The sequence below is a fragment of the Ensifer sp. GW823-FHT05D09 genome (genome assembly GCF_058795755.1).
The window spans coordinates 115,156-172,826 of record NZ_JBXAIA010000012.1; the positions used below are offsets into that span (position 1 = coordinate 115,156).

General features: G+C 62.8%; 48 protein-coding genes and 1 pseudogene (2 of these 49 only partly in view). 28 read left to right on the top strand and 21 right to left on the bottom strand.

The window, feature by feature from the left end:
* From AC1Q80_RS27115 to AC1Q80_RS27130, 4 genes are all read left to right on the top strand, one after another.
* On the top strand, positions 1-174 hold the end of the coding sequence (locus AC1Q80_RS27115; RefSeq protein WP_492362436.1) for an iron chelate uptake ABC transporter family permease subunit. It extends 888 nt beyond the left edge of the window; 174 of the gene's 1,062 nt are visible here — the last part of the coding sequence; its start codon lies beyond the left edge, outside the window; its stop codon occupies positions 172-174.
* Between the two features lie 95 nt (positions 175-269).
* On the top strand, positions 270-1,232 hold the full coding sequence (locus AC1Q80_RS27120) for a FecCD family ABC transporter permease (protein WP_492362437.1): 963 nt from the start codon (positions 270-272) through the stop codon (positions 1,230-1,232).
* Positions 1,229-2,023, top strand: a complete 795-nt coding sequence (locus tag AC1Q80_RS27125; protein ID WP_492362438.1) for an ABC transporter ATP-binding protein — start codon at positions 1,229-1,231, stop codon at positions 2,021-2,023. The genes AC1Q80_RS27120 and AC1Q80_RS27125 overlap by 4 nt, the downstream gene beginning before the upstream one ends.
* Before the next feature lie 305 nt (positions 2,024-2,328).
* Complete coding sequence (locus tag AC1Q80_RS27130; RefSeq protein ID WP_492362439.1) at positions 2,329-4,257, top strand: adenylate/guanylate cyclase domain-containing protein; 1,929 nt, start codon at positions 2,329-2,331, stop codon at positions 4,255-4,257.
* A gap of 422 nt (positions 4,258-4,679) precedes the next feature.
* Here the strand turns inward: AC1Q80_RS27130 and AC1Q80_RS27135 are convergent, their stop codons facing one another.
* Positions 4,680-5,339, bottom strand: a complete 660-nt coding sequence (locus tag AC1Q80_RS27135; RefSeq protein WP_173422386.1) for an invasion associated locus B family protein — start codon at positions 5,337-5,339, stop codon at positions 4,680-4,682.
* Positions 5,340-5,410: 71 nt separating this feature from the next.
* A complete protein-coding gene (locus tag AC1Q80_RS27140) occupies positions 5,411-13,897 on the bottom strand; it encodes an autotransporter-associated beta strand repeat-containing protein (RefSeq protein WP_492362440.1) in 8,487 nt (2,828 codons plus the stop codon).
* A 388-nt stretch (positions 13,898-14,285) separates the two neighbouring features.
* Here AC1Q80_RS27140 and AC1Q80_RS27145 point away from each other — a divergent pair, with 388 nt between their 5' ends.
* Entirely contained in the window at positions 14,286-15,944 is a 1,659-nt protein-coding gene (locus AC1Q80_RS27145; protein ID WP_492362441.1) for a tetratricopeptide repeat protein, read from the top strand.
* A 218-nt stretch (positions 15,945-16,162) separates the two neighbouring features.
* Here AC1Q80_RS27145 and AC1Q80_RS27150 read toward each other — a convergent pair whose 3' ends face one another.
* From AC1Q80_RS27150 to AC1Q80_RS27175, 6 genes are read right to left on the bottom strand one after another with little or no spacing between them, the layout of a single operon-like run.
* On the bottom strand, positions 16,163-17,260 hold the full coding sequence (locus tag AC1Q80_RS27150) for an amino acid ABC transporter permease (RefSeq protein WP_492362442.1): 1,098 nt from the start codon (positions 17,258-17,260) through the stop codon (positions 16,163-16,165).
* Positions 17,257-18,450 carry an ABC transporter permease subunit gene (locus AC1Q80_RS27155; RefSeq protein ID WP_492362443.1) on the bottom strand — a complete coding sequence of 398 codons (1,194 nt, stop codon included), beginning with the start codon at positions 18,448-18,450 and terminating at the stop codon, positions 17,257-17,259. The genes AC1Q80_RS27150 and AC1Q80_RS27155 overlap by 4 nt, the downstream gene beginning before the upstream one ends.
* A 7-nt stretch (positions 18,451-18,457) precedes the next feature.
* Entirely contained in the window at positions 18,458-18,967 is a 510-nt protein-coding gene (locus AC1Q80_RS27160; protein ID WP_210264587.1) for a protein-tyrosine phosphatase family protein, read from the bottom strand.
* Positions 18,964-19,536 carry a GntR family transcriptional regulator gene (locus AC1Q80_RS27165; RefSeq protein ID WP_492362444.1) on the bottom strand — a complete coding sequence of 191 codons (573 nt, stop codon included), beginning with the start codon at positions 19,534-19,536 and terminating at the stop codon, positions 18,964-18,966. Before AC1Q80_RS27165 ends, AC1Q80_RS27160 begins: the two co-directional genes overlap by 4 nt.
* Before the next feature lie 44 nt (positions 19,537-19,580).
* Entirely contained in the window at positions 19,581-20,162 is a 582-nt protein-coding gene (locus tag AC1Q80_RS27170) for a protein-tyrosine phosphatase family protein (protein ID WP_492362445.1), read from the bottom strand.
* 29 nt (positions 20,163-20,191) lie between these two features.
* On the bottom strand, positions 20,192-21,235 hold the full coding sequence (locus AC1Q80_RS27175) for a transporter substrate-binding domain-containing protein (RefSeq protein ID WP_492362446.1): 1,044 nt from the start codon (positions 21,233-21,235) through the stop codon (positions 20,192-20,194).
* 106 nt (positions 21,236-21,341) lie between these two features.
* On the opposite strand from AC1Q80_RS27175, the pseudogene AC1Q80_RS27180 reads away from it, so the two are divergent.
* The 3 genes and pseudogenes from AC1Q80_RS27180 (at position 21,342) to AC1Q80_RS27190 (ending at position 24,561) form a co-directional block, all read left to right on the top strand.
* Positions 21,342-21,546 (top strand): annotated as a pseudogene (locus AC1Q80_RS27180) (type II toxin-antitoxin system prevent-host-death family antitoxin).
* A 586-nt stretch (positions 21,547-22,132) separates the two neighbouring features.
* Complete coding sequence (locus AC1Q80_RS27185) at positions 22,133-23,062, top strand: DUF535 family protein (RefSeq protein ID WP_492362486.1); 930 nt, start codon at positions 22,133-22,135, stop codon at positions 23,060-23,062.
* Between the two features lie 509 nt (positions 23,063-23,571).
* Positions 23,572-24,561, top strand: coding sequence for a sodium-dependent bicarbonate transport family permease (locus AC1Q80_RS27190; RefSeq protein WP_492362447.1), 990 nt, complete (start codon positions 23,572-23,574; stop codon positions 24,559-24,561).
* 53 nt (positions 24,562-24,614) lie between these two features.
* Here the strand turns inward: AC1Q80_RS27190 and AC1Q80_RS27195 are convergent, their stop codons facing one another.
* The 11 genes from AC1Q80_RS27195 to AC1Q80_RS27245 form a co-directional block, all read right to left on the bottom strand.
* Entirely contained in the window at positions 24,615-25,526 is a 912-nt protein-coding gene (locus AC1Q80_RS27195; protein WP_173422376.1) for a hydrogen peroxide-inducible genes activator, read from the bottom strand.
* Between the two features lie 47 nt (positions 25,527-25,573).
* Positions 25,574-25,921 carry a hypothetical protein gene (locus AC1Q80_RS27200; protein ID WP_492362448.1) on the bottom strand — a complete coding sequence of 116 codons (348 nt, stop codon included), beginning with the start codon at positions 25,919-25,921 and terminating at the stop codon, positions 25,574-25,576.
* A gap of 9 nt (positions 25,922-25,930) precedes the next feature.
* Positions 25,931-26,407 carry a YdeI/OmpD-associated family protein gene (locus tag AC1Q80_RS27205; RefSeq protein WP_492362449.1) on the bottom strand — a complete coding sequence of 159 codons (477 nt, stop codon included), beginning with the start codon at positions 26,405-26,407 and terminating at the stop codon, positions 25,931-25,933.
* A gap of 475 nt (positions 26,408-26,882) precedes the next feature.
* Positions 26,883-27,818 carry a carbohydrate kinase family protein gene (locus AC1Q80_RS27210; RefSeq protein ID WP_173422373.1) on the bottom strand — a complete coding sequence of 312 codons (936 nt, stop codon included), beginning with the start codon at positions 27,816-27,818 and terminating at the stop codon, positions 26,883-26,885.
* Complete coding sequence (locus tag AC1Q80_RS27215; protein WP_209792604.1) at positions 27,815-28,324, bottom strand: ureidoglycolate lyase; 510 nt, start codon at positions 28,322-28,324, stop codon at positions 27,815-27,817. The genes AC1Q80_RS27210 and AC1Q80_RS27215 overlap by 4 nt, the downstream gene beginning before the upstream one ends.
* Positions 28,321-29,061 carry a BtpA/SgcQ family protein gene (locus AC1Q80_RS27220; RefSeq protein ID WP_492362450.1) on the bottom strand — a complete coding sequence of 247 codons (741 nt, stop codon included), beginning with the start codon at positions 29,059-29,061 and terminating at the stop codon, positions 28,321-28,323. The genes AC1Q80_RS27215 and AC1Q80_RS27220 overlap by 4 nt, the downstream gene beginning before the upstream one ends.
* A gap of 26 nt (positions 29,062-29,087) precedes the next feature.
* Complete coding sequence (locus tag AC1Q80_RS27225) at positions 29,088-29,870, bottom strand: GntR family transcriptional regulator (RefSeq protein WP_173422370.1); 783 nt, start codon at positions 29,868-29,870, stop codon at positions 29,088-29,090.
* 19 nt (positions 29,871-29,889) lie between these two features.
* A complete protein-coding gene (locus tag AC1Q80_RS27230; RefSeq protein ID WP_173422369.1) occupies positions 29,890-30,750 on the bottom strand; it encodes an ABC transporter substrate-binding protein in 861 nt (286 codons plus the stop codon).
* Between the two features lie 30 nt (positions 30,751-30,780).
* Positions 30,781-31,545 (bottom strand): amino acid ABC transporter ATP-binding protein, encoded by a 765-nt coding sequence (locus tag AC1Q80_RS27235; RefSeq protein ID WP_492362451.1) that lies wholly within the window; start codon positions 31,543-31,545, stop codon positions 30,781-30,783.
* A complete protein-coding gene (locus tag AC1Q80_RS27240) occupies positions 31,542-32,468 on the bottom strand; it encodes an amino acid ABC transporter permease (RefSeq protein ID WP_173422367.1) in 927 nt (308 codons plus the stop codon). Before AC1Q80_RS27240 ends, AC1Q80_RS27235 begins: the two co-directional genes overlap by 4 nt.
* 129 nt (positions 32,469-32,597) lie before the next feature.
* Positions 32,598-33,530, bottom strand: a complete 933-nt coding sequence (locus tag AC1Q80_RS27245) for a LysR family transcriptional regulator (protein WP_492362452.1) — start codon at positions 33,528-33,530, stop codon at positions 32,598-32,600.
* 93 nt (positions 33,531-33,623) lie between these two features.
* On the opposite strand from AC1Q80_RS27245, the gene speB reads away from it, so the two are divergent.
* From speB to betA, 5 genes are all read left to right on the top strand, one after another.
* Entirely contained in the window at positions 33,624-34,601 is a 978-nt protein-coding gene (gene speB / locus AC1Q80_RS27250) for an agmatinase (protein ID WP_173422365.1), read from the top strand.
* Positions 34,602-34,657: 56 nt separating this feature from the next.
* The gene (locus tag AC1Q80_RS27255) at positions 34,658-36,166 is read left to right on the top strand and encodes an aldehyde dehydrogenase family protein (RefSeq protein WP_492362453.1); all 1,509 of its coding nucleotides are present in this window, start codon (positions 34,658-34,660) and stop codon (positions 36,164-36,166) included.
* 131 nt (positions 36,167-36,297) lie between these two features.
* On the top strand, positions 36,298-36,465 hold the full coding sequence (locus tag AC1Q80_RS27260; protein WP_209792587.1) for a hypothetical protein: 168 nt from the start codon (positions 36,298-36,300) through the stop codon (positions 36,463-36,465).
* Position 36,466: 1 nt separating this feature from the next.
* Positions 36,467-37,930 (top strand): cytosine permease, encoded by a 1,464-nt coding sequence (locus AC1Q80_RS27265; protein ID WP_492362454.1) that lies wholly within the window; start codon positions 36,467-36,469, stop codon positions 37,928-37,930.
* A 16-nt stretch (positions 37,931-37,946) separates the two neighbouring features.
* Positions 37,947-39,632, top strand: coding sequence for a choline dehydrogenase (gene betA / locus AC1Q80_RS27270; RefSeq protein WP_492362455.1), 1,686 nt, complete (start codon positions 37,947-37,949; stop codon positions 39,630-39,632).
* Between the two features lie 159 nt (positions 39,633-39,791).
* Here the strand turns inward: betA and pdxR are convergent, their stop codons facing one another.
* On the bottom strand, positions 39,792-41,261 hold the full coding sequence (gene pdxR, locus AC1Q80_RS27275) for a MocR-like pyridoxine biosynthesis transcription factor PdxR (protein ID WP_492362456.1): 1,470 nt from the start codon (positions 41,259-41,261) through the stop codon (positions 39,792-39,794).
* A gap of 225 nt (positions 41,262-41,486) precedes the next feature.
* On the opposite strand from pdxR, the gene AC1Q80_RS27280 reads away from it, so the two are divergent.
* The 13 genes from AC1Q80_RS27280 (at position 41,487) to thmT (ending at position 54,968) form a co-directional block, all read left to right on the top strand.
* On the top strand, positions 41,487-42,605 hold the full coding sequence (locus tag AC1Q80_RS27280) for an ABC transporter substrate-binding protein (protein WP_492362457.1): 1,119 nt from the start codon (positions 41,487-41,489) through the stop codon (positions 42,603-42,605).
* 71 nt (positions 42,606-42,676) lie between these two features.
* Entirely contained in the window at positions 42,677-43,561 is an 885-nt protein-coding gene (locus AC1Q80_RS27285) for an ABC transporter permease (RefSeq protein WP_492362458.1), read from the top strand.
* Complete coding sequence (locus AC1Q80_RS27290; protein WP_492362459.1) at positions 43,558-44,346, top strand: ABC transporter permease; 789 nt, start codon at positions 43,558-43,560, stop codon at positions 44,344-44,346. Before AC1Q80_RS27285 ends, AC1Q80_RS27290 begins: the two co-directional genes overlap by 4 nt.
* Before the next feature lie 2 nt (positions 44,347-44,348).
* The gene (locus tag AC1Q80_RS27295; RefSeq protein WP_492362460.1) at positions 44,349-45,407 is read left to right on the top strand and encodes an ABC transporter ATP-binding protein; all 1,059 of its coding nucleotides are present in this window, start codon (positions 44,349-44,351) and stop codon (positions 45,405-45,407) included.
* A gap of 44 nt (positions 45,408-45,451) precedes the next feature.
* Positions 45,452-46,474 (top strand): TIM barrel protein, encoded by a 1,023-nt coding sequence (locus tag AC1Q80_RS27300; protein WP_492362487.1) that lies wholly within the window; start codon positions 45,452-45,454, stop codon positions 46,472-46,474.
* Positions 46,471-47,259 carry an inositol monophosphatase family protein gene (locus AC1Q80_RS27305; RefSeq protein WP_492362461.1) on the top strand — a complete coding sequence of 263 codons (789 nt, stop codon included), beginning with the start codon at positions 46,471-46,473 and terminating at the stop codon, positions 47,257-47,259. The genes AC1Q80_RS27300 and AC1Q80_RS27305 overlap by 4 nt, the downstream gene beginning before the upstream one ends.
* A 228-nt stretch (positions 47,260-47,487) precedes the next feature.
* A complete protein-coding gene (locus AC1Q80_RS27310) occupies positions 47,488-48,075 on the top strand; it encodes a helix-turn-helix domain-containing protein (protein WP_492362462.1) in 588 nt (195 codons plus the stop codon).
* A gap of 186 nt (positions 48,076-48,261) precedes the next feature.
* Complete coding sequence (locus AC1Q80_RS27315; protein WP_492362463.1) at positions 48,262-48,600, top strand: antibiotic biosynthesis monooxygenase family protein; 339 nt, start codon at positions 48,262-48,264, stop codon at positions 48,598-48,600.
* A 58-nt stretch (positions 48,601-48,658) separates the two neighbouring features.
* A complete protein-coding gene (locus AC1Q80_RS27320) occupies positions 48,659-50,671 on the top strand; it encodes a hydantoinase/oxoprolinase family protein (protein ID WP_492362464.1) in 2,013 nt (670 codons plus the stop codon).
* On the top strand, positions 50,668-52,248 hold the full coding sequence (locus AC1Q80_RS27325) for a hydantoinase B/oxoprolinase family protein (RefSeq protein ID WP_492362465.1): 1,581 nt from the start codon (positions 50,668-50,670) through the stop codon (positions 52,246-52,248). The genes AC1Q80_RS27320 and AC1Q80_RS27325 overlap by 4 nt, the downstream gene beginning before the upstream one ends.
* A 48-nt stretch (positions 52,249-52,296) precedes the next feature.
* Entirely contained in the window at positions 52,297-53,766 is a 1,470-nt protein-coding gene (locus AC1Q80_RS27330; RefSeq protein WP_173422350.1) for an APC family permease, read from the top strand.
* A 127-nt stretch (positions 53,767-53,893) separates the two neighbouring features.
* Positions 53,894-54,685, top strand: coding sequence for a pyrroline-5-carboxylate reductase (proC, locus tag AC1Q80_RS27335; protein ID WP_492362488.1), 792 nt, complete (start codon positions 53,894-53,896; stop codon positions 54,683-54,685).
* Between the two features lie 88 nt (positions 54,686-54,773).
* Positions 54,774-54,968, top strand: a complete 195-nt coding sequence (thmT, locus tag AC1Q80_RS27340; protein WP_173422348.1) for a 2-hydroxymuconate tautomerase — start codon at positions 54,774-54,776, stop codon at positions 54,966-54,968.
* A gap of 148 nt (positions 54,969-55,116) precedes the next feature.
* On the opposite strand, the gene AC1Q80_RS27345 is transcribed toward thmT, so the two are convergent.
* On the bottom strand, positions 55,117-56,013 hold the full coding sequence (locus AC1Q80_RS27345; RefSeq protein WP_173422347.1) for a LysR substrate-binding domain-containing protein: 897 nt from the start codon (positions 56,011-56,013) through the stop codon (positions 55,117-55,119).
* A 152-nt stretch (positions 56,014-56,165) separates the two neighbouring features.
* On the opposite strand from AC1Q80_RS27345, the gene AC1Q80_RS27350 reads away from it, so the two are divergent.
* Positions 56,166-57,179, top strand: coding sequence for a dimethylarginine dimethylaminohydrolase family protein (locus AC1Q80_RS27350; protein WP_492362466.1), 1,014 nt, complete (start codon positions 56,166-56,168; stop codon positions 57,177-57,179).
* A 12-nt stretch (positions 57,180-57,191) separates the two neighbouring features.
* Positions 57,192-57,671, top strand: the start of a protein-coding gene (locus AC1Q80_RS27355) for an ABC transporter ATP-binding protein (protein ID WP_173422345.1). It continues 597 nt past the right edge of the window; only the first 480 of its 1,077 coding nucleotides appear in the window; it begins with the start codon at positions 57,192-57,194; its stop codon lies off the right edge, out of view.

Consider the following 57,671-nt stretch of genomic DNA (forward strand, 5'->3'; position numbering starts at 1 on the left):
CGCTGGATCGTGATCCTGACGGCTGTGTTTTCAGCGATCCTGATCCTGGTTGCCGACGTTGCCGGTCGCCTGCTGATCGCGCCCGACGAACTGGAGGCCGGAATCTTGACGGCCCTGATCGGTGCACCTGTTTTGATCCTGCTTGCGCGCCGCCGAAAGGCGACCGGCCTGTGAGCGGGCCGCCGGGAAATCCAGCCACTGGACAGGTCGTCAGACCCGTTCGCTGCTTGAGCGAGCAGGTCTCATTTCGCCTGAATTTGCGTGCGGCCATGCTGTTTGCGGTACTGGTAGGGCTCGCGCTGGTGTTGATGCTTGTGTCGCTGTCGAGCGGAAGACTGCCTGTGGCCGCTACCGATATCTGGGCGGCGCTGGTGGGCGGGGCTTCGCCGAACGTGCGAATGGTCGTGGTGGAATGGCGTCTGCCGCGCGTGCTGCTGGCCTTGCTGCTGGGCATGGCTCTCGGCCTCAGCGGCGCCATCTTTCAGTCGCTCACACGCAATCCGCTGGGCAGCCCTGACGTCATCGGTTTTTCCACCGGCTCCTATTCCGGTGCGCTCGTCGCGATGCTGATCCTTGGCGGCGGGCCGCAGGAGATGGGGGTTGGTGCGGTCATCGGCGGCTTGGCGACGGCCATGATTGTCTATGCGTTTGCCTGGAAGAATGGCATCCAGGGCTTCCGACTGATCATCGTTGGGATCGGTGTTTCCGCGATGCTCGGCGCTTTCAATCTCTGGCTGATGCGCCAGGCAGACTTGCCGGCAGCACTTGCTGCGGCGATTTGGGGGGCGGGGACTTTGAACGGCCTCGGTCAATCCGATGTCAACCTCGTCGCAGCCGTTCTCCTTGCGTTAATGCCCCTTACCATTGCTCTGGCCCGCCCAATGCGGCAGCTCGAACTTGGCGACGATCTCGCCGTTTCCACCGGTGTTTCCGCCGGCGTCACACGCCTTGCCCTCCTGTTGCTGGGCGTGGCCCTGATGGCAACCGTCACCGCAGTTTCGGGGCCGATAGCCTTCGTTGCACTCGCCGCGCCCCAGATCGCCCGACGGCTGGCGCATGCGCCCGGTGTTCCGCTGGCATCGTCTGCGCTTGTGGGCGGGCTCATGCTGCTTGCGGCCGACTGGCTGGCTCAACATGCGTTTGCATCCCCGCTGCCGGTCGGCACCATGACGGTCAGCATCGGCGGGCTTTACTTTGTCGGGCTTTTGCTGCGGGAGATCAGAAGGTCATGAGCAATAATCCTCGGCTTCACGCAAGGGCCGTCACGCTGGCATACGAACGGCGGATCATCTCCGCCGACCTTTCGGTCGGCATACCCGATGGCTCGTTCACGGTGATCGTTGGCCCCAATGCCAGTGGCAAGTCCACTTTGCTGCGGGCACTGGCGCGCCTTCTGTCGCCCAGTTCGGGGCAGATCGTCCTTGATGGCAAGGAGATCGGCAAATACGCAGCAAAGGCCGTGGCGAGCAGGATCGGACTGTTGCCGCAATCATCAGTGGCGCCGGAGGGGATTTCGGTTTTCGATCTGGTGTCGCGGGGGCGTTATCCACATCAGTCCTTTCTGAGGCAATGGTCGAAGGCGGATGAAGCGGCCGTATGGGAGGCTATGGAGCTGACAGGAGTCGCCGATCTCGCAGATCGACCGGTGGACGAACTCTCCGGCGGTCAGCGTCAACGTGTCTGGATCGGAATGGTGTTGGCGCAGGAAACGCCGATCCTTTTGTTGGATGAGCCGACAACCTTCCTCGATATCGCCCACCAGATCGAACTGCTGGATCTCTGCCAGCATCTCAGCCGTCACCGTGGCCGAACGTTGGTGGCGGTGCTTCACGACCTCAATCACGCCTGCCGTTACGCCACCCATATGATAGCGATGCGCGATGGCGCCATCGTCGCCGAGGGTGAGCCGGCCAAGATCATAACCCCGGAGCTGGTGGAGGACGTCTTCGGGCTCTCATGCATGATTATTGACGACCCGGTTTCCGCAACGCCCTTGATCGTGCCACGACCAAAGCTACGCTGACGACAGCGACCGGAGTTTGGTCGAAAACGTCCGCATCAGACGGCCCAGAGGCGGCTACCCTATGGATCAGCGCCTTCGAGGCGGCCTGCAACGGTTCTGCCGAGCGTTAGGATGCCTGGGCCGGACCTTACCTGCCGGCTCTCCGGCCATCTTGACACTGCCTGCCCGTTGCCGAGGGGCTGTGCGCCGGGCAGGCGTTGCCGGAGCCCGAGCCCAATGTGCGGCTCAAGACCGGCGCGGAGGACGCAAACTTGCCGCAGGGTGGGTGGGCTTGCAAATCCGGGGGACTCGATGACATTGAGTGCATGAGCACCTTCGAACCATCAACAAATGCGGCCCGGCGCAGTACTGACCGGCGCCGGATCCCGATCGCCGCGCTCATGGCGTTGAGCTTCGGCGCGCTGGTGTTTGTGTCTGTGGGGGGCGTTCTGGCGTTGTCGGTAGGCGCTAACGTGCGCAATACCTTGGATCTGCTCGGCGCTCAGTCGACGCTTCTGGTCGATGCAATGGAAGACCTTCTGCGCGCCGAAATGGGACGCGCAGAGAATGCGGTGGCCGGCGTCGCGCAGCTTTACGCGCAGAGCGATTTTGAGATCGACGATGCGAAAATGTCGGCAGCCCTTGCCGGTGCGCTCTCGGCGACGCCCGGCGCAAATGCGATGCTGGTGTGCACCGCCGACTTGAAATGCAGAGGTGCTGCCCGTGGCGGGCGCGACTTTCCCGCCAATGAGATCCGGCATCTTCCGGCTGCTCCCGAGAAATCTCCTCAGGTCCGCGCCGCCCTTGAAGGCCGGCGTCAGCTCGATGGGCGTCAGTGGGGCGCATTCGTGGCCAACGAGTACGGCCTGTTCGCCAATGTCTCGACCCCGCTTCAGCGTGATGGAGAAACACGAGGCTGGGTGATCGCCGCCGTGGAGCTGCGCAAGCTGTCGGAAATCACCCGAGAATTGTCGTCGCGCTTCGGTACACATGCCTTCATCCTGGATGGCGACGGAACCGTCCTGGCAGACCCTCGCCTAGCCGATCCAAATTCGGTCACGCGGCCGCTGACGCCACTTGTCGCATTCGGCGACCCGGTGCTTGCGCGCTACGGCGAGCGGACGACGGAGACGGAATTCAGCGCCAAGCGCGGCCGCGATATCGAGGTCGCCGAGATCAGCATCGACGACCAGGCCGCGTCTGCCTCAAAGCTTGGAACGGACAGCTATATCGCCATCACGCGCAAGATCACGGGTTACGGTGAACGACCCTGGACCATCGGGGCGTATTTCGAGGCCGGACAGATCGGCGACGAGATCGAACGGGTCATGGGGTCCGCTCTCTTGGGACTCGGCGCAATGGTCGCAGCCGTCGTGGTTGCCGTGCTGTTGGGCCGGCGCCTGTCTCGTCCAATTCAAGCGATCGCCGGCCAGGCGTCGCGCGTCGCCAACTTCGAACTTGATGACGTAAAGCCGCTGCCGCGCAGCAGGGTCCTGGAGCTGGATGAGCAGGCATCTGCCTTCAATGCGATGCTTGTGGGTCTTCGCGCGTTTTCCACCTACGTGCCACGCTCCCTTGTTTCCAAGCTGGTTCGTAGCGGACAGATGGGGATCGCCGAACCGCGCGAAGCCGTCGTCACCGTCATGTTCACAGACATCGCCGGCTTCACAACGTTGTCGGAGCAGATGGATGCTGCCGCTGCAGGGCGGCTTCTCAACCACCATTTTGCCATTCTCTGCCGCGCGGTTGATGCGAACGGCGGCGCCGTCGACAAGTTTCTCGGCGACGGCATGCTGGCATTTTTCGGCGCCCCGGATCATCTGGAGGATCACGCCGCTGCTGCAGTCCGCGCGGCCGCAACCATTCGCGAAGAACTGGAGAACGACAATATCAAGGGAGCGGCGGAAGGTCGGCCACCGCTTCGAGTGCGCATCGGCATCCACACCGGCCTTGTCATTGTCGGCAATATCGGCGCGTCCGACCGGGTCAACTACACAATCGTGGGCGATACAGTGAACATCAGCCAGCGCCTCCTGGAAGTGGGCAAGATGGCGATGCCGGATGCACCCGCCTGTATTGCTCTTTCCAAAGAGACCGCCTCAAGGCTCGACGACAGCTTTTCTACGATCCCGATGGGCGAGCATTGGCTGCGCGGACGTGGTGAGGCGACCGAGGTTGTCCAACTTGGCAAAGTTGCGTCGCTTGCGCCGATTAACCGAGATCTTACTTCTGCGGAATCTCCGACGGTTCAGTAGCGGTTGGCCTGGCGTCACTTGCTGGCAACGAGGCACCGACGCGCTGATCGCGTAGCTCGTGTGCTGGATTTCAGGCCCGCGCCGGGCGTTAAGCCCACCGAAAGAGACGGCGATCAGTGGCGTGAGTGACCGATGTACAGTGAGCGTCCGGTGACCCCGCCTTTGAGACTTTCAGCGAACACCTGAAGCTATGACGCCAATTGCGTCATTGGAGACGTTCAAGAAGAACTCGAGCCAAGCTTCCCAAGTGCCGTATTCGCAGGACTTCCCGCGGCACCCCGCAATAGTCGGCCCGGCGCGGGAACACCAAGCCTCCTCGCTTCCGAAGCGACACCCGAGATCACCGATTGCGGAACGAAATCTCGAGGAGATCACTTGCCACACGCATACGGGCCACACGCATGTTACGGGTTCGGCCTATCCTAGCGCGCCAGCGTCGCCACGCGGTCAAGCGCAGTACCGAAACCTTGCAAGGAGATCGAGAGCGGAGCCGCTGCCCCGCCAACAGCGACGGCCTTGACCCTAAGCGCCGCGCCGGCGCGCAGCGCGACCAGCGTTGGGGTGTCGAAGGTCACTGAAACGAGGCATCCGACCGGGAGGCAAGTGTGGAAGTGCACGGGCTGCATCGCCGGCTTGTCGTCGATCTGGAAGGTGACGCCGGGCTCGAGCGCCAGACCGAACGGCAGGACCAGCGTGCCCGACACAGAGTTTGCCGACGGTGCATTCAGTTCGATCGCCAGCAGGCGTTGTCCGTTCTGCTGCGCCTGGACCTGCGACAGCACGCAGCGCTTTGCGCTCGTATCCTGTACGCAGGCCACACTCCAGTCCTGATAGGTCTCGTTCAGCGACGATGCCCCTCCCGGCAAGGACGATGCTGCTTTACCGCCAGCGGTTCGGCTCTCAGTCTGCGCCTGAGCCAGCTGGAAACGCTGTGGAGCCGGGTCGTCGTGGCCGGCGGTAACGGGTGCTGCACCGCTCGGCGTCGAAGACGCGAGCTCCGGCACGAGATACAGCGCCACGCCCACGGCAATCGCGAGCGATGTGGAAGTGAGCCTAAGGTGGCGAATGCTGTTGCGCGTCATGCAAGCGCCTTTCGCTCGGTCGTGCGCTGCGGGCGATGCTTGTCTTTGGTCACAGTCAATTGGATTCACCTTCAGAACTTGACGTTGAGGTTGATGCGGGCGGACTGGTCGGCGATGTCTGAGGCAAACTGGCCGGCATAGGTCACGCCGATCGTTGCGTTTGGCGACAGCGCATAGTCGAGGCCGGCTTCGACCACCGCAACGTTGCGAGCAATCGGAACACCCGCGATCAGGAAGGCGTCGCCGCCTCCGGCAAAGCGCATCGTCGAAAGCGGCACCGTATCGCCGAAGGCGTGGCGCCAGCCGGCCATGCCGTTGACCGTTACGGCCGCGCCGTTGAGGTCGAAGGTGGTCGAGGCGCGAAGACCCAGTGTCGTCAACGTCGATTCCGCCGTGTCGCCCTTGCTGCCGAGTGCCGCCGACCCACCCCTCTCGGCGAAGTCATCCGTATGAACGCTGACGTGAGCGAGATTGGCGAAGGGCTCGAGCCGAGCCGTGCCCATGGCGAAGCCATAGCCGAGTTCGCCGAAGACTTGCGCCGTGCTGGCGTCGTAATCTCTGCTCAGAGTGTCGCTGAACCCGGGGATCGTGACCTTCCGCGACGTCGAGACATCGTGCCAAGTGTAGGCGGCACCGGTCCGCAAGGCGAGATCGCCCCAGCTGGCGCCGCCATAGAGGCCGGCGTGATAGTTTTCGCTCGAACCGGAGGAGGAGCGTTCCTTCACGTCGAAGCTGGTGTGGCTGTAGCCCGCGATCGCGCCGAAGCGCCAATTGTCGAACGCCGGGACGTCCGCGCCAGCGAAGAATCCACCCGTCGAGCGGTTGAGACGTGCTGCGTTGCCGTCGCCATCCGTGTGCCCCCAGGAGCCGAAGCCCTGGCTCCAGAACGCCAGACGATCGGTTGTCGCCTCGACCGCGACCGGCTTGCCGCCGACATAGCTCGTAACCGTGCCGTTCGAAGCGCCGGCACTGTCGAAGGCCGCGCGAAGGCGTTCGTTGATGGCATTGCGGGCGAAGCGACTGTCTTCGATGAGCGCCGACTTCGCCGAAGCGTGGATCTCGCCCGAGAGCTGGTCGAAGGCGTTTCGTGCCTGTGGTGCCGACAGGTTTGTGATGGCGTTGTAGACCGGATTGCCTCTCCCAAGGCTTTCGGCTCCGTCGCCGGTGGCGATCTGGTTCGGCGTTGCACCGACGCTGGAGAAGTCGATATTGTTGCGGGTCAGCTTCAGATAGACGTTGCTGGCGTCGTAGCTGAGCGAAGGATCGAGGAAGGCGAGGTTCGAGCTCACGCCGCTGAAGCTGCCGCTCCGACCGCCATTGGCGGTCACGATTGTGTACTTTGTCTCCGGCGCATAGCTGCCCGTGTCCGCCAGCACCTTGACCGAGCCGCCGGCGATGGTCGCCGTGCCGCTGGCAACGATCCTGTCCGACTGGCCGGCCGCGTTCACTTCAACCTCGTAGATCGAGCCGGAGTTGAAGGTGAGATTGCCGGCGACGTTGAGCGTGCCGATCGAGTTGCCCGGGGCGATCGTGCCCGAAACGCGCACGTTGCTCGCCGCACCGCTGCCTTGAAGGCGGCCGTCGGCCAGGACGTCGACGGTGCCGCCAAGTGAGCCGTTGACCGCCAGCGTGCCGTTCTCGACCGTTGTCGCCCCGGAAAAAGCGGAGGAATTGCCCGTCAGGGTGAGAAGGCCCGCGCCAGCCTTTGCGAAGCTGCCACTGCCGGAAATCACACCGCCATAGCTGGTGTTGACGGCCTGGTCGAACGTCAGGGAAGCGCCCGCGGCGAGGGCTGTGTTGCCGCCGAAGCGCTCGGCCGACGTAACGAGCCTTCCCGCCTGGACCGTCCAATCGAGTGACGACATGCCGGTCAGGCTCAGAGCACCGGCGCCGCGCTTGATCATCCGGCCGCCCGAGCCATTGAGTGCTCCTATGTCGCCGGCAAAGGCGGCGTTGGTCGTCTGATCGAAGACGACCGTTCCGGCATTGCCGATCTTGCCCGAGATCGAGTCGGCATTGCCGATCAGCGTACCGGCCGCAACCAGCGTGTTGCCGTAGGCGTTGGCGCCGTTGTCGAGCCGCAGCGTGCCGTTGCCCTGCTTGATCAGGTCGCCGTTGCCCGACAGGCCGCCCGTCAGCCCGAGTTCGGTTCCGGCGGCGATGTCGAAGCGCCCCGCCTGCGTCAGGGCGATCGAGCGAGCAGTGTCGAAGCTCGCGGTGGTCGCAAGCGCACCGCCGGTGAAGGAAACGCCGCCCGAAGCTGCACCGAGATTGGCGTCGCGCGAGATCGACAGCACACCGCCCACGATCGTGGTGCCGCCCCTATAGGTGTTGTCGCCGGTAAGAGTGAGCGCACCGGCGCCGGCCTTGGCCAGCGACGTGCCGTTCCAGCCAAGCAAGGGATTTGCCGTCTGGTCGGCGAGCGCCGTTCCGACTGTGAAGGTGTCGGCCGCATCCGTCAGCGTGAAGGTGCCATGGGCGAGATTGTTGCCGGCGGTCCAGCTCAGCCCATAGCTTGCGAGGTACTGCAGGCTGTCTGCCGATTTGCGACCGGATACGGTGAGATAGTCCACCGTGCCGGTGAAACCACCTACGGTGACGCTGGCGAAGTCGCCGCTTATTCCAGAGCGGGTGTCTATCAGCACCTTGTCGAGTTGGCTCGCATCGTTGATGCCGCCGATGTTGAAGGCGACGCCATTGCCGATCGTGACGTGGTTGGCGGTCAACGTGGGGCTGTTCGTGCCGGCGACGATGGACAGCGCGGTGTTGTCGGCGAGGGTGACTGCCCGCTCGACGGTCAGGGTCGCCGGCGTCTGGATCGCCAGCGTGCCACCGGTCACGGTCAGGTTTCCGCCCAGAGCGTTGCTACCGCCGGCGCTGCCGTCGCCGAACTGCAAGCGCCCACCGGAGACGGTGGTGTCGCCCATATAGGCATTGTTGCCGGTCAGGACCGTCGTACCTGAACCGATCTGCCGCACAGCGCCGCTGCCCGAGATGGCGCCGGCGAAGGTGACCGCGTCGCTGCGGTTGAAGGCGAGCACGCCATGGTTGACGACGTCGCCGATGATCGAGCCGGCCGCGCCGCCGTTGCCGAGTTGCAGCGTCCCACCCGCGACCGTGGTGCCGCCAGTATAGCTGTTGTCGCCGGTCAGGACCGTCGTGCCGGAACCGTTCTGCCGCACCGCGCCGTTGCCGGAGATGGTGCCGGCGAAAGTGACCGCATCGCTGCGGTTGAAGGCGAGCACGCCATGGTTGACGACGTCGCGGACAATTGAGCCGGTCGCGCCGCCGTTGCCGAGTTGCAGCGTACCGCCTGAAATCGTCGTTCCGCCGGTATAGCTGTTGTTGCCCGTCAGGATCGTGGTGCCCGTACCGATCTGCCGTACCGTACCGTTGCCCGAGATGGCGCCGGAGAAAGTAACTGCATCGCTGCGGTTGAAGGCGAGCACGCCATTGTTGACTACATCGCCCAGGATCGAGCCGGCCGCACCGCCGTTCCCGAGTTGCAAGACCCCGCCCGAAATCGTTGTGCCGCCGGTGTAGCTGTTGCTGCCCCTCAGGATCGTGGTGCCCGTACCGATCTGCCGCACCGCTCCATTGCCCGTGATGGCGCCCGAGAATGTGACCGCATCGCTACGGTTGAAGGCCAACACACCGTCGTTGACGACATCGCCCAGGATCGATCCGGTCGAACCGCCATTGCCGAGTTGCAAGACGCCGCCCGAGATCGTCGTCCCGCCGCCATAGCTGTTGGTGCCGGTCAGGGTGAGCGTGCCCATGCCGGCCTTGGTCAGTGACGTGCCGTTCCAGCCCGTCGCGGGGTTCGCCACTTGGTCGGAAAGTGCCGCGCCCACCGTGAAGCTGTCGGTGGCATTGGTCAGCGTGAAGGTACCGTGGGCGAGATTGTTGGCGGCGGTCCAGCTCAGACCGTAGCTGGCGAGATATTGCCGGTTGTCAGCTGATTTGCGGGCGGACATGGTGAGATAGTCCACTGCGCCGCTGAAGCCGCCGACGCTGACGTTGGCGAAGTCACCGCTGATTCCAGAGCGGGTGTCTATCAGCACCTTGTCGAGCTGGCTCGCGTCATTGATGCCGCCGATGTTGAAGCCGACGCCATTGCCGATCGTGATACTGTCGGCCGACAGCCCGGGGTTGTTCGTGCCCGCGACGATGGATAGCGCAGTGTTGTCGGCAAAGTTCACGGTCTGTGCGACGTCCACGGCCGCCGGCGCCTGGATCGCCAGCGTGCCGCCGGTCACGGTCAGCTTGCCGCCGAGCGTGTTGCTTCCGCCCGCGCTGCCGTCGCCGAACTGCAACTGGCCGCCCGCGACAGTGGTGTCGCCGGTATAGCTATTGCTGCCGGTCAGGACGGTCGTACCTGATCCGATCTGCTGCACAGCGCCGCTGCCCGAGATGGCGCCGGAAAAAGTGAACGTATCGCTGCGGTTGAAGGCGAGCACGCCGCCGTTGACGACATTGCCGGTGATCGAGCCGGTTGCGCCGCCATTGCCGAGTTGCAGCGTGCCGCCTGAAATCGTCGTGCCGCCGGTATAGCTGTTGCTGCCGGTCAGGATGGTGGTGCCCGTACCGATCTGTCGTACGGCTCCACTTCCCGAGATGGCGCCTGCGAACGAGAAGGCATCGCTGCGGTTGAAGGCGAGCGCGCCGTCATTGACGACATTGCCGATAATCGAGCCCGACGCGCCGCCGTTGCCGAGTTGCAGCGTGCCGTCTGAAATCGTGGTGCCGCCGGTATAGCTGTTGCTGCCGGTCAGGATGGTGGTGCCTGAACCGATCTGCCGCACCGCGCCGCTGCCCGAAATCGCGCTGGAAAAGGTGAGCGCGTCGCTGCGGTTGAAGGCGAACGCGCCGTCGTTGACCACATCGCCCAGGATCGAGCCGGTCGTGCCGCCATTGCCGATCTGGAGCGTGCCGCCTGAAACCGTCGTGCCGCCGGTGTAGGTATTGGTGCCTGTCAGGGTGGTGGTGCCTGAACCGGTTTGCCGCACCGCGCCATTGCCCGAGATGGCGCCGGAAAAGATGACCGCGTCGCTGCGGTTGAAGGCGAGCACGCCGTCGTTGACGACATCGCCCAGGATCGAGCCGGTCGCGCCGCCATTGCCGAGTTGCAGCGTGCCGCCTGAAATCGTCGTGCCGCCGGTATGGGTGTTGCTGCCGGTCAGGATGGTGGTGCCCGTACCGATCTGCCGCACCACGCCGCTACCCGAAATGGCGCCGGCGAGGGTGACCGCGTCGCTGCGGTTGAAGGCCAAAATGCCGTCGTTGACGACATTGCCGGTGATCGAGCCGGTCGCGCCGCCGTTGCCGAGTTGCAGCGTGCCGCCTGAAATCGTCGTTCCGCCGGTATAGCTGTTGCTGCCCGTCAGGATCGTGGCGCCCGTACCGATCTGCCGCATCGCTCCGCTGCCCGAAATGGCGCCGGCGAGAGTGAACGCATCGCTGCGGTTGAAGGCGAGCACGCTGTCGTTGACCACATCGCCGGCAATCGAGCCGGCCACACCGCCATTGCCGATCTGGAGCAAGCCGCCCGCGACCGTGGTGCCTCCGGTATAGCTGTTGCTGCCGGTCAGGACCGTCGTACCTGAACCGATCTGCCGCACCGTGCCACTGCCCGAGATCGCGCCGGCGAAGATGACAGCATCGCTGCGGTTGAAGGCGAGAACGCCGTCGTTGATGACGTCGCCGACGATCGAGCCGATTGCACTGCCATTGCCGATCTGGAGCGTGCCGTCCGCGATCGTTGTTCCGCCGGTATAATTGTTGCTGCCCGTCAGGATCGTTGTGCCCGTTCCGGTCTGCCGTACCGCGCCGCTGCCCGAGATGGCGCCGGAGAAGGTGAGCGCGTTGCTGCGGTTGAAGGCGAGAACGCCGTCATTGACGACATCGCCCAGGATCGAGCCGGTGGCGCCGCCATTGCCGAGTTGCAGCGTGCCGCCTGAAATCGTCGTTCCGCCGGTATAGGTGTTGATACCGGTCAGGCTCAGCGTACCGGTGCCAGCTTTGACCAGCGAGCCGCCGGTGCCACTGATCGTCCCGCTGACTTCGGTCGACAGGCCGTTTGAGCCGACAGTCAATTCGTTGTCACCAAGCAGATAGGAGCCGCCGCCGGCGATCGAACCGGCGGTTAGTTTTTTGTTGACGGCGGAACCCGTCGAGCCCGAGAAATCGACAATGCCAGCCGCGCCATTGGCGATCTCGGCATTGCCGGCATTGCTGTTGTGGAGGAACGTCAGGCTGGCGTTGTTGGTGATCCTGGCGCTGCCGGCCGTGGTGGTCGAGCGGAACGTCAGGGTGTCGTTGTTCGTGATCCTGGCGCTGCCTGCTCCGCTCGCATCATAAAAGGTAAGATCCCGATTGTTGGTTATCTCCGCGCTGCCGGCCGTGCTGCTGTCGTAGAAGGACAGCAAGGCGTCGTTGGTGATGCGGGCGTTGTCTGCGGAACTGGTGTTGTGGAAATTCAGAAAACTGCCGTTGTTGTTGGCAATCGTGGCCGTTCCAGCGCGGCTGTTGTCATAGAAAAGGAGGTTGCTGTTGTTGGTGATGTTGCTGCTGCCAGCCGTGCTCGTGTCGTAGAATTCGAGGAAATTGTTGTTGGTCACGATAGCACTGCCAGCATTGCTGGCATTGTAGAAATAGAGCTCGCCGGTGTTGGCGATGGTCGCACTGGCTGCGCTTGAGGAATTGTAAAGATACGTTCTTCCGGCATTGGTGATACCGGTAATGCTCGTGGAGTCGGCATTGGTGAGAGTGAGAGTACCGGCGCCGTTCACGTTGACCTGACCCCGGATCGAGCCGGCGGCGCCGGCGGTGCCGAGTTGCAGTTCGCCGGCATTGACCGTGGTTCCGCCGGTATAGGTGTGGTTGCCCGTGAGGATTGTCGTCCCGGGACCGCCTCTCGTCAGATTTGCCGCACCTGCGAGTGTCGCGCCGACCGTACCATTGCCCCAGAGATTGAAGGCATCCGCAGCCTCGATCGTGCCGTTGCCCGAGATGGTGCCGCCATTGAAGGCAAGGGTCACCAGGCTGAGCTTGCGGCCCGCAGCAAGGTTCAGCGTCGCCGTGTCGGAGTTTGTGAGTGTAGACACGCCGAACATGTCGCCACCGATGAGCGACACCAGGCCATTGCCTTGGTTGTTTATGATGCTCATCCGCACATCGACGTCACCGCCGACAACTTTGATCTGGCCGCTGTTGTTGACGTTGCCGGTTCCAGGGGAAAGTTGCGCTGTACCGCCTGGGCCATTGAAATTGATGATGCCGGCGGCATTGTTGTTGATGTCGCCATTGTCCATGACGACACCGTCGGTGCCGACATCGATGGTGGCATCGTTGTTCAACGTGTTGCCTGTGCCAAAGAGGACAGCACCAGCGCCTAAGGTGATCCTCCCTCCCCAAAAATTGGAGATTGTCCCGGCCGAAAGCGTGTTGCCGTCGCCGATACTGATCGTGCCACCGGCATTGCTGAGGCTCGTGAAGCCGGTCGCGTCGCCGGCCGCACCCAGGGCGAGCGTTGCGCCGCCGTTGACCTGGACTCTGTCGTTGAACGCGCCGGCAAGGGTCGTCGCGCCGGCGTTGAGATCAATCGCGCCGATATTGCTGTTGGTGAGAGCCGTGATGCTGTTGGTGCCGCCGGTGATGACGATGGCCGATGAAAGATTACCCGAGAGGCCTCCAGCCCCGCCGCGGGCACCACCTGCAATCGTTCCGCTGTTCGTGATGATCAGGTTTTGGCCGATGATGCCGTAACCGCCGGCCTGCGGACGATAGGGCTGGACGTTGTGGTAATCGGTTCCGCCGCCGCCGCCCTGGATCGTACCGGAATTGCTGATTGTCAGTCCGCTGGAGGTGGTGGCGGTGACGCCATTTCCGCCATTGCCCCCCACGCCGTTGCCCGAGGGGTTGGCAAATGAGTTGGGGATACCCGGCCCAGTGACGTCCGCGCCGCCGCCGCCATTGCCGCCCGATATCACGCCTGAATTGGTAAGGCTGGTTCCCGTCGTGACGATAATGCCTGACCCACCACCACCTCCTCCTCCGCCGCCGGCATAGTTCCAGGTCTGCGCCCAATTGGCGGACCCGTAGCCGCCGTTGCCTCCGTTGCCCCCTTTGATTGTCGCATTGTTGACCAGGTCGGTGTTCAGCGTCAGGCCTGCGCCACCCGCGCCGCCGCCGCCGCCCCCCGCGCCAAGTCCGTAGCCGCCACCGCCGCCGCCGCCGCTGTCCGAAGCGCCGCCCGACCCGCCGCGGTTGCCCGAGCCGCCCGTCGAGCCTCCACCTCCGCCGGTGCCGGTCGCCGAGCCATCGCCGGCAGCGCCAGCGCCGCCCCCGCCGGCAGCATTCATGTAATTCGGCGCACTTCCGCCGGCAGCACCGTTCTGGCCGATGCTGTCCGCCAGTGCGGGCCTGAACGCGACGATCAGCGCAAGCGGTGCGACGGAGTTCGCAAGGGTCGCAGCCAAAGAGGCGACGACACCCAATGCGGGGACACGCAGCGCGGAACGGTTTGCGCGCGCCTCATAATTCCTGGCAGTTCTCACGAAAATGCTCCGCATGCTTTGGCGCCGGTGTTGAAATCGCTGCTGCCGGGAGAGGCTAGCCAACGCGCGTTCTGCGCCGACGCGAAAAGCACTCGTGAAGACATAGGTTCCCTCCGCCTGGATCAGGGCTCACATTGCCGCAGCGCATCCAGGCCTCTGCCTTTTCTGTGCTTGCAGGGAATCGTGTTCCTCGCGATCGTGTTCATTGTGTTCCTGTGCCGTATGTCAGTGCGGACCAGGGAAAGTCCTGAAAGGGCGTCGGGGAAATTCTGAAATTTTGTTGAATTTCGCCTTTCCCGCAGGAAATCGAATGGCTTAATCATCAATCTTCTTGTTCTTGGCAGAATGCCGGAGTTCCGGGGATATCATCGCGGGAGACGGAGGCCCGGTGCTCAGATTTGTTGGATATGAACTCGATCCCCAGCGGTCCGAACTGCGTGGGCCCGGCGGCGAAACAATCAAGCTCAGGCCCAAGGCTTTCGATTTGCTGCAACTGTTTGCCGCCAACCCGGGCAGGGTCATCGGCAAGCACGAGCTGATGGCGGCGGTCTGGCCGAACGTCCATGTCGGCGAAGACAGCCTGTTCCAGTGCGTTCGCGAAGTTCGCGCAGCGCTGGGCGATGACAGTCGGCAGTTGATCAGAGCGGTCTCGGGTCGCGGCTACCTGTTCGAGGCCGAGGTATCGACGGCGCCGGACACGGTCGTGCCGGAAAAGCCTCTGCCGCAGATCGATCCTGAAGCGGAAAGTGGATCGGCAGGGCGCTGGCTCGACGTCAAGATGCGCCGCCGCGCCGCACTCGTCGCTGTGGCCGGGCTCGGCTTGACGGCTTTGGCGGCCGCTGCGACGCGGCTTCCCCGTTTCGTGACGGGTGCGCCCCTTACCGTTGCCGTGGTCCCCATGACGGCTGCAAGCAACGATCCGCTGGCTGTGCGGATGGCGGCGGGCGTCAACCGCGACCTGACCGACGGTCTGGCGAAAATCGAGACAATCCGGGTGGTCGTTCCACCAGGCGGCGCTGTGGCGGCCGCCGATCTCGTCGTGAGCAGCGAACTGGAGAGAACAGAAACAGGGTGGAATTTGCGCGCGCGCATGACCGAACCGGCGACCGGCGCGGTCAAGTGGACCAGTTCGGTCTCGGTCGGCCTGGCCGGCGCCGACGAGCAACTGCAGCAAACGCGGCTGACGGCCGGCATGGGCCACGCGCTGGCACTGCGTATCAACGTGCTCTTGAACGCTGGTGAACGATCGGCCCTCGGCTTGCCGGCGGGCAGCACCAAGGCGGCGATCGAGCAAGCAACGGCCTCGATCAACCAAACGACGCCGGAGCGCTTTCGCGCCGCGCAGGCGATGCTCGAACAAGCACTCGCCGACGACCCGGAAAATATCGACCTTCAAGTCGCGCTCGCGGCATTTCAGCTGCGCGGGATCCAGATGGCCTGGTTTCCCGCTGCGGAGCGCGAAAAGGTCGAGAACCGCGTCGGCGAGATTCTTGAGCGCGCCTTGCGTGCGCAGCCGAATTACATCCCGGTGCTCGAAATGCACTGCCGGTATCTGTCGGCGACCAACCGCTTCGTCGAAAGCCTGGTGGCTTGTGGCAAGGTACTAACCCTCGATCCATGGAACGGAACCGTGTTCTATCTCATCGGGCTTTCCCAGGTCTTCCTGGGGCGTTTCGACGAGGCCCTTGCAACGTTCGAGCAAGCCGACCGGTTCGATACGCCCCAGGTCGCCCGCTGGACATGGGCGATCGGAGCCGGTTGGGTCCATATGTTGACGGGCCGGGCCGAAGAAGCACTGCCCTGGCTGCAGCGATCGATCGCGATCACGCCGGCCAGTGGACGCACGCATTTCCTGCTGGCCGCGGCCTATCAGCAGTTGGGCCGAACGGACGAAGCCAGGGCGGCCCTGGCGCAGGCCATGACGCTGAGGCCGGGTTCGACAGCGCGCAACCTGCCACCGCCCACCAAGAACACCAGTCCGGTTTATCTCGACGCGACCGAACGCCTCGTGGGGCTGATGATCGCGGCGGGGTTACCTGAGGATTGACCCGCGTCCGAGCAGGATGGTCGGGCCGATGGTAGGCACCAACGTTTCTGTGCCGGTACGCTGCCGGATGCGCCGTGGGCCTATGCCAAGGGCGTGATCTTGGACTTCTGACGGCCAAGTAAACCCACGGACAATTTGCTCGTCGAGAGCGGCATGTTGGCCGTCGGCGTCGACACAGCAGGCCGGAGCTGCAAGAGAACGTCGCTGCCGCGTGGGTATCAGGCGCTCCGATTTCGGCCTTTCGCCGCCCGTGCGGCGAGCCGTCGGCCGATCCAGGAAAGGTAGGAGCAGGAGATGAGGAACCAGACGCCAACGAAGACATAGGCCTCGAGCGCCTGATTGCCCCAGGCGACATCGCTGAAGGCCATGCGAGCGGTGGCGCTGAGATCGTGCAGGCCGAGGATCACGACAAGGGATGTGTCCTTGTAGGCGCCGATGGTGCTGTTGACGAGGGCGGGCATGGCCCGCTCGATTGCCTGTGGCAAAAGCACGAGGCGGGCGGTCTGCCAGAAGCCGAGACCGAGCGAAGAGGCTGCCTCATGTTGACCGGCAGGCAGTGCCATGAGGCCGCTACGCACATCCTCGGCGAAATAGGCGGCATGGAAGAAGACGAGGGCGATGAGGACCGCGATGATCGGATCGATGGCCGTGCCCTTGGGGAGCGTCAGCGGCAGCACGAACACACCGACGAAGAGCAGCGTCACCATCGGCACGCCGCGCATGATCTCCACATAGGCGCCGGCGGCGCGGTGCAGCAGCCGATGACGTGTCTGGTAGCGGGCGAGCGCGAGCAGCACTCCGACCGGCAGGGCCAGGGCGAGCGCGATGGTGGACAGGATAAGGAGGATCGGCAGGCCGTTCCACCTGGTGGCATCGACCGGAACGAGACCGAGAATGCCGCCGCCCATCAGGGCGAAGGACGCGGCGATGCCCGCCAGCCAGAGTCCGGCGGTGAGCTTCATGTTCAGCCAGCGCCCACTTACAGCCATCTGGCCGGTGGCGATGGAAAGACCGATCAGCAGGAGCGAGACGAGCATCGGCCGCCACTGCTCGTCGAACGGATAGGTGCCGAACAGGATAAAGCGGGATTTCTCCGCCCAGAAAGGCCAGCAGGCGCCCGCGGCCTCGACACAGGCGGACGGATCGGCAAGGGGCGGCACGGCCGAGAAGACGAGCCAATCGGCAATGGCCCATAGGAGGGTGAGGGCGAGGCCACCGCTTGCGAGGGACAGGAGGCTTGCGCCCGGTCGGGAAAGATGCCTCCGCAGCCAGGCGGAAAACCGGCCGAAGCCGATCGATTGTGTCGCTCCGCTCATCGTCCATCCCTCCCTTCCCGCGCGCGGATACGGGCGCTCCAATGGTTCAGCACTCCGGTGAGTACAAGGCAGAGCAGCAGGTAGATCGACATGGTGATCAGCATGGTTTCCAGCGGCCGGAAGGTCTGGTTGATCGCGGTGCCGGCGACCGACATGAGGTCGGAATAGCCGACGGCGATGGAGATGGAGGTGTTCTTCAAGAGGTTTGCGAACTGGTTGTTGAGCGGAGGAACCACGGTGCGCAGCACCTGCGGTACGACGACGAGACGGGTTGTCTGGCCGCTCCTGAGGCCGAGCGCCGCCGCCGCCTCGATCTGGCCGCTCGGAACGGCCTCGATCCCGCCGCGCAGCACCTCGGCAATCTGCGCGCCGTGATAAAGGCCGAGCGCGACCGCCACCGTACAGAACTGGATGGAAAGCGCGATGCCACCCTCGACCGAGAAGCCTTCGAGCGTCGGCCACGAGAGACCGAGCGGCGCTTGCAGCGCGGTGGCGAGTACCCCGGGGACGACGATGAAAAGCGCAAACGCGACGGGCAGAACGGGCAGACGCCGGCCGGTGAGGGCCTGACGCCGGGCGGCGCGGCCTGCCCAGAGCCAGATGAAGGCAGGGACCAGAACAAGGCTGGCGAGGAGCAAGGTCCTGTTGCGCGGATCGTCGGAAAGCCAAGGCAGGTAGATCGCCCGGTTGGAGATCGTGAAGGGGCCGAGGACCAATGCCTGTCGGATCGCGGGCAGGCCGTTCACCGCGGCGATGAAGATGACGAGCAGGACAAGGATCTTCGGCAAGTTGCGGAAGAGTTCGACGTAAGCAAGCGCGAAGAGGCGGGCGAGCGGCGCGGTGCTGACGCTGAGAAGCCCAAGCAGCAGGCCGGCGATGCAGGCGATGACGAGACTGGCGAGGGCTACGGCGATGGTGTTGGCAAGGCCCGCAAGGATCGCCCGCAGATAGCTGTCGCTCGCGCCATAGGGAACGAGCGTTTCGCTGAGATCGAAGCCCGCCTGCTGGGTGAGGAAGCCGAAGCCCGGCTGGATGCCGGCCGCCGTCATGTTGGAATGCACGTTGAAGGCGACAAGGGCAAAGGCCGCGAGGATCGCAAGGCCGACACCGATATCGGAGAGAGAAACGGCAGGGCCTGTCTTGGGAGGACCGTCGTGCGCGGCGTGAGGAGGGGGCAGCTTCCGGTCCATGGGGCGCTCAGGAGTTGGTTTCGGCAGGTAGGGCGAAACGGGTAACCAGTGCCTTCTGCGCTTCGGTCTCCGGCCCGGAGCCGCAGCTGGCGACAAGTGCGGTGGCCTCCGCGGTATCGAGGCCGAGTGCGCGAAGGATGCAGATGGCGAAGGTGCCGGTGCGGCCGATGCCGGCCGCGCAATGCACGAAGACCCGGCCGCCGGCGGCAAGCGCCCGCGCCGTGTCGCCGGCGATGGCGAAGAGCCCGGCCTCGTCCGCGGGGACGCCGAAATCGGTGATCGGGAAGCGGGCGACGGGAATGTCGATCTCCCCGGCGAGGGCGGCGGCATAGCCGGGCGCCTTCTCCTCGATTTCTGCGAGCGGCGTGAGGCTGACGATACGGGTGATTTTTTGCGCGTGCAGATCGGCGAGGTCGTCGTCAAACGGGCGCAGCCGGCCGGGCATCGGGCCGAGCCAGAGCGTGCCGGCAGTGCCGGATGGCAGCCGGAGAGGGCGAAGGAACGCTGCTTCGGTCATGCGGTTTCCGCTGCGAGCTCGGCGAAAAGGGCGGCCGGCGTCTGCGCGGTCGCAACCGCTGCGACGGTTGTGCGCAACGCCGAAAAGGCGGCTTGGATATCCGCATGCGCAACCTGGATGCGCCAGCGGATTACCCGCCAATGCAAGGCGGCGTGTGCCTCGGCGGCGATCGGATCTAGTACCAGGCCGGAGACGAGATCGAGGAATAGGGCACGGATGGTGAAGTAGCTCTCGAGGGGAGCATCACCGGGATTGGCGGCAAGTTCGGCAATCGTGGCGAGCTGGATGCGGGAAGGCATCGCAAAGGCCGGCGCGCAGCAGCGCGTGCAAAGCCGCAGCATGTCCGACAGCATGGAGAAATGCAGGTCGCGTTTGGCGGGATCAAGCGCGCTAACCATCGTGCCGACGCCCGAGCGGGTTTCCAGGAGATGCTCGAAAGAGAGCCGCTGCAGAACCTGGCGGATCGGCGTGCGGCTGACGCCGAATTCCTGCGCCAGCTTGCCCTCGTGCAGCATCATCGGCGTGTCGGGATGGGTCATACAGATGCGGAAGCGCAGCTCCTGCAGCATTTCCTCCGAACGGGGTGGACCGGATCTCGATGTTTGCGGCAAGCTCACGCTTTCCCCTCTCCATTGCTTTGGTGCGCCAGCGCGCGATTGTTATTCCGGATATGCAGCCAGTTTTCCTGAGGCAGGCTTTCGACCGATTCCGCAAAGCCCTGGCGCACCGTCGACAGGGCCTTCTCGACCGAAAGGCCCTGTCCATTGAGAATATGAGCGGCGACCATGCCGCTGCGCCCTGCGCCGTAGCTGCAGCAGAGCGCAACGGCCCAGTCCTGCGCAAGCAGCGCCGAAACCTGTCCTTCCAGCCGTTGCCAGGCCCGCATCCACGCCGCGCCGGGCGCGGAAAAATCGTCGATCGGCAGGGCGGTAAAGGCCATGCCCGTCTGCTTCACGCGTTCACGCAGCTGGAGGCGGAAGCCGGGCGGGCAGTCGCTGTCGCGCGCCAGGAAGAGGAAAAGAGCGCTCCCGCAGGCGACGAGCGCCTGGAGTGTCTCGTCGATGCCGTCTGGATCGATCCAGATCTCGCCGCGATGATCGATCGTGACGCCCGGCGCGCCGAGGGTCACGAGGCGTCCGCCGCCGGGGCAGTCGACGATGGCGCGGATGAATATGGGATCGTCGATATCCGCCACGCCGCCGTTCCTCGTTCTTGCCGCTCGCTTCACCGTATCGGATAGGCGTACATCAAGCCACCTTTGCTGGCCGATGCGTTCTGGCTGCCTTCGCGCTTCAGCTTGAAGGGCGTCTCCGGACCGAGATGGCGGTCGAAAACTTCTCCGTAGGAGCCGACCTGCTTGATCACCTGGTAGGCCCAGTCGGCGGGCAGTTTCATCTTGGCGGCCATGTCCGCGGTCGCGCCATCCTTGGCGAAGAGACGCTGCACCGCCTTCGGCTGCTTGTCGAGATCGGCGATGGCGGCATCGACATTGGTCGAGTTGATGCCGAGCTCGTCGGCGTTCAACATGATCTGGAATGCCCAACGCATGGCCTTTTCCAGTGTTTCGTCCGGCTGGACCACCAGCGTCAGCGGCTCGGCGGAGATGATTTCGGGCAGGAGCTCGTAGTCGTCGGGATTCTTGGCAAGGCGGCGGTCGGCGGCGAGTGCCGTCATGTCGGAGGCGTAGGCGTCGCACTTGCCGGCGAAGAAGGCCTGCAGGCGCGCCGTCTTGTCAGCAATGTTCTCGACCTTGTACTCGAAGCCATGGGCGGCGAACCAGTCGGCGATGTTGAGCAGCGTCGTCGAGCCGTCCTCGGCGCAGATCGTCGCACCCTTCAATTCCGTGGCGGATTTCAAGCCCAGCGCCTTCGGTACCATGAAGCCTTGGCCGTCATAGAATGTGGTCGCGACGAAAGCGAGGCCAGGATCGGCCGAGCGTGTCCCAGTTTCCGTGACCGAGCGAGAGGCCATGTGCGCTTGCCGGGAGACCAGGCTCTTCAGCGAGTCGGAAAATCCGATGCCGCGAATATCCGCCTTGCTCGCATCACCGAGGATGGCAGCGGCCGCCATGCGGCAAAAGTCGGCATTGAAGCCTTGGAAGACACCGGAGCTGTCAGGCACGGAAAAGCCCGGCGCACTGGGGCTGACCAGGCAGACGAGCTTGCCGCTCGAGACCACCTCATCGAAAACCGGACCAGCCTGAGCATGGGACGTAAGGGCAAGGCCGGCGGCGCAGGCGAGCGCTGCCGCGAGATAAGACCGAAGCATGATGTTTCCCCTCCTTAGTCAGGCATAGACAGCTATACCTGTATACAGCTATACCGTAGAAGTGGTTTTCCCTGCTGTCAACGGGGTAATAACCTGGAACGAATTTGTGGAACGGCAGCTGCGGGACGCCCAGAACCGATCCTCGAAGGAAGTGCAGATGGCGCCATGAAGGGCCACAGATTGTGACGCTGCGCAGCGAGCGGACGGCCGTCGCAAGGTCCGCTCATGACTATGACGCTTTGCGCGCCGGCCGGCCAACGCTGGTCGATGATCCGCTTTGCGGTCGCGCTTGGGACGATCTGCATCAGTGATGCGGTGAATGTAGAGCCAGCAGATCCTGGTCGAATTCGTCGTCGGCATGCAGATGTTGAAGGCATCGGCGATCGAGCCTGTCGTCGCCCCGCAGTCACCGGCTGGCGACCGTGCGCGCCTGCAACCGCATCATCGGCATGTAGGAGGGCACGTCGTCGAAGTCGGCAATCATGATCAGTTGCAGGCGCAAGGATGGTTTCCATGCCCATCCGTGGCGGCTGCAGAGCGGTCGGCCTTTCTTAAAAAACGGCTTGCCTGCAAATTTCGGGGGGGGAGCGGTTTCGGAAGCGGCAGGAACGCGACAATTGCTCGGCAACCCCAGGAAATGATCCCGATCAAAATGGCATGCTCTACCGGCGGGCCGCATGAGGCTCCGAATGCCTCTGTGTGCAGCTTAACGCCCTCAATCCTTTGTCAATTCTCCACGCTATGCCGACACGTCCTTGACCGTTCTGCCTACAACCTCAGCGCATCCGTTCTTGTAAGGATCATCATGTGCTCAACCGTGAGCGAGGCCAGAACAGTGCATTGGGGAAGACCTCAGAGACGACGCGTTTCCTTGGTCCGATCCATCCGCGCACCACAGTGTCGTTGGGATGGTCATGCTTTGGCCGTTTAGGCCCATCCACTCCCAGAGAGAAGCGTCGTCTGTGGTTGGGCATTCTCCGATCGCCAGTGAGTACGCTACGCTGGCTTGAAAAGCTCCATGTGATCACCGAGCAATCTCTCGTCGAGACTATACCGTTCGATTTGGCAGCCAAGCCTGCACGCAGATTTGCGCTAAACCGGCTCCGACCTGCGCAACGTTCGCGACTGCTTGCCTCTCACTACGACGTCCTCCTCGACACGCTCGGACCCGAAGATGTCCGAGAGTTGCTGACGGACGATGGGCTTATCCTTTCGGCACCCGTCGGGCGAACCGGTGCTCGATATGAGCTCAGGCTGGAGCGGAGTTCCAGGTGGCTTGCCAAAGAAGGTGAGTTGAGTTGTCGATTGCTTACGGTGGACGGCGGAATCACCGTTGCCACGCTCAGCTTCACTATCGGAACGATTGTGGAGGCAGGCCCAGTCTTCCTTTGGGTGGGAGGACTGCAAGGCTGCCCCAAGAAGTACGGCAAACCGTTTACAATTCAAGTGACGCGCGATCTTTTCGGACTAAGACCAAAAGACCTTTTGATCCATGCACTATACCAACTGAAAGTATCTTTCGCTGCCAAGAGCATCATGGCGGTTTCTAACGTCGGTCACGTCAGTTTTGACGTCCGGAGCGGAAGAAGATGGATGGCGGATTACGACCAATTCTGGCTCGAGCTTGGTGGTGTTGCGCGTGACCGTTACACTTTCGAATTGCCTTCATCTCGCAGCAGACGATCTATCGAGGAGGTCGCCCCATCGAAGCGTTCGGCTTGGCGGCTACGTCAGGCTCTAATCGATGAGGTGCGCAGTGACATTAGCAATTGCACTTCAAGTCGGCTGAGCAGTGTAAAAAGATCGCTCAGCGGTAGCGAAAGCTAGCCGTCGCTGTGTTTAAGCATGGCACGTTGGCCCCTCTGGCGGGCGTAATACGATTGCCTGTGTCCGGCGGGCCTTCAATGTCCAGGGCCGGTCGATGAAGAAGATCACAGACAACCGACTGTCTGATACGCCCCAACTTTCGTCGACCGCTTCGCTCAGCTTTAAGCAGCCGTGGGCCGATCGAATGCACCGTGCCTACTGAAATCGAGGATTGCCGCAATCTGTCTTTGGCCGGGTCAAGGCGCGCGTCGAACGACTGGCACTCGTGCAGCCGGGACGAACGTCGCCATCGTCAAGCCTTCACCAATAGCTGCAATCTATTGCGGTTATAGCGACTATGAATTTGCCCTATGCCTGACGGCGTGGCAATTGCTCGGACCGAAGGGGCGGAAACGAACGCGTCCTACGGAAGTAAACGACTGCAAGGAGCCGTACCTTCGCAGGTTTGGAGCGGCACGATTGGGATCGTGCCGCTTCTTTTTTTGAGAACCCCAATCTGACGGCATCACATGAATCTGTATCTATCCATCGTCGAGCAGAACCTTCTCTCGGCACCCGTACTGTTCTTTTGTCTTGGTTTCGGTGTCTCGCTTCTGGGCGCGTCGATCGCTTTGCCAAGCGGCGTTTCAAAGATGATCGCGATCTACCTGATGCTGGCGATCGGTTTCAAAGGAGGGGCCGCGGTCAGCATGGGTGTACTGTCGAGCGAGGTGCTTCTGTGCCTGTTCGTCGGAGTGGTTCTGTCGGGGGCGACGCCGTTTGCCGCTTTTCGCTTTCTCGGATGCGTTTCGCCCCTGCCGGCAACCGAGCGCGCGGCGATCGCCGCGCACTACGGGTCGATTTCGATCGTCACCTTCACGGCGGCGACCGATGCCTTGATCCGATTGGGCCTCGAATTCAGCGCCACGATGGCTGCGGTGGCTGCCGCCATGGAAGCGCCCGCCATCATCAGTGCCGTCTATCTCTTGCGAAAGGCCGGATCGGAAATCCGCTCCGACGGTCAATTGGCCAAACAGTCCGTCATACGAGAAGTCTTCTTCAATGTGACGATCGTTGTCCTGGTCGGCGCCTTTGCGATTGGCGCGGTGACAGGCAAGAATGGCCTCTCGGACGTCTCCGGGTTCCTGGTGGATCCATTCAGGGGTGTTCTTTGCCTCTTCCTCTTCGACCTGGGGGCTGTGGCAGGGCAGGGACTGCGCACCGGTTGGCGCTCCCTCAGTTGGCCGCTGATGTTGTTTGCAGCCTGGATGCCGGCGCTGTCTGCTGCTCTCGCGTTCCTGTCGGCATTGGCTTTTGGTCTGTCGCATGGCAACGCGGCATTGTTGATGACCCTTGCGGCCAGCGCTTCCTATATCGCGGCACCCGCCGCGATGCGCATCGCAGCGCCAGATGCGAGGCCCGAGATCTACCTGACCATGGCACTCGGCGTTACGTTCCCGCTCAATTTGCTGGTTGGAGTGCCACTTTATATCTCGATAGCCAGTATTCTTGCCCTCTAAGGCGCTGCAGCCGGGAGGCCTGATGGACACGCCAGGCGCAGGTCGCGCACCAATCAGGCAATGCCCTTCTCGCGGGCGACGGCATCCGCTTCGCGCGCGAGGATCTCATAGTGGCGCTGTCGCCCGCTGTTCTCGCGCCAATAAAAGCCAACCTCGCGACGGGCCGCCCAGTCCTCGATCTCAATCAGCCTGACATCGTCGTCCTTGCGAAATTCGGCACGCGCATAAAGCTCCGGAAACAGCGAGCAGCCCATGCCGATGGAGACCATCTGCCGGATGGAATCGAGACTTGTACCTTCGTAGTCATCGATGACGCGGGCATCGGCAGCCGCCGCAAGATGGCGCACATTCTCAAGCAGCCGGTGACCACTTCCAAGCGCCAGAAGCGTCTCTCCCCGCAGCGCTCTTGTCTTGACGGTCGTCTGTGATGCCAGCCGGTGCTCGGCAGGCACGCCGAGAAAGATCTTCTCGTCTCCTATGCGCCGGAACCTCAGGCCCGAACGTTCCGGGGCCGGCCCCAGGCCGCAATCGACCGTACCTTCGGCGACCGCCGCTTCGATCCATGCCGGCCGATCCTCCCGGATATAGATCTTCAGGGCTGGGAACTTCCGATGAATCCCTGGCAGGAACCCTGGAAGAAAGTAGGGACCAAACGTCGGCGCCGTGGCCATTCGAACCAGGCCGCCAAGACTTTGAGTGTCCTTCAATGCACCTTCGACAAGATCATCGACCGTCGCGAGCGCCATGCGAGCGCTTCGCGCGACGTCCTGGCCCGCCGGGGTCGTAACCACGCTTGTCGAGGTGCGTTCGAACAGCGTTACCCCGAGGGATTTTTCAACGAGCCCAATCTGGACCGACAGGGTGGGCTGGGAAACGTGGCAGCGCTTGGCGGCTTTGCCGAAGTGCCGCAGCTCGTCGAGGGCCGCAATGTATTCTAGCTGGCGCAGGGTCGGTCGATAAGACATGCGCCATTGATAAACACTATCGCCGTGATTTCAACAATGAATTGGAGCTATCGAATAATCTCGTCCAGTGTCGCGAGGTCAAACAAGGGCTTTTGCAATGGATCAGTCTGAAATCTCTCCGCAACCGCAAGGCGATCGTCGAGGCGCGCATTGTCGAGGAGCAGGCGCGGCCAGCGCCGGATCGGTTTCGTCTGCACACGCTGAAGAAACTCAGGCTGCAGTTCCGAGAGCAGATCGCATTCCTCGAACGGACGAACCGGTTGCTTCCGATCTAGGGCGCTTGCGTCCGGACCAGGCTCGTTCGAAGCCAAAGGCGGAGCGGGCCCGAGGGGGAAGAGGTCGGTGCGCCTCGCACCGATCACAGTCACGATGGCCGCGATTGACCATGCGATCATCGCACGCGCTTATTTCAGATTGTCGACCAGTTTGAGAATGCGGCGTTCCCGGACTTCTGCGGTCTTGGCCTCGTTGATGGCGTTGACGTGCTTCTGCCGAAGCCCAAAAGGCAGGCGATCAAAAGCCATTCGGGCTTGCGGAGAGTTATCGAGCGCCTCGGCGAGCTCGGTGGGTTCTGCCACTTCCCTTGGTGCCTCGTCGAGCTCGATATCGATCTCGACGATATCGCCTTCGCTGATCCTTGCTGCGGCGCGATGGGCAGCGCTGATCCCTATCAGCCGCTGTCCCCGCATGGCCGCCACCCGCGTGCGCCAACTAAAGCCATTGATCGTCACAGTCACCGGCGGACGACCTTCGGGACCGAGAATTTTCATCACTGCGTCGGGGACCTCGACACCTGTCGCATTGCCGGAAGGGACTACCCTCGCCTGGAACGTTCCTGATCCCCTGCCTGCATTTTTGTTCTGCTCATCGCTGGATGACATCGTCCAAATCCAATTTCATTTCAGCTATCCATAGCAGACCAACCGAGGGCCGGTGGAAGTTTCCCGATATGGAAAATCGACATCGTGCGGCCTGGTGGCGCTAACATTCGTTCTTGGCGCTAAGCGGGGCTTTCTTCTCGCTGCTTAGCCGCCCTTGATCGTTTCGAGCCTGCTTGATTTAACAGGCGTGCTTTCAGCTGGCTGGACGTCGCTTGTATCGCACTTGCAGTCATCCAGGCCATGCGCCGCACGGGTTATGCGGCCGCCCTGTGGAACGCGCGCCCAAGTCTGTCGAGATCTGCAGATTACAGAGAATGGCATCCCGGGGGCGGTGGGCCGGGCTTCAGTGCGGAAAATGATGCAGCAGAAACCTCGTCGGATGACGCACATCGTCAAAGCTGCCGGAGCTGATCGAGCGTCCGCTCCCTTCGTCCGGCATGGTCGCAAAGACGCTCGGTGTGACGGTCCCGATCTGCTAGAGGGCGCGCTTTTCTTCACGCCATGCGCGGATTGCTTCCGCGCCGGCCTTGCCGCCGCGCGGACCATGGATCGTGACTGAGCGCGAGGCGGCGGCGATGGAAAAATCCAACGCTTCGGCGAAGGGCTGGCCCTGGGCCAGACACCAGGTCAATGCTCCGCCGAACGTATCCCCAGCGCCGGTCACGTCGACGACCTCGACCGGGTAGCCGGCTGCCTGCAGGCGCGTCTCGCCGTCGTGTGCCTCCGCACCTTCAGCGGCCAGAGTGCGCACCACCCAACCGATCTCGTGTTCCCGTATCCACTCAGCGATGCGCGAGAGGTCATCATGGCCGAAGGCGGCGCGGAAGCCGACCTGGTTGAAGATGACGACGGCTGCGCCCTTGAGATAGGGCAGGTCATCGGGCGTGCAGCCGCCGACATCGAGATCGAAGATTGCGCGGCGGTCGTGGCGCCTGAGATCGGCAACCAGATCGGCCTGCTTGAGGACGCCCCCGTCGATCTCGGCATGGAGCCGGCGCACGCGGTAAAGGGTGGTGTAGAGGAAGCCCGGCTGGCGCAGGGACACCAGCGTTGCCGGCGAGAGCCACATCGGCTGTTCTCCCATCTCCACTGTCAAAACCACGTGTTCACCATCGATGAGGAAGATGAGATTACGCGATTCTGCAACGGCCCGATCGATCAGCATATGATCGGTGGCGACGCCATTCTCCCCGAGGTCGGCGATCAGGCGACGCGACAGCGGGCTGTCGTTGAGCAGGGAAATGAACTGGGTGTCACCCCCGAGTGCCGCGTGCACGACGGCGGCGTTGGCAATGGAACCGCCGATTTCTGCCGGTAGTTCCCGTACCATGCCCTTGTCAGCCCGGCCGGGCCAGCGGTCGGCCGTGTAGTATTCGTCGAGAGCGACATCGCCGATGAAGAAGGCAGTCATGCGACCTCCCCTTGCATCACCTGCACCCGGCGCGATCCGCGCTCGACCGGCACCCATGGGCTCTCGCCCAGGCCGCAGACCGCCATCCAGTAATAGGGTGTCGGGCCGTGTGCACCCCGGCAGGCATCGTGCCAGACGCCCCGATGCATCACCACCGCCTTGCCCGGCGTGATGACGAATGCCTCGATGTCAGCGGAAACAGGGGCATTGGCTGCCGATGCCGGTGCCACCGCGAGAACGATCGCTTCGCCGGCGCAGAAGATCGCCTCTTCGGTCAGCAGATGTCGCTCCATAGCCGTGCAGGACCAGGGCGCTCCTGGCGCGCGCGTGAGGCCGAGGCGGGGCGAACCTTCTACCAGCGGGACACGGGTGAACCCATCACGCCATCCGTCACCTGTCGTCCAGATCACCTGCCGGTCCTGATCGTCCATGAGGTCATAGACCTTGCCGTAGCGGGCAAAGTTCTCGGCTGTCACCGGGCTTGCCCAAACGGTGTCGGTGCTCATGTTGCGCTCCGTGCGGTGCGCACAACGCGCATCAGCCGCGCGACATGGCCGGCCTCGACCCTGCCGGTATCCTTGTGATCGTGCTTGAACCAGCTTCCGACAACGGCGCCATCAGCATGCGCGAGCTGCTCGACCGCGTTCGCTTCGGTCAGGCCAGCGCCGATGAGCAGCGGCACGGTTCCGCCGGTTGCGGCGCGGAAGCGCGCGACCTTGTCCATGTCCGTCGGCTGGCCGGTGGCATCCGACGTCACCACAAGGCCGTCACAGCGCGCCGCGCCCAGGCGTACGTCGTCTTCCTCGGATCGCCCGGAGAGAACCGGTTGATACTTGAACCGTACGCCACCGAGCAGCAACGCCGGCACACCGGCCCGCCTTCCCGCAAGGTCGGCCGCAAACGAGGCATCGTTTTCCGGCGGCAGATGGCCGGCGACGGAATCCACTTGAATGAAGGAGACGGGGAAGCGTCTGGCAAGCGCAAAGGCGCGCGCATCGTCGCGCAGCACGTTGACGCCGATCCGTGCGCCGAGATCGAGGGTGCAAAGCCGTTCGAGCACGCGCTCGACATCGTCGGCATCGCCAAAGTAGTTTTCGACCACCAACCCGTCGACACCTTCGCCGGCCATGATGCGGGCCTCCTCTTCGGCCTGAGCGCATTTTGCGGCAGGTCCGTCGCCGGTCAGGTGCAGCATGCCGAGGATGGGTTTCGGGGTTGTGAAAGTCTCGCCAAAACGGCTCATGTCAGTTCTCCTGGGTCGCGCCGCTGTCATGCGGGCGCGGTATCGCGCCCCCAGCGCGTTGCGAATTTCATCTGGACGGCCGGCGAGTAGACGATCGACGTGCGTTCAACCAATTGGTCGTCGGCATCGAGCACGTCCCCGCTGGCGCAAAGATAGCCCGGCACGGAAGGCGCCGGGGCAAAGACCTCCCGAAGACGATCGGACGGCGGCACGACGGTGAGCAGCAGTTCCGAGCGAAGGGGATGGCGATCGTAATCGCGGCGCAGCACCTCATAGAGGGATTGCGCGCCGAAATCGTAGGCATCGATGCCGGGGTAGAGGGCAAGGTCGAGTTGCGACGTGTCGACGTTCAGCCAACTGATCGTCTCGCCGTTCGCCAGACCTCGGGCACGCACCAGGAGGAGTTCGCCGTTTTCCACCCGGTGCTCCAGAACCCGTGTCACCGGGCGCTGGCCCTGACGCCTGGCCAGTTCGGTGAAGCTTCCGAAGTTCCAGATGTTGTGGCTGATCGGCCGGTGCGAGACGATGGTGCCGCGACCGCGCACCTGCTGAACCAATCCTTCCGACACCAGCAGCGCCATTGCATTGCGGACCGTGGTCCTGGCAATGCCGAACTGGTCGCGCAGCTGGTTCTCCGAGGGGATGGCTTCCCCCTCGGAAAAGTCGCCGCTCAGAATGGCGGCACGCAAGGCCCGGTATAGCTGCCGATAGAGCTGCTCGCTCGAAAAGGAATCGAGGCGAAAGCGCGACAGCCGGTCATCCGGGCTTTCCGTGGTTGCGTTTGCGTCTGGCGTGGAAGGATGGGTCAAGGCAGGCTCCGGCAAGTGGTTACTTCGTGGCTCCGTTTATCTTGAACTCCTCGACACCAGCCTCTTTCAAGCCGTGGCGGTCGAGGATCTGTGCATAAGTGCCATCGGCCTTCAGCACGTTGAGCGTTGCATGCACCGCGTCGCGCAACTCGCCATTCGCCTTGGCGAAGGCGATGCCGTAGTGGTTGATTTCTCCGACGTCGCCGATTTGGTAGAACTTGCCCGGCTCCTGCTTGATCAGGTCGAGAAGTCCCTCGAGGCCGATCACCGAGGCTTGGGCACGGCCCTGGCGGATCTGCATGATGTGTTCGGCCTGGGTCGGGATCTGGATGACGGTGATCAGCTTGTCGGCCGGGCAGATCGACTTTCCAAGCTCCTCCGCCCACGTGACCCAGCTCGTGCCTGTCGCCACCGCGACGGTCTTGCCGCAGAGGTCGGCCTCGGTCTTGATCTCGCCCTGATGGTCAACGCTGGAGTAGAAGACGTTGCCGGTCTTGAAATAATCGATGAAGTCGAGCTGGGTCTGGCGCTCGACCTTGTCGGAAAAGGCGGTGATGATCATATCCGAGCGGCCGGTGACGACCTGCGGGATGAGCTGCGGGAACTCGACGTTCTGAAACTCTGCCGTCAGGCCAAGGCGCTCGGCGATCGCCTTGGCAAGATCGATGTCGAAGCCCTTGAGATCGGTCGAGCCGGCGTCGCTGTATTCCATCGGCGGATAGGCGAGGCTGATGGTGAAGTTCAGCTTGCCAGCCGAGCGAACCGCTTCGGGCAGGGCTGCCGCGAGCTTTTCGTCGGCGGCATGGGCGGCCACGCCAGATGCAAGACTGATGAATGTGGCAGAGGCGAGCCCCAGGACCATCGGCAGCAGTTGTTTCATTTCCGTTCTCCCTTTTTTGAACTTTGTTGATCAGGCCAGCACACGGCTGAGGAAACTGCGCACGCGCGGGTCGCCGGGGTCGCTCAGGACCTGCTGGGGCGCACCCATTTCGCGGATCTCGCCGTCGATCATCACCACGACGCGGTCGGCGACCTCGCGGGCAAAGCCGATCTCGTGCGTCACGACAATCATGGTCGTGCCGCCGCGTGCCAGATTGCGCATCACTTCCAGCACCTCGCCGACGAGTTCCGGGTCGAGGGCGCTGGTCGGCTCGTCGAACAGCATGACGCGCGGTTCCATCGCCAGGGCTCTGGCAATCGCGACGCGCTGCTTCTGGCCGCCGGAAAGTTGCGAAGGGTAAGCGGACGCCTTCGCTGCCATGCCGACCTGCTCGAGCAGGCCCATGGCGCGGGCTTCGGCCTCGTCACGGCTGAGACCGCGCACGACCATCGGTCCCTCGATGACGTTTCCGAGCACCGTTCGGTGTGCGAACAGATTGAAATGCTGGAACACCATGCCGAGCTGGCTCTGCTGGGCGCGCAATCGCTTGACCGGCAGCTCCTGAAGCGCACCGCGGCTAAGCTCGTAACCCATGATCGCACCATCGACCCAGACATAGCCGCCATTAGGCGTTTCCAGATGGTTGATGCAGCGCAGGAATGTGCTCTTGCCGCTACCTGATGGACCGAGAATGCAGAGCACTTCGCCATAGGCGACTTCCAGATCCAGGCCCTTCAGGACCTCGTGGCTGCCAAAACTCTTGCGGATACCCACCGCCTTGACTGCGAGGCTCATGCTTCCCCCCTTGCGGCCGGCCGCCGCGCCCAGGCCCAGAACCCGCGGCGATCGCTGGTTGCGGTGGCGGCATCGCGGCCGAAGTGACGTTCGAGATAATATTGGCCAATGGAAAGGACGGTGGTTCCGGCCAGGTACCAGACGGCGCAGACGAACAGGAGCTCGATCACCGCACCGTTGATGAAGTAGATGCGCTGCGCGGCGTTGAGCATTTCGCCCATGGCGATCGTGGCGGCCAGCGAGGAGAATTTCAGCATGCCGATGGCGCTGTTGCCGAGCACCGGCAGAATCAGGCGCACCGTCTGAGGCAGGATGATGCGTCGCATGGTCTGCCCCGGCGTCATGCCGAGCGTGTGGGCCGCTTCCTTCTGACCGCGGTCAACGGAACCGATGCCACCGCGCACCACCTCGGTGAGATAGGAGCCTTCATTGACGCCGAGCCCGAGAACGGCAGCCACGAACGGCGTGACAACGTCGACCATGCGCTCGTCGACGAGGCCCGGAATATAGAGGCGCGGAAAGACCAGCGCGATGTTGAACCAGATGAGCAGCTGCAGCAGCACCGGCGTGCCGCGGAAGATCCAGACATAGAGCCACGCGGCAAAGCGCAGGATCGGGTTTTCCGAAAGCCGCATGATACCGAAGGCGAAGCCAAGGGCGACACCGAGCGCCAGCGCACAGGCCGAAATCAGCAGCGTCCAGCCGAAGCCGGTGACGATCACGCCGGCAGTCAGGAATTGTCCGACCACCGTCCACTGGATTTGTCCGACGGCGAAGGCTCGGACGATGATGGCGAGCAGCAGAAGGACGATGCCGCCGCTGATCCAGCGACCGGGGTGGCGCAGGCGACGGACGGTCACATCCGGGCCGGGCAGGTCGATCAGCGGTAGGGCTGCGGGTGAATGGTGAGGCAAATGAGGCATGAAATCCACTTGTAGGGTTAGGCCTACAACTTACTATGGGCGGTTTCGCCCGGTGTCAAGCCGCTTTGTCAGCGCTTGCTCAAAGAAGGGTGCGACGCTCCAGGATCCGGAAACACGGGGCTCCGGACATCAGCGCGGCTTGCGCCTGCTTTCCGTGATGGTCCGCGCCAGCGTTTCGGCAGCACGCGAAGGCTTGTTGCGCGGATAGGCGATGTGGAAAATATCCTCGAAGGTCAGGCGCTCGGGAGCGAGCACCCGCAGGCGGCCGGTGCGAACCCATTCGTCAGCATAGTGATCGGGCAGGAAGCCGATATAGGCGCCGGACAGGAGGAGCAGCAGCGTGCCCTCCATGTGCGGCGTCGCGGCTGCCCAGTTGAAGTTCACGCCGCAGATCGTTTCGTTGAGCATGTAGGTACGGCCGGCGAAGGATTGGGATTCGAGTTCGCCGTCGGTCAGCTCCGCGTCCGGCCGGGCAAAGAGCGGATGGCCCACGGCGCAGTAGAGTTTCTGCACTTCGGAAAAGACCGCCTGGCTGCGGAAATGGGCGGTGACGTTGCCGACCGACGGCATCAGCACGATCTGATAGGAGCCGTTCAACAGGCCCTGGTTCAGCACCTGTGGCGCAGCAACGTCGATTTCCAGATGCACGCGCGGCGCCTTGGTGTGGAAGGCGGCAAGCGCGCCCTGGAGGTCTAAGTCGCGATTGGTGATCATCGCATCGACGGTGCCGAAGCTCAGGCTGCCTGTCAGCTCCCCTTGCGCCTCGCCGATGCGGCTTTGAAACTTTTCCAGCGAGCCGAACAGTTCGAGCGTGGCATCATAGACGAGCCGTCCTTCGTCGGTGAGTTCGAAGCCGCTGCGCCCACGACTGCAGAGGCGCAGGCCCAGCCGTTCCTCCAGATGGCGCATATGGGTGGAGATGGTCGCCTGCGTCATGCCAAGTGCCGATTGCGCGGCGGAAAAGCCGCCGTGCTGAACGACGGAGGCAAAGACGCGCAAAAGTCTGAGCTCGGCATCGCCAAGCGAGAGATTGAGGACGCGGTGCCGAACCTTGTTGATCATGCATTGATAAATGCACAAGTGAACATGTAATCATAGATACTTTTAAATGTTTCCGCCTTTGGCACACTCCCTCCCACCTTTGGAGGAGGGGACATGACCAGCAATTCCTATGAAACCGGACGTCTGAACCTGCCGTTTGTCGGCATCTGCACCTTCGGCAAATATCCCTACCAACCGGACTGGGACGCGATCGACGCCGACGTGGCGATCCTCGGCGCCCCCTTCGACTGCGGCACCCAGTGGCGCGCCGGCACCCGCTTCGGGCCGCGCTCGATCCGCGAGGCCTCCACCCTCTTCTCCTTCGGTCATGGCGGCGCCTATGACCACGAGGACGACGTCACCTATCTTCCGAGCGGCGAGGTCTCCATCGTCGATATCGGCGATGCCGACATCGTCCACACCGATACGATGAAGAGCCATGCCAACATCGAGTTCGGCGTGCGCAAGATCTTGGAGGCCGGCGCGTTGCCGGTGGTGCTGGGCGGTGACCATTCCATCAACATCCCCTGCGTCAACGCCTTTGCCGAGGACTGCGAAAAGAACGGTCCGATCCATATCGTGCAGATCGACGCCCATCTCGATTTCGTCGACGAGCGTCATGGCGTGCGCTACGGCCACGGCAACCCGATGCGGCGAGCGGCGGAAAAGCCCTATGTCAGTGGCCTGTCGCAGCTCGGCATCCGCAATGTCTCTTCCACCGCCAGGGAAGGCTACGAGGACGCCCGCAAGATGGGCTCCGACATTCTGTCGGTGCGCCAGATCCGGGCGCTGGGCACAGATGCGGTGGTCGAACGCGTGCCGGCCGGCGCCCGCTATTACGTCACCATCGACATCGACGGCTTCGATCCGTCGATCGCGCCGGGCACGGGAACCCCGTCCCATGGCGGCTTCATCTACTACGAGGTGCTGGAGATCCTGGCCGCGCTCGCCAAGCGCGGGACCATCGTCGGTATCGATCTGGTGGAGGTCGCCCCTGACTACGACCACACCGGTGGCACCTCCATTCTGGCCGCGCAGGTTCTCATGAACCTCATCGGCCGCGTCATGCAGGCAAGAGCTGAAAAACGCTGATCGAAGACCCGAGGAGGGCCGGTACGCCCAAAGGCTGCCGACGAGGAGGAAAAGACATGGACGAAAGCGTCCGCAACTATCTGGATCATTATGGCGTCAGCGATGCGACGCGGCGGTTTCTGGCCAAACCCCAGAAGATGTTTATCGGCGGCGCCTGGGTCGACAGCGGCAATGGCGCAACCTTCGACATTTTCGAACCGTCCACCGGCGGCATGATCACCCGTGCTCCTTCCGGCACCACCGATGATCTCGACCGGGCCGTCCGCGCCGCCCGTGCACAGTTCGACGGCGGCGCCTGGCGCCTCTTGAAGCCGCTCGAGCGCGAACGCCTGCTGCACCGCCTTGCCGACCTCATCGAGACTCATGCCGACGAACTGGCGGAGATCGAAGCCATCGACATGGGTAAATCCGTGACCTTTGCCCGGGAAATCGATATCCAGGGCACGGTCGATACGTTCCGCTACTTTGCCGGCTGGCCGACAAAGCTGCATGGCCGCACCGTCGAGCCGTCCATTCCCGGCAATTATCTCGCCTATACCCGCAAGCAGCCGCTCGGCGTCGTCGCCGCGATCGTGCCGTGGAACTTTCCGCTGCAGACCATGGCGTGGAAGCTTGCCGCTGCCCTTGCGGTCGGCTGCACCGTCATCGTCAAACCGGCGGAACTGACTTCGCTCTCCACCCTGCGCTTTGCCGAACTGGTGCAGGAGGCGGGCATTCCCGATGGCGTGGTCAACATCGTCACGGGCAAGGGCAGCGTCATCGGCGCGGCCATGTCGACCCATACGGGCATCGACAAGGTCACTTTCACCGGCTCGACCCCGGTCGGGCAGGAAGTTGGCCGCACGGCTGTCGGCAATCTCAAGCACGTTACGCTGGAACTCGGCGGCAAATCGCCGGTGCTTGTGCTCGACGATGCCGACCTGCAGAGTGCTGCGCTCGCGGTGGCGAACGGCGTATTCTTCAACTCGGGCCAGGTCTGCGATGCGGGCACCCGCGTCTATGTGCAGCGGTCGGTGCATGACGCGTTCCTCGATGAGCTGGTCGCCGTCACCCGCACGCTGAAGCTCGCGCCGGGTCTCGACCGCAATTGCTACATCGGTCCCATGGTGTCTGCACAGCAGAAGAAGGTCGTGTCCGACTATATCGAAGCCGGCCGTCGTGAAGGCGCCGAGCTGATCCATGGCGGGGGCAGTCCGGACCGGCCGGGCCATTTCGTCGAACCGGCAATCTTTGCCCATTGCAGGCCGGAGATGAGCATCGTGCGCGAGGAAATCTTCGGGCCGGTGCTGGTCACGAGCCCCTTCGAGACGCTGGATGAGGCGGTTTCGTTGGCGAACGACACGCCCTTCGGCCTTGCCGCCGCGATCTACTCGAACGATCTCGCGCGCGTGCACACGCTCATCCCGCGCCTGCATGCGGGCTCCGTCTACGTCAACGCGCACAGCACGATCGACCCGTCCATGCCCTTCGGCGGCTTCAAGGCCTCGGGCTTCGGCAAGGACCTGGGCCCCGAACAGCTCGACTACCTGATGGAGACAAAGGCGGTGTGGATCACGCTGCCGTAAGCGCCGGGGCGGCTTGCGAAAACATTTCGGGTCGCCGCCCATGGGCGGCCCGGTCACGAGACCGGCGGCTGATGGAGCCGCATGTGTTCGCGGAAAGACGCCAAAGGCGCGACGCGACAGGGGAACGAAACATGGAAAACGATGTCGCCTGGCAGAACGAACTGGGACGCCGCGCCCGCATCTATGAAGACATCGAGGCGGGGCGCCGCTTCGAAGGCACGATGAGCAAACTCGACTATGCCGGCATGACCGTGCTGACGCTCGTGCTGGTCCTCGGCTTCTGGTTCTGGGGGGCATGACATGACCGATCACGTTGCCACCGGTGGGCTTGCCGCCGCAGAAATACTAAGGGAGGAAGCCTCCACCAACCGTGCCGCCGCCGAACGCGGCGACGCACCGCTGCTACCGTCGGAACGGCTCTGGGGCTTCTGGGAGTTCACCTACGCCAATTCGGCACTCGCTATTGCCACCTGGGCCTTCCTGATCGGTGGCTCCGTCGGTCTTTTCGTCGGACCGAAGGAGGGCATTGCCGCCATCATCATCGGCAACATCGTCGGTGTCATGCTGACGGCGCTGGCCACCACGCCGCTTTCCGGCCGCTACGGCATCGAGCAGTTCGTCGCACTGCGCAGCCAGTTCGGTTATAACGGCAGCCGCGTCGTCTATGTGCTGGCTGTCGTGGTGCTCACCATGGGCTGGCTCGCGGTGCTGGCCATGATGTTCGGCCGCTCGATCGACGGGTTGACGGCGCTGAGCTCCGGCGAGGCCGCCAATCCCACCGGCATCAAGATGATCATCGCCGCCGTCGGCGCCATCCTCGTCACCTGGTTCATCGTCGCCAGGGGGCCGACCTCGATCAAGTTTTTCAACATGGTCGTCTCGCCGGCGCTGGTGATCCTGATGATCGTGATGCTCTACCTCATCCTTCAGCATCGTTCCTTCGCCGAACTGCTGGCGATGCCGGCGCTCTCGCCACCCTTCGAAGACAACACGCTCAACTTCATGATCGCCGTCGAGGTGAACCTTGCCGCCGGATTCTCGTGGTGGCCCTATATCGGCAATCTCGCCCGCTTGACGAAGAACGAGCGCACGGCGTTTTGGCCGAACATCCTCGGTATCTTCGGTGCCGCAGCGCTCGGCGAAATCGTTGGTCTTCTCGCAGCCGTTGCGCTGGGAGACAGTGATCCAACGATCTGGATGACCAAGATCGCAGGCCCGATCATCGGCATCATCGCTTTGCTTTTCGTCGCCTTCGCCAACATGACCTCGATGGCGAACATCCTCTACACGTCCATTGTCGGCCTTCGGCAGGTGGGAACCGCGTCTATCCGCGCGATCTCGTGGGGCATGATCCTCTTCCTGTTCTGTATCATCCCGCTCGGCCTCGTCGTCTTTTATCCGCAGATGTATGACGGCTTCTTCATTTTCCTCGTCTGGACCTCGGCCCTCAACTCTGCGCTCGCCGGCATCGGCATCGCCGACTACTTCTTCCTGCGCGGCCAGAAGCTCGACATGCGCAGCCTGCATGGACCGCAGGAGACGGGTCCCTATCGCTTCTGGGGCGGCTTCAATCCAATCGGCCTCTTTGCACTTGCCGTCGGTTTCGGCGTCTACGTGCTCGTGTTCAATCCACAGACGCTCGAAAGCCTGCCTGTCTTCAAATACCTCACCGCCTCCGTGCCTTCCTGCCTTGCGGCCGGCGCGGTGCACTATGTCCTGACCCGGCTTTTCGCCCGCGGGCGCGGCTGGGGCCTCTATCCGTAACATCGGGATATCAGCCATGAACGAGACCTACGACTTCATCATCATCGGCGCCGGATCGGCCGGCTGCGTGCTCGCCAATCGTCTTTCGGAAGATCCGGCCACGAAGGTTCTGGTTCTCGAATATGGCGGCAGCGACAAGTCGATCTTCATCCAGATGCCGACGGCGCTGTCCATTCCGATGAACGGCACGAAATACAACTGGAAATACATGACGCTGCCGGAGCCCGGTCTCGACGGTCGTCGGGTCCATTGCCCCCGCGGGAAAGTCATCGGCGGTTCCTCCTCGATCAACGGGCTCGTCTACATGCGCGGTCATGCCCGCGATTTCGACGAGTGGGAGGAGTTGGGCGCACGTGGCTGGCGCTATGCCAATTGCCTGCCCTATTTCCAGCGCGCCGAAAACTGGCAGGACGGGGGCGACGCCTATCGCGGCGCTTCCGGCCCGCTCGCCACGAACGCCGGCAACAGGATGAAGAACCCGCTCTACAAGGCCTTCGTCGATGCGGGCCACGAAGCGGGCTACATCACGACGCAGGATCCGAACGGCCATATGCAGGAAGGCTTCGGCCCCATGCACATGACGGTCAAGGACGGCGTGCGCTGGTCGACGGCCAATGCCTATCTGAAGCCGGCGATGAGCCGGCCGAACCTCACCGTCGTCACCCATGCCATGACGCGGCGCGTGCTGCTGGAAGGCAAACGCGCCATCGGCGTCGAGTACGAACTCGGCGGGCAGCGCCTCGTGGCGAAGGCGAGCCGGGAGGTGCTGATATCCTCCGGCCCGATCGGCTCGCCGCACCTGCTGCAACGCTCCGGAATCGGCCCGGCTGCGGTGCTGCAAAAGGCAGGCGTCGAGGTACTGCATGATCTGCCGGGCGTCGGCGAGAATCTGCAGGACCACTCCGAAGTCTACATCCAATATGCCTGCAAGGAGCCGATCACGCTCAACGGCAAGATGGGTCTCCTCAGCCGCGCCCTGATCGGCGCCGAGTGGCTGCTGTTCAAGAAAGGTCTGTCGGTCTCCAACCATTTCGAGAGCGGCGGCTTCATCCGTTCCGATGCATCGCTGCAATGGCCGGATATACAGTTCCACTTCCTGCCCGCCGCCATGCGCTACGACGGCAAGAAACCGCTCGACGGCCACGGGTTCATGGTGCTGACCGGACCGAACAAGCCGAAGAGCCGCGGTCATGTGCGGCTGCGCTCGCCGGAGGCGCACGAGCAGCCTGATATCCTCTTCAACTATCTTGACCGCGAGGAGGACCGCGAAGGTTTCCGCCGCTGCTTGCGACTGACGCGAGAGATCATCGCCCAGCCGGCCTTTGACCGTTTCCGCGGCGAAGAAATCGCCCCCGGCACGAATGTTCGCACGAATGACGAGATCGACGCCTGGGTGCGCGAGACCATGGAAAGCACCTACCACCCCTGTGGCTCCTGCCGCATGGGTGAGGACGAGATGGCCGTCGTCGACAGCGAACTACGGGTGCGCGGCATTGGCGGCCTGCGGGTCATCGACAGCTCCGTCTTCCCGGCAGAGCCCAACGCCAACCTCAACGCGCCGACGATCATGCTCGCCGAGCGTGGCTCGGACCTGGTGCGCGGCAAGCCGCTGCTCGCTGCCTCCAATGCGCAGGTCGGCATGGCGCCCGGCGTCGGCGTCACCCAACGCAGCGGCAAGCCGCTGCGTGCCGTCGGGCAGTGAGGCGACCGCGATGTTGCGCGGCATCGGTCATGTCGTTGCCCGTCGGGATCCGGATGATCCCGAGGAGCCGTGCAACTGGGCGCTTGTCATAGAGGCGCTTGTTCGCGGGATACTGACCCGCCTTACCGGCGGGCGCCCTTTGCCGTGACGTCGCCCGCGTCAAGGCCGGGACAGCGCCTCGGCGAAGCGGCCGAGATAGGACCGCATACGCTCCGCGGGCACGCCGGCATAGCCGAGGATGAGCGCGCCAGGCCTTCGGGTCGCAATGGCATAGTCGGAGAGCGGGTAGCATTGCAGGCCGGTCTCCAGCACATCGCGCTGGACGGCCCGGTCTTCGCGCCCGTTCGCAAGCCACGCCAGCGCGTTGAGACCGCTTTCGGAGCAGTCGATCTGGGCGAGCCCCGCAAGAGCGGTCTGTCCCGCCTCGATAAAGGCAGCGCGGCGCTCGCCATAAAGGCTGCGCATGCGTCGCAGGTGGCTGGCGAAATGCCCACCACCGATAAATTCGGCAAGCGCGAGCTGCGCTTCAACAGGCACGCTGCGATGGATCAGGCCCGAAAGATTGCGGAAGGTGCCGACAAGTGGCAGCGGCAGCACGAGATAGCCAATGCGGATGCCGGGATAGAGCGCCTTGCTGAAGCTGCCCGCATAGATCACCCTTCCGTGACTGTCGATGGAGCGTACCGAGGGGAGGGGCGCCCCGTCGTAGCGAAACTCGCTGTCATAGTCGTCCTCGATGATCCAGCTGTCGTTCGCCCGCGCCCATTCGAGAAGGGCAAGTCGACGCGGCAGGGAGAGCGTCACGCCGAGGGGATGATGACGCGACGGCATGACGAAGGCGAGCCGCGCATCCGGATGACGCGCCATGGCGCCCGCGACGTCCATGCCGTCCGCATCGACATCGGCAAGGCAGAGATTGAGGCCCAGCGTGCGGAACAGGTGAGAGGTGGTGACGGGGCCGGGGTCTTCGAACCAGACACCGTCACCCGGATCGGCCAGCGCCAGTGCGGCGAGCGTGAAGGCGGCATGTCCGCCTGGCGTAATGACGATCTGCTCGGGATCGCAGGGATCGCGCCGGTGCAAGGCGAGGTATTCTGCGATCCGCTGGCGCAGAACCAGCTCCCCCGCGACATCACCGTAGCCCATGCCCACCCGGCCGCCGCGGGCCGCGGCGTTCCAGCATTTGCGCCAGATGGCGAAAGGAAACTGGTCGAGCGCCGGCTGGTTGGGCAGGAAGGGTTTGGGTTGCACGCGGCCGATTTCCGCCGAAACCCCGCGCGACAAGGCGCCGATCCGCGACAGCCTGGGCGATGCATTGCCATCTGCCTGCGCCGACCGTGCCGGTTTCGGCCGAAGAGGAAGGGCAGCCGAAACAAAGGTGCCCGCTCCCTGCCTCGCCTCCAGATAGCCCTCCGCTTTCAGATTTTCCAGCACGCGTACGAGGGTCTGGCGCGACAGGCCCAGCTCTTCTGCAAGAATGCGGCTTGCCGGCAATCGCGTGCCGGCACGCAAGTGCCCCTGCAGGATCGCCATGCGCAATTGGTCCTGCACCTGTCGGAATTTTGGCAAGGCGATGCCCGCGTCCAGGCGAAGGAAGGGCAGGATAGGGCCCTCGAGCTGTTTGGCCAAGGCTTGCCTCCGAAATTGGTACAGTCGAATGCATGATAATGGACGTTTTATTGTTGTCCAATTGTTACATGCTCCGCCTACACGAAACGCACCGATGCCGCCCCTGAGGATGCAGACAGAGTGCGGGGGAACCGGAATGCAGCGAACCCGATCGCGGCCGACTGCCGATTAACGACTGCAAGCCAACGCTCAACGGCCGTCACGGACGGCAAACAGGAGGACTTCATGAAGACGCGCCTATCTAACGCCGCCCGCTCGGCCTTCGTTTCCACGCTTGCCATCGCCGCCGCGCTGCCGGGCCTTGCCCGTGCGGAGGCGCCGCAGGCCCTCGTCGATGCCGCCACGAAGGAAGGCATGCTCACAGTCATCGCCCTGCCGCATGACTGGTGCAATTACGGCGGGGTCATCGAAGGCTTCAAGGCAAAGTATCCCGGCATCACCGTCAACGAACTCAACCCGGATGCCGGCACGGCCGACGAACTGGAGGCCATCCGCTCCAACAAGGGCAATACGGGTTCGCAGGCGCCTGACGTCGTCGATCTCGGCCTCGCCTTTGCGCCCGCGGCCACGAAAGAAGGCCTGTTGCAGCCCTACAAGGTGGCAACCTGGGACGAAATCCCGGACAATATCAAGGATGCGGACGGCTACTGGTATGGCGACTACTATGGTGTCATGGCCTTCGGCATCAACAAGGATCTGGTCCAGACTCCGCCGGCCGACTGGTCCGACCTGACAAAGGCGGAATACTCCGGCTCCGTCGCGCTCACGGGCGATCCGCGTTCATCTGCCCAGGCGATCCTGGCGTTGATGTCGGCGGGCATTTCGCGCGGCGCGGAGCCGGGCGCCCAATCCGGTGCCAAGGGCCTGGAGCTCTTCGCGGAACTGAACAAGGCCGGCAACTTCGTGCCTGTGCTTGGCAAGGCCGGCACCATCGCACAGGGCCAAACGCCGATCATCGCCGCCTGGGATTACAACCTGCTCGCCTGGCGCGATGCGCTCAACGGCAACCCGCCGATGGATGTCATCGTGCCGACGACGGGCGTCGTCGCCGGCGTCTATGTCCAGGCGATCTCGGCCTATGCGCCACACCCGAACACCGCCAAGCTCTGGATGGAATACCTCTATTCCGATGAAGGCCAGACCGGCTGGCTGAAGGGCTATTGCCACCCTGCGCGCTTCAACGCCATGCTTAAAGCAGGAAAATTCCCGCAGGACCTGCTCGACAAGCTGCCGCCGGCTGAAGCCTATGAAAAGGCGGTCTTCCCGAGCGTCGAGGCGCTGGACGCCAACAAGGGCGCCATTGTCGAAGGCTGGGACAAGGTGGTCGGCGCCAACGTGAAGTAACGCCGCATCCGTCCGAAGGCTGCGCGCCTCTCGCGGGGCCTTCGGACACAATACACCCGGGAAACAATCCGATGACGACAAGCGCCGCTATCCTGCCGGCGGCCTTGCGGCCGCGACACCTCCTCAGCTGGCTCGGAGTCGCTCCGTTCTTCCTCTTCGCCACGCTGTTCCTGATCTTGCCGACACTCAATATCGTCATCGGCGCCTTCCGCAATCCGCAAGGACAGGTGACGCTGGACAACCTTGGCAAGCTCCTGTCACCTTCCATCCGGTCTGCCTTCTGGATTTCTGTCGAACTCAGCCTGCTGACAGCGGCGCTCGGCTGTCTTCTCGGCTTCCTCATCGCTGCCGCCATCACGCTCGGCGACCTGCCGCGCTCGCTCCGCAACGGCATCCTCACCTTCTCGGGCGTCGCATCGAATTTCGCCGGCGTGCCACTCGCCTTTGCCTTCATCGCCACGCTTGGCCGGCTCGGATTCGTGACGATGCTGCTGCGCAACTGGTTCGGCATCAATCTCTACGGCTCCGGCTTCAGCATCGTCTCCTTTCTGGGGCTGGCACTCACCTATCTCTATTTCCAGATCCCGCTGATGGTGCTGATCATCACGCCTGCGCTGGAGGGTTTGCGCCGCGAGTGGCGCGAGGCGGCCGAAAGTCTCGGCGCCACCGGCGCCCAATATTGGCGGATGGTGGCGCTGCCCGTGTTGTGGCCCTCGCTGCTCGGCACGCTGGCGCTGCTCTTTGCCAACGCCTTTGGAGCGGTCGCAACCGCCATCGCGCTCACCGGCTCCTCGCTTTCCATCGCGCCAATCGTGCTCTTCGCGCAGATCCGTGGCGACGTGCTCAACGATCCGCATCTCGGCTATGCCATCGCCTTCGGGATGATCCTTCTGACCGCGATCGCCAATGGCATCTACATCCTCTTGCGCATGCGTGCCGAACGGTGGGTCAAATGACGGGAAAACGCATCTGCTCCTGGCTCGCCGTCGCCCTTGGCGGTCTCTATTTCCTGTTGCCGCTTGCCGGCATGTTTGATTTCTCGATGCGCATGAAGCGCGGCGAATACAGCTTCGAAGCGTACCGGATCGTGCTCGCCGACCCTCAGTTCCAGCAGACCTTCGGCTATTCGGTCATGCTGGCCTTGCTGACCATCGTGCTCGGTATCCTCCTTGTCGTGCCGACGGCCTATTTCGTTAGGCTCAAGCTTCCCGGTCTGCGGCCGATCATCGAGTTCATCACGCTCCTGCCGCTGGTCATTCCGCCCATCGTGATCGTCTTCGGATATATCCGCATCTACAACACCTCTTCGGTCCTGCCGCTGACCGGCACCTGGTTGGGCACCAATCTCCTTTTGCTTTTCGGCTATGCGACGCTGGCACTGCCTTACATGTATCGCTCGGTGGATACGGGCCTGCGCACCATCGACATCGCCAGCCTCACAGAGGCGGCACAGTCGCTGGGGGCCGGCTGGGCGCGGGTCCTTGCCGTCGTCATCCTGCCGAATGTGTTCGTCTCGGTGCTGTCGGGTGCGTTCCTGACGTTTGCGATCGTCATCGGCGAATACGTCTTCGCCGCCCTGCTGAATGTCAATTCCTTCGGCCCCTACATGGTCTGGATGGGCGGCAATCGGGCCTATGAGCCCTCGGCGCTCGCCGTCGTCGCCTTTGCCATCACCTGGGCCTGCATGGGGCTGATCCAGCTCGTCACCCGCTTTTCCAGATTTTCCACCGTGAGACGCTGACCATGGCCTTTCTCGACATTCACCACCTGCAAAAATCCTTCGGCGCCCACCGCGTCGTAAAAGACTTCACCCTCGGCATCGAAAAAGGCGAGTTCGTCTCGTTCCTCGGCCCCTCCGGTTGCGGCAAGACGACGGTGCTGCGCATGGTGGCCGGCTTCGAGACGCCGACATCCGGCGCGATCCGCATCGGCGGCCGGGATGTGACCAACCTTCCCGCCAACCGGCGCAAGATCGGCATGGTGTTCCAGGCCTATGCGCTTTTCCCCAACCTGACGGTTGAGGAAAACATCGGCTTCGGCCTCAAGGTGGCCGGTGAAGGCAAGGCAGCAATCGCTCGGCGTGTTGGGGAAATGATGGAGCTGATCGGCCTGCCGCAGCTTGGCAGCCGCTATCCGTTCCAGCTCTCCGGCGGCCAGCAGCAGCGCGTGGCGCTCGCCAGGGCGCTCGCGCCGCGCCCGCAGGTGTTGCTGCTCGACGAACCGCTCTCGGCACTCGACGCAAAGATCCGCGTCAGCCTGCGCGAGGAGATCCGCCGCATCCAGCAGGAACTCGGCATCACCACAATTTTCGTCACGCACGATCAGGAAGAAGCGCTGTCCATATCGGATCGCATCGTGGTCATGCACCAGGGCATTGCCGACCAGATCGGCACGCCCTTCGAAATCTACAATCGCCCGGCGACGCGTTTCGTGGCGGAGTTCGTCGGCACACTCAATCTCGTGGATGCCGACGTGGTCGAGGCGGCGAGCGGCAGGGTGCGGGTGGGCGAGGTCCCCGTCGCGCTGAACCGCCCCTTGGCTGCCCGCGCCGGCGAGCGTATCAGCCTGGCGCTACGGCCGGAAACAGTGGCGCTCGGCCGCGCAGAGGGACACGACGTCGTGCTCTCCGGTCGTATCGCCGAAGTGCATTTCCTCGGTTCGGTGATCCGTATCCGCGTGGCGATCGGCGGCCAGGTCATTTCCCTCGACACGTTCAACCAGCCCGACCGGCCGCCGCCGGACGTCGGCGCACCCGTCGAGGTTAGTATCTCGGACCGCGACCTTCTCGTGCTCGCCGCCTGAAAGATGGCGCATCGTAATGCTCAAGGAGCGGCATCGTGACGGAAATGCCATGGGTTCATGAACCGCAGTCCGATTGGCGCGCAAGGGCGGCCGCGCTGCCTTCGGTGAAGCGCATCCAGCTTGTCGCTCGTGCGCGCGCCGCGCCGCTCTTTGCCCATGCCTATGCCTTTCATCTCAACATGCGTTTCGGTGGCATGGCGCCGCGCGATCTTGTCGAATTTGCCGCCACGCAGCGTCTGGCCGGCCTCAAACTGCATGTCGACGATGGCGAACAGGCCAGCCTCAGTCGAATGGGTGACGATGCACTCACCGCTTTCGCCAGGCAGGTGGAGGCGCGACGGCTAGAACTTCATGTCGAGACCAGCACGACGGAGGCAGCCGGTCTTGCCGATGCGGTACGTGTTGCGCTTGCCACAGGGGCTACCTCCCTGCGCTGCTATCCGCGCTACGAGGGACGGGTGTCGCAGATCATCGCCTGGACCATCGCCGATCTCAAGCGCCTGGCCGATTTCGATCCGCAGGGCCGGTTGCGTTACACGCTGGAACAGCATGAAGACCTCAAATCGGAGGAACTGGTCCGCATCATCGAAGCCGTCGACAATCCGCGCCTGAGCCTGCTGTTCGACTTCGGCAACATGATCAACGCCTACGAAATGCCAATGCCGGCCCTTGCGCTCCAGGCACCGCATATCACCGAGGTGCATATCAAGGATTGCCTCGTAAAACCGGATCACGGCGGCTGGGCCCATCTCGCCTGCCTTTCCGACGAGGGGCATCTGCCGCTCAAGGCGATGCTCGTGGACCTGCTGCTGCTCGGCGACGACCGGCCGCAGGTTGTCTCCTTCGGGCTGGAGGAGGAGGAAGGCTATTTCGCGCCAGCCCTGCGTTTCCCGGGGGAGGAGGCCGATCCGTTCATTCCTTCCCGCTCTGCCAGTTTTACCGATTTGGGAGGCGGCGAGCTCGCGGCGCGCCTGCGGCAGGAAGCCACTGCCGCCCATCAACAAGTCGAAACCGTCAGGGCGATGCTCGAAGAGATCGCCTCCGAAGCCGAAAGGGCAGAAGGATGACCCAAGCAGATGCCTGCCCTCCGGCCTTTCTCGCCCTGGCCCATGCCATCGCTGATGCCGCCGCTGAAACGATCCGTCCCTGGTTCCGCAAGCGGATCGCCATCGACGCCAAGGCCGATGCCAGCCCGGTGACCATCGCCGACCGCGATGCCGAAACGGTCATGCGCGGGATGATCGAGGCTGCGTTTCCGCAACACGGTATCCGGGGCGAGGAATTCGGCGCCTGCCGGACCGATGCGGAGTGGGTCTGGGTGCTCGACCCTATCGATGGGACGAAGTCCTTCCTTTCCGGCTCGCTAGCCTTCGGCACGCAGATCGCGCTGCTTCATCGGGGCAAACCTGTTCTCGGCCTTATCAACCAGCCGATCACGGGCGAGCGCTGGCTCGGTACAGGCATCATCGCGACGCTCAACCAGGAGCCGATCCGCACCAGCGAGAACACCCGGCTCGATGAAGCCATCCTCTACACCTCTGCACTCGAACAGTTCTATCACGCGCGCCACAACCGCTTCGCAGCACTCGCCGCAAAGGTCCGTTTCACCCGCTTCTCGCACGATTGCTACGCCGCCGGCCTCCTGGCCCTTGGTGGCATTGATCTCCTCGTCGAAAGCGACGTCTTCGACTACGACATCCTGCCGCAACTCCCCATCATCGAGGCAGCAGGTGGGATCGTGACCGACTGGGACGGGCAGCCGCTCGTCGACGCGTCTCGGTATGGCGCCGTCCTTATGGCGGCGAATGAGGAGCTTCATCAAGCAGCGTTGGCGGTCCTGCGCCGAGATTGACCGCCCGAACAGGACCATTTCGCGCAATCAATCCCTGACCAAAGCTTACCTGGTATGCACGTTTAAAGCCCGCAGTTCGTATCCCTCCAAGGCGATAGATTCCAGGCAAGGCCATCGTTCCTGGCACGCGATGACGTCGAAAATTGCAGTGGCATCACAATTTCTCTTGACCTCGGCCCCAAATTGCGTGAAATTGTAGTCACAGCACAATTCTGGGAGGGATTCACTGTGGACCAGACGATTGGCTCCGGCGCGACGCCGCTTACCGAGCGGTTGCGCCGCCGCCGCAAGGAGCTGAAGCTTACTTTGAAAGAGGTTGCCGAGAAGTCGGGACTTTCCTTCAGTTTCATTTCCCAGATCGAGCGCGGCATGACGATGCCGTCACTCACATCGCTGGTCGCGTTGTCGCGCGCACTCGATAGCCCCATCAATATGTTTCTGGAGCAGCCGACGGGGAACTCTGCCGAGACCCGCCACAACAGGCGGGTCCCCTATGCGATCGGTCCGAACTCGGCGACGTACGAGCGTCTCTCCACCAAATTTCCCGGAAGTGTGTTGAGCAGTGCGCTCATCACCGAACCGCCAGGGCGCCGCACCGAGCCGATGTCCCACGAAGGTGAGGAGTTCATCTTCATGGTCGAGGGGGCGCTGACGGTCGAAGTGGAGGGAACCGTGTATGTGTTGGAGCAGGGTGACTCCCTGCACTATGCGTCGACGCGAACGCACACGACCTGGAACCATACGGACCGCGTCGCGGTGATGCTCCATACTTGCACGATGGAGTATTTCGGAGACGGTGCGGAAGGCACCGGCTGATCTCCGGCGGACACCTTTGCGCTCACTGAGTAAGCGCGCGCGAAATTAGACAATTCAGATCCAAAGCAGTCGCCCTATCCGCCGGTATCCACCGACGGAAGACGATCCCTCGTTGGCTCAAGAAGGCAGGCGAGTGGGTCCAACCGGTTTGCGCCAGGGCCAACCCAAACTGACAGTGAGAGGCTCATGATCAGAAGTGTGCTGAGTTTGAGGCCAAAGCCAGGCCATAGCCAAGACTTGGTCCAGTTTTTCGAGGCTCGAAAAATTCCAGAGCGGGCCCTGGCGTCACCGGGTTGTCTCGGCGTCGAGGTTCAGAATCTTCTGTCTGGCGGCGAGGAGGTGCTCGTCACCGCGCTCTGGGCATCTATCGAGAGCTACCAGATATGGCTCAGCTCTCCCGGACGCCACGAGGACGGCGTGCAGATGCAGCCCCTGCTCGCCGAACATGGTGAAGCGGTGGGACCGGCGAGACTCTACCTGGTCGCACGCTGCGCCAATCACCAGAACACATCCGTATCGCGCTAACCGGTGGTCGCCGCCAGTAAGCGCAGCGCTTTGAATATCTATAGAACTGGAGGAAGAAATGAGTTTGCCCCATTTGCGTGTCGGGGTCGATATCGGAGGAACGTTCACCGACATCGTCATCATGGATACCCACGCGAACAGCACTCGAACGTACAAAGTGCTCAGCACACCCCGTGAGCCCGCGAAGGGAATGCTGCGGGGACTCGATGAACTTGGTGTCGCGAGGGACATCGATTTTCTCGTCCACGGCACGACGGCGGGATTGAACGCCATCCTGTCCCGCACCGGCGAGCGTATCGCGCTGGTGACCACCGAAGGCTTCCACGATGTGTTGTCGCTCGGGCGGGCCGGAAACAAGGATATCTGGAGCCTCAAGCCCAAGAAACCGGACCCGTTGGTTCACCCGCAGGACATTCACACGGTTCGCGAGCGCATCCGTCATGATGGCTCTGTCGAGGCGCCGCTCGACGAGGCGGACGTCGAAAAGATCGCCAGCTGGCTGAGCGCCGAGGGCGTGCGCAGCGTCGCCGTGTGTTTCCTGCACGCCCACAAGAACCCTGCACACGAACTCGAGTTCAAGGCGCTGCTTCAGAAGCGCTTCCCGCAGATCTCCGTGATGCTCTCGCATGTCATAGCGCCGGAACAGGGAGAATTCGAGCGGACATCGACGACGGTCGCAACGGGCTATGTCGCCCGCACGGTCGAAACCTATCTGGCTGCACTCGTGCGGGAGCTTGGTGCACGGGAATGCACCGCCCCCTTGCACGTGATGCGCTCAAGCGGCGGTATTTGCTCGGCCGAACTTGTTGCGCGTCAGCCTATTCAAACCATTCTTTCGGGCCCCGCGGGTGGCGTGGTGGCCGCTGAGACCATATCAAGATCGTTGAACCGGCCGAATATCATCGCGATCGATATGGGCGGTACGTCCTCGGATGTGAGCCTGGTGATCGGCGGGCGAATGACCTTGTCCGCGGAAGGCGACATCGCCGACAACGTGATGAAGATGCCGGTGGTGGAATTGCACACGATCGGTGCGGGAGGTGGATCGATCGCACGTGCGGAAGCTGGCGGATTGCGTGTCGGACCGTTGAGTGCCGGCGCCAATCCTGGTCCAGCCTGCTACGGGCTCGGCGGAGCGCAACCGACCGTAACAGACGCGCAGCTTCTCTTGGGGCGGATCGATCCAGACTGGTTCCTTGGCGGCCGGATGAACCTCGATGTTGGCGCAGCCAAGGAGGCGATGGGGTCGCTTGCCCGTGAATTGAGTATCGACGTTGACGCTGCCGCCGCGGGCGTGCTCGCTGTGGCGAACGCGATGATGGCCAATGCCATCCGGACGCTGACCATGCGTCGCGGTATCGACCCTCGCGATTTTTCGCTGCTCGCCTTTGGTGGGGCAGGTCCGCTGCACGGCGCCGCCCTGGCTGACGAACTCGGCATTTCGGAGGTCATTGTTCCCTTCGGCACCGGCGTGCTGTCGGCCTGGGGCATGCTGCATGCCGACATTCGACATGACGTTTCTGCACCGCTGAGTGGTCTCGCCCACAACCCGGATGCCGGGTCACTCCTTGAGCAGACACATGCGCTGCTTCGTGAACAGGGCGCCAGGCTTCTAAAGGAGGAAGGTGTAGAGGAAACTGCATCCGGCTACTCCGCAACGGTGGAGATGCGCTACGCCGGCCAGGCCCATCCGGTTTCCGTGCAGATGGTTGATCCCGAAAGCCTGTTGCAGGCGTTTCACGATACCTACCGTCAGCGCTTTGGGCACTCGATGCCGGGTGCGCCGGTCGAGCTCGTCCAGATGCGGCTTGCAGCGACCGGAAAGATCGGCGCCGATTTTGTCGACCGGTACACGTCGGCTGAAGAACGAGCCGAGACGAAGCGGACCGTTACCATCGATGGCAAGCGCCACGAAGCACGCATTGTCCACCGCGAAAGCCTCGATCGCCAGGACGTCATCACCGGCCCAGCGATCATTCTGGAAGATGGTTCGACCACGCTGGTGCCGCCTGGATGGGCCGCGCGCCAACAACAGTTCGGAACTCTAATCCTCAGGAAGATCAACCCATGACCGTCGACGTCGTTACCACAGAGATCGTTCGAAACCTCTTTCTGTCCGCAGCTGACGACATGCTGGCGACCTTGGTGCGATCTGCCTTTCAGCCATTGATCTATGAAAATGGCGACGCGGCCGTCGCGCTGCTCGACCGCAATGCGGACGTTCTTGGTCAGTCGAGCGGCCTGCCGCTCTTCCTCGGCAGCCTCGATCAGGCCGTCAAGGAAGCCGTGCGGTTGCGCGGCGGGAAAGCTTGGCTGCAGGAGGGCGATATCGTCTTCTTCAACGACCCCTACATCCAGGGGACGCATCTCACCGACGTGACGATGTTTGCGCCGCTGTTTCTCGAAGGGGAACTCGTTGGCTATGTTGCCGCGCGCGCCGACGTCACCGATGTCGGTGGGCGCGATCCTGGTGGCGGAACCGAGACCACCGAGGTCTATCAGGAAGGCATACGCTTCGGCCCGGTAAAGATCGGCAACAAGCATGGACCGGTCGAAGACATCATCGACATCATACGCCGGAACAGCCGTAGCAAGGACCTGATCGTTGGCGACATCAACGCCATGATCGCCGCTTGCCGGACGGGTCAACGGCGCATGCTGGAGATCGTCAACCGCTTCGGCCTCGCCACCATCGAGGCTTGCCGCGATGAAATCTTTCGGCAAAGCGAAATGGCAGATCGCCAATCGGTCGCGGCAATTCCTGACGGAACCTATGAAGGCAAGGGCTATCTGGACAATGATGGCATAGTGCTCGGACAGCCGGTCCCGATTGCGATCAAGGTCCATGTGAAGGGTGAACGCTTGGTTGTTGACATGAGCGATAGCCCAGACGCCACGAAGGGACCGATCAACTGCGGTCGCGCCCAGACGGTCGCCGCACTGCGGGTAGCCTACAAGATGCTTCTGGCGCCCGAGCGTTCCTTTGATGGTGGATGTTTCCGCAACATCGAGATCGTCACCCGACCGGGATCGCTGCATGACGCGCTCGAGCCGGCGGCCTGCGCCTGGTACTACTCGTCGTTCGGTCTCCTGATCGACCTCTTCATCAGCGCGTTTTCCTCCGTGCTGCCCGATCGCGTGACCGCTGCGCAGTTCGGGGACTCCATGATCACCTACTTCGCCGGTCAGGACCCGCACGATCCCAACCAATCCTACATGTGCGTGGAGGCTCATGCCGGTGGTTGGGGGGCGTCGGCCAACGCCGACGGCGCCGATGGCATCATCAACGTGCTCAACGGCAGCTTCCGCAACACACCCGTCGAGGCGCTGGAAGCGCGCTATCCGGTGACCGTCACCGAATACGCCATTCGCGTGGGTTCAGGTGGGGCCGGCCAGAACCGCGGTGGCTGCGGTATCGTCCGGCGGTATCGTTTCGACGCGCCGACCCAGCTCTATCTTTGGCTGGACCGGTCGATAACGCCGGCCTGGGGATTGATGGGCGGCGAGCCCGGTCTTCCGCCGCGCGTCGAAATAGCCGGCAGCGTCAACAGGGACGATCTTCTCAAAGCCAATGGAATCCTGCTCGCGGCGGGTGATCGGCTGTCGATCATGACCGGCGGCGGTGGCGGCTTCGGCAAGGCGGCCTGACGAAGGCGCACAAGACCAGCTCCAAACAGCAACAAAAAGGGGAATGTCATGACCAACATGTACTCGTCGGATGAACCCGGCTCAGGTGCGCAGAGTTTGACCGATGCGTCGGCAAGCACTGGGGGAGGGCGGCTCGGTGCGAAAGACGTGGTGTTCTTTGTCATTGCGGCCGCAGCACCTCTCGGCTTTGCAGTCGGCTCGACGCCGCTGGCAATCGGGCGGGGCGGTATCGGAACGGCCGGCATGTTTCTGGTGGTCGGGGCATTCCTCGCGATCTTCGCCGTCGGGTACACCGCGATGACACGCTTCGTGCCCAACGCAGGTGCACTTTTTTCCTACATTGCCGCTGGCCTCGGTCGTCCGCTCGGCCTCGGTACCGCCTTCGTGGCGGTGCTCGCCTACGCAATTGCCGCGACGGGAGCGATAGGCCCCTTCGCCGTGTTCGCAAGCCAGGCGATGGCCTCGATGACGGGCGTGCAAACCTCCTGGGAGCCATGGGCGTTCGGGGCGCTGGCGGCGATGGGTATCCTCGGCGTCATGAATGTCGAGTTGAACATCCGTGTTCTCGGCGTCATCATGCTGGTAGAAGTCGGCGTCTTGCTTGTGCTTTCGGCCGGCATCGTCGTTGCGGGCGGTGCAGAGGGGCTATCGCTCCAGCCGTTTCGGCCGGACATCGTAGCCGGCGGTGAAATCGGCGTTGTGCTGCTCGTCGTCTTTGCTGCCTTTGCCGGCTTCGAGGCCACGGCGCTATTTCGCGAAGACGTGCGCAATCCCGTTGCGACCGTGCGCAAGGCAACCTTCGCGTCGATTGGCCTGATCGCGGTGTTTCAGGCACTTGTCACCTGGGCCATTGTACAGGGTTTCGGCAGTTCGGCTGTTGCCGTTGCCAACGAGAAACCGACTGAAATGTTCACCATGGCCGCGAGCCAATATGTCGGGGCAGGCTTTGCCGAGATCATTACGCTGCTTGTCGTCGGCAGCTGGTTCGCGTCCATTCTCGCCTTTCACAATGCCACTGCCCGCTATCTCTACGCGCTGGGCCGTGACCGCGCCATCAATCCAGTTTTTTCAAAAAAGTCGAAGGAGAGCGGGTCGGCGTGGGTCGCAAGTCTTGCCCACACACTCTTCAGTGCCATCGTTCTGTTGTACTGCATGTGGCAGGGCCTCGATCCTTATCTCGACCTGTTTGTCGTTGGAAGCGTCCCGGTTGCGGTCAGTATTCCGGCAATGGAACTGCTAACCGCGTTATCCATCCTTGCGTTCTTCTGGCACGATCGCCGCGGCGTCTCGCTGTGGGAAGGCAAGATCGCTCCCGCCATTTCGGCGATCGCGCTCGCCGTCGTCGTCTACTATGTGCTCAGCAACATTCCGATGTTCACCGGGCGGGAGGGGGCAATCAACTGGATCCTCCCAGCCATCAATCTCGTCGTCCTGGCGCTCGGCATTAGTCGTGCCCTCTGGATGCGCCGCAACCGTCCTGCCGAATATCACCTGATCGGCCATTGGGGCGAGAAATAGCATTCGCGGTAGCCGCTTTGCCACGCGTCGCGTCCGCAGATCACTTGCGGACGCGACGCACAATTTCACAAACGCTGGAGCCGAAAGATCGTGTCGCATTTCTCCGAAAGGGTGTTCTGTCCTGCTGATCGGCTGCGGAAACATGGGGTCCGCAATTGCACTTGCTCTCAATGGGGCAATGGCGAACCTCTCTCTGACCGTGATCGACGCGGACGAAGAGAAGGCCAGAAGGCTGTTGGGAGAGCAAATTGAAGCCAGGGTTGTGAGCGATAGTGCTGCCCTGGGGGCCGATCAGTTTGATGTCTGCGTTGTGGCGGTCAAACCAGGTGACGCGGTTGAGGCACTGTTGAGCGCCAAGGCAAATCTGCAAGCGTCACTGATCATTTCGATCGCCGCGGGAGCCCCTATTGCTTCGCTGCAACGAGGCGCGGCCCACAATTCACGACTGGTGCGGGTTATGCCAAACCTTGCCGCGATTGTGCGGAAGGCGATGAGCGTTGGATATGCCGACGGCGCGATATCGTCCGAGGATCGGACGTTTGTCGAGGTCGTTTTCGGGGCTATGGGGCGTTTCCATTGGCTGAAATCAGAAAATGAGATCGACCTTGCCACAGCGATCACCGGCAGTGGGCCAGGATACGTCTTCTCTTTCACGCAACATCTGCAGCAGGCGGCCGAACAGATCGGGTTTTCGAAAGAAACGGCCGATTTGTTCGCGCGCCAGATCATTGTTGGCGCGGCCGGGCTCATCGACGAGGATCCGCGCTCACCGCTTGAACTCAAGCATGCGGTCACAAGCCCTGGCGGCACGACGGCAGCAGGGCTGGCCGTCTTCGAGCAAGCGGAGGCCATGCCGCAAATCCTATGCAAAACCATCGCCGCTGCCGCAGTGCGCGCGAAAGAATTGGCAACGGAATAAAGTTAGCGACGTCGGCCTGCTTGACGCTGCTCCCGTCTACCCCGAAAGCGTCCTTTATCACTGAACCGTTTCCGGAAAGGAACCCGTCATGCCCTGGATAAGAATTGACCTGTCTGAAGGTCGTACCGTCGAGCAAAAGCAGAAAACGGCCGAAGCCGTGACACAGGCACTGGTCGAACACTGTGGGTGTACGCGCGAAGCGGTCAGCATCGTCTTCAATGATGTCAGCGACGACAATTGGGCCTTCGCCGGCAAGCTTCTGTCGCAACGCGTCAAGCCATAGAATGTCAACGATCTCTTGTTCGGCAAGCTCTCGCCTGCCGGACAAGACGCAAGTCTTTCCATCACACGATCCCGGTTCGACGGTTCTGTTCCAGCTGACGCAGAACCTCTGTCGCGGCCGGAGCGCAAGATGGAAAGAGCCAATGCAGTCAGTCAGTCACGCTCTTGGCTTCATTGAAGATCCATTCAATGAATACTTTTGACAGCGGGGAGTTCTCGCGGCCCTTCTGGGTCAGGACATAGTAGCCCTTCGGCGACGCATTGAGGGAACCCTTCAGCGGGCGCACCAGCGCACCTTGCGCCAGCTCCTCCGCGGCCGTGATGTTGTCGCCCATCGCAACGCCCAGGCCGCTGCGTGCTGCGGCGAGGTTCTGGTTGAAGTCTTCGAAATACAGCCGCCGGATGTCGGCGGGAACGGACTGGCCCTGCGCCTTGAACCAGTCGTTCCAATGGGTGCCGCCGACCCCATCGAGAAGCACGTACCGGAAGAGATCGCGATTTCGCTTGATGCCGCCGTCCTGGTTCAGCAGGACTGGACTGCACACGGGAAAGAACTCCATCTGTTTCAGCAACCGGGCCTCCAGCTTGCTTGAGCGGGGGTCACCGAACGTGATCGCGAGGTCCGCGATTCCGTCCTGAAAGGGATCGCTCAGTTCGGCAAGCGACATCAGTTGCAACTCCACCCGCTCGAAACGCGCGTAGAACTTTCCGAGGCGGGGGATGAGCCAGCGCGTTGCAAATCCCGGCATGCAGCGAAGAACCAGCCGGCCTGCGATCGGGTCGCGCTGCAAGCCGTGAACAGCCTCATGGAGCAGGCTGAAAGACTGACTGATCTTGCTGTGCAGCTCCTGCCCCTCGGGTGTGAGGGTGAAGTTATCGCGTGACTTGTTGGCAAGCGGAAAGCCGAAATGCTCTTCCAGTTGTCGAAACTGTTTGCTGATCGCGCCGGGCGTGACGTGAAGCTCATTGGCCGCCTTGGTCAGGCTTCTGTTTCGCGCACTCGCTTCGAAAGCGCGCAGAGCATTCAACGGCGGTAATCTGTTCAACGTTCCATCCAACAATCAGTTTGAGAAAAACTCAAGTTGAGGAGGAAATGTATTCGTTATGGATGAGAAAAGCTATCCAATATGATCCGCTCATATACAAGGCCCGGCCGCCCGCAAGGAGGCTCGGACGCAGGCAGCAAAGGGGAATGAATGTGAGTGCGATCCCACCGAAAAAGCGAGATCTCTATTCGGCGACCATCAAGTATTTCGGCTCCGAGCCGGAACCGGCCTTCGAGGCGCCGGAGCGCTTGAGCGCCCTTTGGGGCCGGAACTGGGGATGCGACAACGATGTGGGCACCCTGCGGTCCGTGTTGATGCACCGTCCTGGCGACGAATTCTCGATTATCGATCGCACCAAGACGATTGCCGAGACGGGTACATACGGCGATCTCGACGCGGGATGGTACTGGCAGAGCGACGTCATTCCGCAACTCGCCGAGCTCCAGGCACAGCACGACGCGCTTACCGACCTCTTGCGCCGGGAGGGCGTGGAGGTGGTCATGGTCGAGGGGGTCGACGGTTCGCGCTTCAAGTCCGTCTACACGCGTGATTCCTGCATTGCGATCAAGGGCGGTGCGATCGTGCCGCGGCTGGCGCCGCGCATGCGCCATGGCGAAGAACTGCCCGTGACCCGCACGCTTGCGAAACTCGGTATGCCGGTGCTGCGCACTCTGCACGGAAAGGCCATGGCCGAAGGCGGAAGTTTTGCCTGGCTCAACAGCAAGACCGCCGTCATCGGCCGTGGCATTCGCATCAATGACGACGGCATCGCGCAGATCGCCGAGGTTCTGCGTTATCAAGGCGTCGAGCTCATCGTCGTCGATCTCTGCGGCTATGATATTCATATCGACGGCCACTTTCTGATGATTGACGTCGATCTTGCTCTGGTGTGGGCGCGGGGGCTACCGTTCAGCTTCCTTGAAAGGCTGAAGACGCTCGGAATCCGCACCATCGAGATGAACGAGGACGACAATCCGTGGATCGTCAATGGATTGGCGATTGCGCCAGGTCGCGTGATCATGCCACGGGGCCTTTCGGACCGCACCCGAGAGGCGCTCGGCCGAAATCATGTCGCCGTTCTCGAGATCGACTATGACAAAGTCCAGTTGAACGGCGGCGGTATTCATTGCTCGACGAGCCCGCTTATTCGCGATCGCGTCGATTGAGGTTGGTCATACATGGTCGTCCATCTTGCCATCATGAACGCACGCAAGTGCTTCGGAGCGTTCGAGGCGCTGAGGCGTGTCTCGCTCGACATCGAGAAGGGTGAGTTTCTCACCTTTCTCGGGCCGTCCGGCTCGGGGAAATCCACTTTGCTGAATGCAATTGCCGGTTTCGAGCCGCTGACAGGGGGGCGCATCCTCAAGGACGGTGACGATATCGGTCCATTGCCGCCGGACAAGCGAAATTTTGGCATGGTCTTTCAAGGCTATGCGCTGTTTCCGCATCTGAGCGTGGCCGACAACATCGCCTTCTCCCTGAAGGTGCGCGGCTTTTCGCGCGACGAGCGGGAACGACGCGTCAACAGGATGATCGATCTCGTCGGGCTCAACGGCCATGGGCACAAACGGCCGTCGGCTCTTTCTGGCGGGCAGCAACAGCGTTGCGCGCTTGCCCGGGCGCTGGTGTTCGAACCGGAACTGCTGTTGCTCGACGAG

Bases quoted from the DNA above. Each gene is read 5' to 3' on its own strand.
- AC1Q80_RS27120 (WP_492362437.1), top strand. From the start codon at position 270: ATGCTGTTTGCGGTACTGGTAGGGCTCGCGCTGGTGTTGATGCTTGTG.
- AC1Q80_RS27125 (WP_492362438.1), top strand. From the start codon at position 1,229: ATGAGCAATAATCCTCGGCTTCACGCAAGGGCCGTCACGCTGGCATAC.
- AC1Q80_RS27130 (WP_492362439.1), top strand. From the start codon at position 2,329: ATGAGCACCTTCGAACCATCAACAAATGCGGCCCGGCGCAGTACTGAC.
- AC1Q80_RS27135 (WP_173422386.1), bottom strand. From the start codon at position 5,339: ATGACGCGCAACAGCATTCGCCACCTTAGGCTCACTTCCACATCGCTC.
- AC1Q80_RS27150 (WP_492362442.1), bottom strand. From the start codon at position 17,260: ATGAGCGGAGCGACACAATCGATCGGCTTCGGCCGGTTTTCCGCCTGG.
- AC1Q80_RS27155 (WP_492362443.1), bottom strand. From the start codon at position 18,450: ATGGACCGGAAGCTGCCCCCTCCTCACGCCGCGCACGACGGTCCTCCC.
- AC1Q80_RS27160 (WP_210264587.1), bottom strand. From the start codon at position 18,967: ATGACCGAAGCAGCGTTCCTTCGCCCTCTCCGGCTGCCATCCGGCACT.
- AC1Q80_RS27165 (WP_492362444.1), bottom strand. From the start codon at position 19,536: ATGCTGCAGGAGCTGCGCTTCCGCATCTGTATGACCCATCCCGACACG.
- AC1Q80_RS27175 (WP_492362446.1), bottom strand. From the start codon at position 21,235: ATGCTTCGGTCTTATCTCGCGGCAGCGCTCGCCTGCGCCGCCGGCCTT.
- AC1Q80_RS27190 (WP_492362447.1), top strand. From the start codon at position 23,572: ATGAATCTGTATCTATCCATCGTCGAGCAGAACCTTCTCTCGGCACCC.
- AC1Q80_RS27195 (WP_173422376.1), bottom strand. From the start codon at position 25,526: ATGTCTTATCGACCGACCCTGCGCCAGCTAGAATACATTGCGGCCCTC.
- AC1Q80_RS27200 (WP_492362448.1), bottom strand. From the start codon at position 25,921: ATGATCGCATGGTCAATCGCGGCCATCGTGACTGTGATCGGTGCGAGG.
- AC1Q80_RS27205 (WP_492362449.1), bottom strand. From the start codon at position 26,407: ATGTCATCCAGCGATGAGCAGAACAAAAATGCAGGCAGGGGATCAGGA.
- AC1Q80_RS27210 (WP_173422373.1), bottom strand. From the start codon at position 27,818: ATGACTGCCTTCTTCATCGGCGATGTCGCTCTCGACGAATACTACACG.
- AC1Q80_RS27215 (WP_209792604.1), bottom strand. From the start codon at position 28,324: ATGAGCACCGACACCGTTTGGGCAAGCCCGGTGACAGCCGAGAACTTT.
- AC1Q80_RS27220 (WP_492362450.1), bottom strand. From the start codon at position 29,061: ATGAGCCGTTTTGGCGAGACTTTCACAACCCCGAAACCCATCCTCGGC.
- AC1Q80_RS27230 (WP_173422369.1), bottom strand. From the start codon at position 30,750: ATGAAACAACTGCTGCCGATGGTCCTGGGGCTCGCCTCTGCCACATTC.
- AC1Q80_RS27235 (WP_492362451.1), bottom strand. From the start codon at position 31,545: ATGAGCCTCGCAGTCAAGGCGGTGGGTATCCGCAAGAGTTTTGGCAGC.
- AC1Q80_RS27240 (WP_173422367.1), bottom strand. From the start codon at position 32,468: ATGCCTCATTTGCCTCACCATTCACCCGCAGCCCTACCGCTGATCGAC.
- AC1Q80_RS27245 (WP_492362452.1), bottom strand. From the start codon at position 33,530: ATGATCAACAAGGTTCGGCACCGCGTCCTCAATCTCTCGCTTGGCGAT.
- speB (WP_173422365.1), top strand. From the start codon at position 33,624: ATGACCAGCAATTCCTATGAAACCGGACGTCTGAACCTGCCGTTTGTC.
- AC1Q80_RS27255 (WP_492362453.1), top strand. From the start codon at position 34,658: ATGGACGAAAGCGTCCGCAACTATCTGGATCATTATGGCGTCAGCGAT.
- AC1Q80_RS27260 (WP_209792587.1), top strand. From the start codon at position 36,298: ATGGAAAACGATGTCGCCTGGCAGAACGAACTGGGACGCCGCGCCCGC.
- AC1Q80_RS27265 (WP_492362454.1), top strand. From the start codon at position 36,467: ATGACCGATCACGTTGCCACCGGTGGGCTTGCCGCCGCAGAAATACTA.
- betA (WP_492362455.1), top strand. From the start codon at position 37,947: ATGAACGAGACCTACGACTTCATCATCATCGGCGCCGGATCGGCCGGC.
- AC1Q80_RS27280 (WP_492362457.1), top strand. From the start codon at position 41,487: ATGAAGACGCGCCTATCTAACGCCGCCCGCTCGGCCTTCGTTTCCACG.
- AC1Q80_RS27285 (WP_492362458.1), top strand. From the start codon at position 42,677: ATGACGACAAGCGCCGCTATCCTGCCGGCGGCCTTGCGGCCGCGACAC.
- AC1Q80_RS27290 (WP_492362459.1), top strand. From the start codon at position 43,558: ATGACGGGAAAACGCATCTGCTCCTGGCTCGCCGTCGCCCTTGGCGGT.
- AC1Q80_RS27295 (WP_492362460.1), top strand. From the start codon at position 44,349: ATGGCCTTTCTCGACATTCACCACCTGCAAAAATCCTTCGGCGCCCAC.
- AC1Q80_RS27300 (WP_492362487.1), top strand. From the start codon at position 45,452: ATGCCATGGGTTCATGAACCGCAGTCCGATTGGCGCGCAAGGGCGGCC.
- AC1Q80_RS27305 (WP_492362461.1), top strand. From the start codon at position 46,471: ATGACCCAAGCAGATGCCTGCCCTCCGGCCTTTCTCGCCCTGGCCCAT.
- AC1Q80_RS27315 (WP_492362463.1), top strand. From the start codon at position 48,262: ATGATCAGAAGTGTGCTGAGTTTGAGGCCAAAGCCAGGCCATAGCCAA.
- AC1Q80_RS27320 (WP_492362464.1), top strand. From the start codon at position 48,659: ATGAGTTTGCCCCATTTGCGTGTCGGGGTCGATATCGGAGGAACGTTC.
- AC1Q80_RS27325 (WP_492362465.1), top strand. From the start codon at position 50,668: ATGACCGTCGACGTCGTTACCACAGAGATCGTTCGAAACCTCTTTCTG.
- AC1Q80_RS27330 (WP_173422350.1), top strand. From the start codon at position 52,297: ATGACCAACATGTACTCGTCGGATGAACCCGGCTCAGGTGCGCAGAGT.
- thmT (WP_173422348.1), top strand. From the start codon at position 54,774: ATGCCCTGGATAAGAATTGACCTGTCTGAAGGTCGTACCGTCGAGCAA.